The organism is Cytobacillus sp. Hm23 (assembly GCF_051842895.1).
Taxonomy (GTDB): Bacteria; Bacillota; Bacilli; order Bacillales; family SM2101; genus Nanhaiella.
Window position 1 is genome coordinate 115,344 of sequence record NZ_JBPXRQ010000008.1, and the last position, 57,671, is coordinate 173,014.

Annotated in this window: 43 protein-coding genes (1 of these 43 only partly in view); 11 read left to right on the forward strand and 32 right to left on the reverse strand. The window is 33.3% G+C overall.

Annotated features, from left to right (window positions below):
• Positions 1 to 79: 79 nt before the first annotated feature.
• The 4 genes from ACSVDA_RS06940 (at position 80) to ACSVDA_RS06955 (ending at position 3,539) form a co-directional block, all read left to right on the forward strand.
• Positions 80 to 1,000 (forward strand): PhzF family phenazine biosynthesis protein, encoded by a 921-nt coding sequence (locus ACSVDA_RS06940; RefSeq protein ID WP_485881921.1) that lies wholly within the window; start codon positions 80 to 82, stop codon positions 998 to 1,000.
• Positions 1,001 to 1,246: 246 nt separating this feature from the next.
• A complete protein-coding gene (locus ACSVDA_RS06945; protein ID WP_485881923.1) occupies positions 1,247 to 1,690 on the forward strand; it encodes a DinB family protein in 444 nt (147 codons plus the stop codon).
• A gap of 199 nt (positions 1,691 to 1,889) precedes the next feature.
• On the forward strand, positions 1,890 to 2,807 hold the full coding sequence (locus tag ACSVDA_RS06950; protein ID WP_485881925.1) for a DMT family transporter: 918 nt from the start codon (positions 1,890 to 1,892) through the stop codon (positions 2,805 to 2,807).
• 258 nt (positions 2,808 to 3,065) lie between these two features.
• Complete coding sequence (locus tag ACSVDA_RS06955; RefSeq protein WP_485881926.1) at positions 3,066 to 3,539, forward strand: GNAT family N-acetyltransferase; 474 nt, start codon at positions 3,066 to 3,068, stop codon at positions 3,537 to 3,539.
• 308 nt (positions 3,540 to 3,847) lie between these two features.
• Here ACSVDA_RS06955 and ACSVDA_RS06960 read toward each other — a convergent pair whose 3' ends face one another.
• The 14 genes from ACSVDA_RS06960 to tagD form a co-directional block, all read right to left on the reverse strand.
• Entirely contained in the window at positions 3,848 to 5,782 is a 1,935-nt protein-coding gene (locus ACSVDA_RS06960; RefSeq protein ID WP_485881928.1) for an endonuclease MutS2, read from the reverse strand.
• Between the two features lie 797 nt (positions 5,783 to 6,579).
• A complete protein-coding gene (locus tag ACSVDA_RS06965) occupies positions 6,580 to 7,899 on the reverse strand; it encodes an ABC transporter permease (RefSeq protein WP_485881930.1) in 1,320 nt (439 codons plus the stop codon).
• Positions 7,900 to 7,915: 16 nt separating this feature from the next.
• Positions 7,916 to 9,166 carry an ABC transporter permease gene (locus tag ACSVDA_RS06970; protein ID WP_485881932.1) on the reverse strand — a complete coding sequence of 417 codons (1,251 nt, stop codon included), beginning with the start codon at positions 9,164 to 9,166 and terminating at the stop codon, positions 7,916 to 7,918.
• Positions 9,163 to 9,870, reverse strand: a complete 708-nt coding sequence (locus tag ACSVDA_RS06975) for an ABC transporter ATP-binding protein (RefSeq protein ID WP_485881934.1) — start codon at positions 9,868 to 9,870, stop codon at positions 9,163 to 9,165. The genes ACSVDA_RS06970 and ACSVDA_RS06975 overlap by 4 nt, the downstream gene beginning before the upstream one ends.
• 726 nt (positions 9,871 to 10,596) lie before the next feature.
• Complete coding sequence (gene helD, locus ACSVDA_RS06980; RefSeq protein ID WP_485881936.1) at positions 10,597 to 12,951, reverse strand: RNA polymerase recycling motor HelD; 2,355 nt, start codon at positions 12,949 to 12,951, stop codon at positions 10,597 to 10,599.
• A gap of 386 nt (positions 12,952 to 13,337) precedes the next feature.
• Positions 13,338 to 14,159, reverse strand: a complete 822-nt coding sequence (gene tagH, locus ACSVDA_RS06985; RefSeq protein ID WP_485881938.1) for a teichoic acids export ABC transporter ATP-binding subunit TagH — start codon at positions 14,157 to 14,159, stop codon at positions 13,338 to 13,340.
• Positions 14,160 to 14,359: 200 nt separating this feature from the next.
• On the reverse strand, positions 14,360 to 14,635 hold the full coding sequence (locus ACSVDA_RS06990) for a hypothetical protein (RefSeq protein ID WP_485881940.1): 276 nt from the start codon (positions 14,633 to 14,635) through the stop codon (positions 14,360 to 14,362).
• A 497-nt stretch (positions 14,636 to 15,132) separates the two neighbouring features.
• On the reverse strand, positions 15,133 to 17,226 hold the full coding sequence (locus ACSVDA_RS06995; protein WP_485881941.1) for a CDP-glycerol glycerophosphotransferase family protein: 2,094 nt from the start codon (positions 17,224 to 17,226) through the stop codon (positions 15,133 to 15,135).
• Between the two features lie 28 nt (positions 17,227 to 17,254).
• The gene (locus tag ACSVDA_RS07000; protein WP_485881942.1) at positions 17,255 to 18,433 is read right to left on the reverse strand and encodes a CDP-glycerol glycerophosphotransferase family protein; all 1,179 of its coding nucleotides are present in this window, start codon (positions 18,431 to 18,433) and stop codon (positions 17,255 to 17,257) included.
• A 29-nt stretch (positions 18,434 to 18,462) separates the two neighbouring features.
• Positions 18,463 to 19,488, reverse strand: a complete 1,026-nt coding sequence (locus ACSVDA_RS07005; RefSeq protein ID WP_485881943.1) for a ribitol-5-phosphate dehydrogenase — start codon at positions 19,486 to 19,488, stop codon at positions 18,463 to 18,465.
• Positions 19,481 to 20,197, reverse strand: a complete 717-nt coding sequence (locus ACSVDA_RS07010) for an IspD/TarI family cytidylyltransferase (protein ID WP_485881945.1) — start codon at positions 20,195 to 20,197, stop codon at positions 19,481 to 19,483. The genes ACSVDA_RS07005 and ACSVDA_RS07010 overlap by 8 nt, the downstream gene beginning before the upstream one ends.
• A 241-nt stretch (positions 20,198 to 20,438) precedes the next feature.
• Entirely contained in the window at positions 20,439 to 21,245 is an 807-nt protein-coding gene (locus ACSVDA_RS07015; RefSeq protein ID WP_485881947.1) for an ABC transporter permease, read from the reverse strand.
• A gap of 69 nt (positions 21,246 to 21,314) precedes the next feature.
• Entirely contained in the window at positions 21,315 to 22,487 is a 1,173-nt protein-coding gene (locus ACSVDA_RS07020) for a CDP-glycerol glycerophosphotransferase family protein (protein WP_485881948.1), read from the reverse strand.
• Entirely contained in the window at positions 22,487 to 22,882 is a 396-nt protein-coding gene (gene tagD, locus ACSVDA_RS07025; protein WP_320209764.1) for a glycerol-3-phosphate cytidylyltransferase, read from the reverse strand. Before tagD ends, ACSVDA_RS07020 begins: the two co-directional genes overlap by 1 nt.
• A 775-nt stretch (positions 22,883 to 23,657) precedes the next feature.
• Between tagD and ACSVDA_RS07030 the strand changes: the two genes are divergently transcribed.
• Positions 23,658 to 24,389 (forward strand): WecB/TagA/CpsF family glycosyltransferase, encoded by a 732-nt coding sequence (locus ACSVDA_RS07030; RefSeq protein ID WP_485881950.1) that lies wholly within the window; start codon positions 23,658 to 23,660, stop codon positions 24,387 to 24,389.
• A gap of 105 nt (positions 24,390 to 24,494) precedes the next feature.
• Here ACSVDA_RS07030 and ACSVDA_RS07035 read toward each other — a convergent pair whose 3' ends face one another.
• The 3 genes from ACSVDA_RS07035 to ACSVDA_RS07045 all read right to left on the reverse strand — a co-directional run bounded on the left by ACSVDA_RS07035 (position 24,495) and on the right by ACSVDA_RS07045 (position 28,241).
• Positions 24,495 to 24,713, reverse strand: a complete 219-nt coding sequence (locus ACSVDA_RS07035; protein ID WP_485881952.1) for a DUF1272 domain-containing protein — start codon at positions 24,711 to 24,713, stop codon at positions 24,495 to 24,497.
• A gap of 479 nt (positions 24,714 to 25,192) precedes the next feature.
• The gene (locus tag ACSVDA_RS07040; RefSeq protein WP_485881954.1) at positions 25,193 to 26,131 is read right to left on the reverse strand and encodes a S8 family peptidase; all 939 of its coding nucleotides are present in this window, start codon (positions 26,129 to 26,131) and stop codon (positions 25,193 to 25,195) included.
• 676 nt (positions 26,132 to 26,807) lie between these two features.
• A complete protein-coding gene (locus tag ACSVDA_RS07045) occupies positions 26,808 to 28,241 on the reverse strand; it encodes an alanine/glycine:cation symporter family protein (RefSeq protein ID WP_485881956.1) in 1,434 nt (477 codons plus the stop codon).
• Positions 28,242 to 28,528: 287 nt separating this feature from the next.
• On the opposite strand from ACSVDA_RS07045, the gene ACSVDA_RS07050 reads away from it, so the two are divergent.
• From ACSVDA_RS07050 to ACSVDA_RS07060, 3 genes are all read left to right on the forward strand, one after another.
• Positions 28,529 to 29,167 (forward strand): pyridoxamine 5'-phosphate oxidase family protein, encoded by a 639-nt coding sequence (locus tag ACSVDA_RS07050; protein ID WP_485881958.1) that lies wholly within the window; start codon positions 28,529 to 28,531, stop codon positions 29,165 to 29,167.
• Between the two features lie 774 nt (positions 29,168 to 29,941).
• Positions 29,942 to 30,382 (forward strand): SRPBCC family protein, encoded by a 441-nt coding sequence (locus ACSVDA_RS07055; protein WP_485881960.1) that lies wholly within the window; start codon positions 29,942 to 29,944, stop codon positions 30,380 to 30,382.
• Positions 30,383 to 30,751: 369 nt separating this feature from the next.
• Entirely contained in the window at positions 30,752 to 31,195 is a 444-nt protein-coding gene (locus ACSVDA_RS07060) for a YtoQ family protein (RefSeq protein WP_485881962.1), read from the forward strand.
• A 128-nt stretch (positions 31,196 to 31,323) separates the two neighbouring features.
• Here the strand turns inward: ACSVDA_RS07060 and ACSVDA_RS07065 are convergent, their stop codons facing one another.
• The gene (locus tag ACSVDA_RS07065; RefSeq protein ID WP_485881964.1) at positions 31,324 to 32,112 is read right to left on the reverse strand and encodes a GNAT family N-acetyltransferase; all 789 of its coding nucleotides are present in this window, start codon (positions 32,110 to 32,112) and stop codon (positions 31,324 to 31,326) included.
• Positions 32,113 to 32,517: 405 nt separating this feature from the next.
• Positions 32,518 to 34,209 (reverse strand): phage head spike fiber domain-containing protein, encoded by a 1,692-nt coding sequence (locus tag ACSVDA_RS07070; RefSeq protein ID WP_485881966.1) that lies wholly within the window; start codon positions 34,207 to 34,209, stop codon positions 32,518 to 32,520.
• A gap of 510 nt (positions 34,210 to 34,719) precedes the next feature.
• On the opposite strand from ACSVDA_RS07070, the gene ACSVDA_RS07075 reads away from it, so the two are divergent.
• The gene (locus ACSVDA_RS07075) at positions 34,720 to 34,893 is read left to right on the forward strand and encodes a hypothetical protein (RefSeq protein ID WP_485881967.1); all 174 of its coding nucleotides are present in this window, start codon (positions 34,720 to 34,722) and stop codon (positions 34,891 to 34,893) included.
• 567 nt (positions 34,894 to 35,460) lie between these two features.
• On the opposite strand, the gene ACSVDA_RS07080 is transcribed toward ACSVDA_RS07075, so the two are convergent.
• The 11 genes from ACSVDA_RS07080 to gshAB form a co-directional block, all read right to left on the reverse strand.
• The gene (locus tag ACSVDA_RS07080; protein ID WP_485881969.1) at positions 35,461 to 37,602 is read right to left on the reverse strand and encodes a beta-galactosidase; all 2,142 of its coding nucleotides are present in this window, start codon (positions 37,600 to 37,602) and stop codon (positions 35,461 to 35,463) included.
• A 16-nt stretch (positions 37,603 to 37,618) separates the two neighbouring features.
• Positions 37,619 to 38,236, reverse strand: a complete 618-nt coding sequence (locus tag ACSVDA_RS07085) for a YesL family protein (RefSeq protein WP_485881971.1) — start codon at positions 38,234 to 38,236, stop codon at positions 37,619 to 37,621.
• Positions 38,237 to 38,265: 29 nt separating this feature from the next.
• The gene (locus tag ACSVDA_RS07090; RefSeq protein WP_485881973.1) at positions 38,266 to 40,206 is read right to left on the reverse strand and encodes a glycoside hydrolase family 2 TIM barrel-domain containing protein; all 1,941 of its coding nucleotides are present in this window, start codon (positions 40,204 to 40,206) and stop codon (positions 38,266 to 38,268) included.
• Positions 40,207 to 40,238: 32 nt separating this feature from the next.
• Positions 40,239 to 41,087, reverse strand: a complete 849-nt coding sequence (locus ACSVDA_RS07095) for a carbohydrate ABC transporter permease (RefSeq protein WP_485881975.1) — start codon at positions 41,085 to 41,087, stop codon at positions 40,239 to 40,241.
• A gap of 9 nt (positions 41,088 to 41,096) precedes the next feature.
• Positions 41,097 to 42,005, reverse strand: coding sequence for a carbohydrate ABC transporter permease (locus ACSVDA_RS07100; RefSeq protein ID WP_485881976.1), 909 nt, complete (start codon positions 42,003 to 42,005; stop codon positions 41,097 to 41,099).
• A gap of 387 nt (positions 42,006 to 42,392) precedes the next feature.
• On the reverse strand, positions 42,393 to 43,646 hold the full coding sequence (locus ACSVDA_RS07105) for an ABC transporter substrate-binding protein (protein WP_485881978.1): 1,254 nt from the start codon (positions 43,644 to 43,646) through the stop codon (positions 42,393 to 42,395).
• 231 nt (positions 43,647 to 43,877) lie between these two features.
• Positions 43,878 to 44,855 (reverse strand): LacI family DNA-binding transcriptional regulator, encoded by a 978-nt coding sequence (locus tag ACSVDA_RS07110; protein ID WP_485881980.1) that lies wholly within the window; start codon positions 44,853 to 44,855, stop codon positions 43,878 to 43,880.
• Between the two features lie 141 nt (positions 44,856 to 44,996).
• Positions 44,997 to 46,523: a glycoside hydrolase family 30 protein gene (locus ACSVDA_RS07115; protein WP_485881982.1), complete on the reverse strand. Its 1,527-nt coding sequence runs from the start codon at positions 46,521 to 46,523 to the stop codon at positions 44,997 to 44,999.
• Between the two features lie 252 nt (positions 46,524 to 46,775).
• The gene (locus ACSVDA_RS07120; RefSeq protein WP_214482281.1) at positions 46,776 to 48,458 is read right to left on the reverse strand and encodes an AMP-binding protein; all 1,683 of its coding nucleotides are present in this window, start codon (positions 48,456 to 48,458) and stop codon (positions 46,776 to 46,778) included.
• A gap of 148 nt (positions 48,459 to 48,606) precedes the next feature.
• The gene (locus ACSVDA_RS07125; protein ID WP_485882028.1) at positions 48,607 to 50,295 is read right to left on the reverse strand and encodes an AMP-binding protein; all 1,689 of its coding nucleotides are present in this window, start codon (positions 50,293 to 50,295) and stop codon (positions 48,607 to 48,609) included.
• A 169-nt stretch (positions 50,296 to 50,464) separates the two neighbouring features.
• The gene (gene gshAB, locus ACSVDA_RS07130; protein ID WP_485881985.1) at positions 50,465 to 52,786 is read right to left on the reverse strand and encodes a bifunctional glutamate--cysteine ligase GshA/glutathione synthetase GshB; all 2,322 of its coding nucleotides are present in this window, start codon (positions 52,784 to 52,786) and stop codon (positions 50,465 to 50,467) included.
• An 880-nt stretch (positions 52,787 to 53,666) separates the two neighbouring features.
• Here gshAB and ACSVDA_RS07135 point away from each other — a divergent pair.
• Positions 53,667 to 55,040 (forward strand): tryptophanase, encoded by a 1,374-nt coding sequence (locus tag ACSVDA_RS07135; protein WP_485881987.1) that lies wholly within the window; start codon positions 53,667 to 53,669, stop codon positions 55,038 to 55,040.
• Between the two features lie 1,385 nt (positions 55,041 to 56,425).
• Positions 56,426 to 56,683 carry a DUF3006 domain-containing protein gene (locus ACSVDA_RS07140; protein ID WP_485881989.1) on the forward strand — a complete coding sequence of 86 codons (258 nt, stop codon included), beginning with the start codon at positions 56,426 to 56,428 and terminating at the stop codon, positions 56,681 to 56,683.
• An 84-nt stretch (positions 56,684 to 56,767) separates the two neighbouring features.
• Here the strand turns inward: ACSVDA_RS07140 and bioC are convergent, their stop codons facing one another.
• Positions 56,768 to 57,610 (reverse strand): malonyl-ACP O-methyltransferase BioC, encoded by an 843-nt coding sequence (gene bioC / locus ACSVDA_RS07145; protein WP_485881990.1) that lies wholly within the window; start codon positions 57,608 to 57,610, stop codon positions 56,768 to 56,770.
• A protein-coding gene (locus ACSVDA_RS07150; protein WP_485881991.1) for an alpha/beta fold hydrolase crosses the window boundary here: on the reverse strand, positions 57,607 to 57,671 show its final stretch. The gene runs 670 nt beyond the window's last position; the window shows 65 of its 735 coding nt (coding positions 671-735); its start codon lies off the right edge, out of view — the gene reads right to left on this strand; its stop codon occupies positions 57,607 to 57,609. The genes bioC and ACSVDA_RS07150 overlap by 4 nt, the downstream gene beginning before the upstream one ends.

Here is a 57,671-nt window from a genome sequence, read left to right on the forward strand (position 1 = left end):
TAATATATATCATTATAAACATTCGTTTGATTAATCCTAATCGTTGTAATAAGATTACAGCAAAGGGGGGCAATAAACAATGCAAATTTTAAATTACTCGTTAATAGACGTATTTTCAAATCAAGCATTTGGAGGAAATCAATTAGCTGTTTTTAAAGAAGATGGTAAGCTATCAACTGAGATGATGCAAAAAATCGCCAGGGAATTAAACCTTTCTGAAACGGTCTTTATGAGGCCTTCAAAAAGTTCAGCAGCAGCTAAAGAATTACGTATTTTCACACCTCAAATCGAATTACCTATCGCAGGTCATCCGACAATTGGGGCTGGTTACGTTTTAGGAATGGATCGAATTACTACTATGAAAAGTGGACTTAATCAATTTGTATTCGAAACGGGTGTAGGCAATATTAATGTAACAGTAAAAAAAGAAAATGATACTATTTCTTTCGTAGAAATGAAACAAAAAACACCCATTTTTGGACCTGTTTTTCATAATATTAAGCGCGTTGCTGAACTATTAGCAATCTCTACAGAAGATATTGATTCAAACCTTCCTATACAATCGATATCAACGGGTGTACCTTTCTTGTTAATTCCTATCCGTACTTTGTCTGCAATGAAAAGAATAAACCTTCAAACAGACGTTTGGAACAAGTTTTTTAGTGAAGATAATAATATTAAGCATATTTATACTTTTACAACTGAGACTATTTATGAAAGTTCAGATGTCCATAGCCGTATGTTTGCCCCAGCAATGGGTATTACAGAAGACCCTGCAACTGGTAATGCAACTGGCCCATTAGGTGCATATCTCATTGAATATTCAGTAATTCCAAAATCTGAACAAACGTATAGAATTAGAAATGAACAAGGGATTGAAATGAAAAGACCGAGCTTTATAGACATATCAATTACTAAAAAAGGAAATGTATATGAAAACGTCTCAATTGGAGGTAGTTCAGTAATGATGGGTTCTGGTCAACTTATCCTTGAAGTGTAAAATACGGTAGCATCATACCTAAAAATATTATACAAAGCTTATAAATACACATAATCATGAAGATTTCAGAAAGTCCGCACAAAATCCTACAAGACTATGGTAACTATTGTACTAAACCAAACTTAGTTAAATGAGGATTTATCTGAAGTATAATGCAAAGAACCCCAATGCTGACTTGGAAAACAACAGCTTATAGTAAGTTGGTTTCAGTATAGTATTCAAAATATTATAAACAGGAGGAGTATTATGATTTCTTCAACTACAAAATTAGAAAATTTTTTATTATCAGTTCCACAGAAAATTAAATCCCTTTCAAACATGGAGTTTAAACCTATACAAACAAAGTGGTCTAAAAAAGAAATATTAGGGCATTTATGTGATTCAGCTAATATAAACCACCAACGGTTTGTGGATATTTTAACTACGACGACAGGGTCAGTTTCTATCAATAACTATAACCAAGATTTATTGGTAAAGGTTCATGATTATCAGCATTCATTCAAAACAGATGACCTCATTATAGTGTGGATTGGCTTAAATACCCAAATTGTCAACCTCCTGAAACATGTTACAAAACAACAGTGGGAATTACCATGCATATTAGAAAATAAACACCGTGTAACTTTAGAATGGTTAGTTAATGACTATATAAACCATTTGAATCATCACTTAGAACAGATATTTTCATAGTTTGCTCATGTTAAATATACTAAGAAATTTGCTAAGGAAGTCAATTGATTCTCAAAAAAGATAAGAGTCGACTTAAACGAAAGTAATTAAAAAAATAAAATAATACATGTAATTATAAATGAGGGCGACAAACATCTTTTAATACGACTAAATACAAAACCTGTAACCTACTATTTGTAGATAGAAAGGTTGTGAAAGATTGGAAGCATCTAAATATCAATCAACATCGATATATTTTTTACTTTTGTTAGTTCCCCTATTTTGGGGAGGGGCTTTCGGCGCATCTAAACATGTCGTTACTGAAATACCTCCAATGACTGCCGGTACGTTACGTTTTGGTTCAGCAGCAATCATCTTACTATTACTCGTCATCTACCGATCAGAATGGAGTACAGAAAAGCTCAAAAGACATTGGTTCGGATTAACATGTATGGCCCTCACAGGTATCTTTTTATATAATGGCCTTTTCTTTTTAGTAGGCTTGAAATATACATCGGAAGTAAACGGCGCATTAATCATGGCTACAACACCTGCTTTTTTAACAATGGGTGCTGTAATATTTTTAAATGAAAAGTTTAATAGACGTTTAGGCTTAGGCTTATTTCTATCATTATCAGGCGTTCTCATCGTCATCTTTAAGGGTATTGATACGATTAGTTCTCTCTCTTTTAATAAAGGAGATTTATTGTTTGTTGGGGGCTTAATTTGTTGGGTTATTCACGGGTTAATCGGCAAAGTTGTTATGAGAGACGTTTCATCAACTTTCACAACCTGTATAACGATGTTAATAGGAACTATTTTACTGGCGGTTTTTTCTCTTATTGAAGGTGGTTGGATATACGTTACAACTATGTCAGCTCAATCATGGATTGAAATAAGCTATATGAGCATCTTTGCTTCGGTCGTTGCCTTTTTATTGTGGAATGAAGGAATAAGACGGATTGGAACTAGTAAATCTAGTATTTATATGAACCTCGTACCTATAAATGCTGCTTGGATTAGTGTTGTTTTGTATGGTTCTACACTTACGGTACAACAAATTATTGGTATGTTTATCGTAATTTTAGGTGTTTATATCGCTACTTCTAATGAAAGAAATATTGTCAAAAAATCATAATATAACAAATATAAAACAAAACTGCTCTTAATAATTTCATCAGTAGAATTGAGATTATACTAGATCGTGCTTTGTTTTAGAAAAACCGTATCTGCAGTGAGTAATATCACCCCCACGCTTGCTTGTGGGGGCTTAAATATCTACTTTTTAACTTCAAGCAATAATAGTTTTGGATAGGAATTTGAAAAAGCATGATAACTTCTTACATTTTTTGTTATGATGAACTTAATAAGAGGTATACTTTAGGAGGACAATACGTTGATTATTAACAAAATGTCATTAAATGATGCATATCATATAAGTAAATGGAAATATGATGAACCGTACACACTTTATAATTTCGATGATAGCCCTGAGGATATACAAGAATTAATGGATGGATCATATTTCACAGTTCAATTGAACAACGAACTAATTGGTTTTTTATGTTTCGGATACAATGCCCAAGTACCAGGTGGAAGATCTGTTGGGTTATATAAAGATAATGGAGAAAAATCTGTAGATTATGGACTAGGTATGAAGCCCGAGCTATGTGGGCAGGGCAACGGCTTATCATTTGTGCAAGCAGGGCTAGATTTTGCAATAAAACGATTTAAACCTAAATTCGTACGATTAAGTGTTGCTTCTTTTAATAGAAGAGCCGTATCGGTTTATAATAGAATTGGTTTCAGCAAAGAGCAGACATTTCTTAATGATGAAACTGAATTTCTAATTATGAAATATGTGGTCTAAGATATTAAATTTCTTCTGGTTACTACCCAGCCTATTTACAGTATTAACTCCAAGCAGAAAAATTAATGACTTTGTAAAATTGTTGGGATTGTTAGTAAATGCAGCAGTTTAATCACTATTTGTTATTTGGCTCAACGAGACCTTTAATGGCGTTTCATTTTCAAAGATAGGGCTCGCTTGCTATATCCTTGCTATGACTATTATATTTCACCTAACTATGATTGATGGCACATTAATTGAAGAACAAGACAAAAGAGCCTGACTTCCGTCGCATTAGCGTTACACTACTGGGAGTCAGACCCCACATGTTATTCTTCTGTTTCGATAACTATTCCTTCTATGTGTTTACGGTTTAGGAGGTTATTTTTCTTTCGATAGTCTTTGGACTTAAAAATGATATCAAAATCATAGTCTTCGGGATATAGTTCACCTCTTGTTATATACAACTGCATACGTTTATGATTAATTTTTCTTTTTTCGTCCTTCACTTGAACTATATAATTCCCATATTGGTCAGGTCCTTTGTATACTATACCAAGCTCTCCTGTTGACCCAATTTTCACATTATCTCCCATCTCAAAAAGCGTAACTTTTTCCTTAGCTTGTTGTGTGTTTTCCTGCTTATCTCTTCTTACATATTTATTTGATGCAATTTGCTTATCAAGCTCTCGTTTTTTTTGCAGTGAAGGTTGTTGAACCTCGTAGGGTTGATGTTCTTTATAAGTTATAGAATGAGCTTTTTCAATAATTTTTGGGTGTATCCCTAACTTTAAAGCAATGCTAAATGCTTGGCTGTCACCACCCTCACCTATGATCAAACGGTAAGTTGGACGAAGTGTTTCGATATCAAATTCCATTGATCCATTACGGAAGCCTTCTCTCTCTGTAGCAAATTCTTTCATTTCACTAAAATGCGTAGTTGCAAAAATAGTAGCTCCTTTTTCGTATAATTCATCTAAGATAGAAATAGATAATCCCATACCTTCACCAGGATCTGTACCAGACCCAAGCTCATCAATTAAGACTAAGCTTCGATCATTGGCATTTGCTAGGATATCAATAACATTTGTTATTCGAGAACTAAACGTACTTAAATTTTGTTCGATACTTTGACCATCGCCAATATCAACGAACATTTGTTGGAATATCGCAAGATGGCTACCTTCATCAACTGGAATGAACAACCCACATTGAACCATTAATGTAAGCAACCCAACTGTTTTTATCGATACTGTTTTTCCACCAGTATTTGGCCCTGTTATAACAAGAGCGTGGTAACCATTTCCTAGCTGAACTGATAAAGGAACAGCATCTATACCAAGCATTGGATGTCTAGCGTTTCTTAAATCGATAAAATGTGATTCATTTAGTTGGACTTTGTTCCCCCCAATTGCTTCGCTATATTTTCCCTTTGCAAATAAAACATCGTAGTGAATCATTGTTTCTATAGCCAAGCCTATTTCTTGTTGATGTGCTTCAACTAGCCCTGTTAAATAACTTAATATAGCCTCTATTTCAATATCTTCTTCAAACTTCAGACTGTCAATACGTTCTTGAATATTAGCGACTTCAGCTGGTTCTAAATAAATTGTTGAACCCGAAGCAGAAGCATCTACTACATTCCCCTCAACTTTCCTTTTGTATTCTTTTTTAATTGGAATAACATACCGTCCATCACGTTGACTGACAATTGGCTCTTGAAGATAAGGTTGATATTTTTTTGATTGTAAAATGTGTTGAACCTTATCTTTCAATCGCTCTTCTTCAATCAATAATTGCTTTCTAATTTTCTGCAACTGCTTTGTTGCGTAATCATCAACACGCCCATGCTTTATACACCGAATGATTTCTTCAGCTAAGTTAGGCAAATCCTCTATTGCATACACATATGTGGTGACTCGCGGTGCAATAAATTCCTTATCCTTCATAAAACGTTTAAGCTTCGTACTGCTGTCTAAAAATGAATAAATTTTCGTTAACTGCTCAGTTTTTAAAACAACACCCTTATTCATCTGCTCCATAACCTTTGTAATACCATTTAGTCCATGAATTGGCACTGATGCACTTTTCCGCAAAATATAGACAGCTTCTTCAACTTCATGTAACCAAGCTTCAACTTGCTTCAAAGATATCGAAGGTGATAGTTCCAATAAATGTTTCTTGCCTTCCTCTGTTAATGCATATTGTGCCAACTCATTTTTAATGAAATCAAACTGTAAAGCTTGAAATGTTTTTTCGTTCAATGTTTTCTCCTCCAAATTGGTTTATTAATTGTTATCCCTATAGCAATTTCCTCAATTGTAGATTCACGGAATAAAAACCACTTCATCTTCATAAACTCACCCTTTCCTTACACAAAAAGACCACAACGAACAATGTTCATTGTGGTCTAACTTCATACGAGTCCTAAAATCCAATTCGTCTATTATCTTACATTAAAGTTGTAATAGTTTCCTAAAAGTACACGTTCCACATAGATGAATGAACAATAATAATTATTATTATTACACATCTCATCAACATGTCACCTTATATGTTTAGACAGTAACTTACAAAGAAACCTACCTTTAATATACATAAAAAGCTGTGCCAAAAGACACAGCTAAACGAATAAACGGATACTGTATGCTATGACCATTGTTCTTAACATTCCATCCAAAAAGCATACTTAAATAAGCTATCTGAAAATGCATATTCAGCATAGACTTTTTGAATAACCGTATGAAATTACGGATTAGTTAAGAACGACCCCTAACATAAACAGAACTCCTTTGTAATTTATAATTTTATCAAGTAAATAATACATGTTGGTAAAAAATATGTCAAGGGTGTTTTTAGCATAGGACTGATTTTATTAACTATTAAATTCTTTACTTAAGCTGTTTTCATAGTGATTGTCGTTTTGTGTACTATGAAAAACACCGTTTACAACTATCATTGGTTTTCTCTTCTTTATATCGATGAGAATGACTTTTTTCTCCTATTGTTAAGGTAATTTCATAAACACAAAATTAACGAAAAGAGCTACGCTTAAAGATAGTCATATAACTTTTACCCTATTTTTTCTTTTAAAAGTATTTTCCCTACCTTCCAATAAATCCACAATCCTTTGTTTGCTCATTTTCACAGCAGGTTTAAACGTTGCAAATAAAACAAAGACTAAAATACTAACGAATGCAATGGTTAAATCGCTTATTTGAAAAGATAGATAAAACGAAGAGCCTCCAACTGCGTCCTTTAAAGCTCCTCCAACTTCAATTCCTCTTTCCGATAAAGTTATGATGACAATAGTTGACGTAACAAATGCGAAAGATAAAGCAATGCTTGCAAGGAAAAAGCTTTCTAAAATAATCAACATGGAATTTTGAAATTTGCTATAACCAATAGCCCTCAGCGTACCGAATTCTTTAATTCTTTGGTGTAAGTTCATTCGGACAATCGATCTCAAACCAACTGCAATGATTATTAACAAGAAAATAATAAACACATTGAACATGCTTTTATATAACGATGGCATTAATGTGTAAAAGTCAGATGCTTCCAAATAAGATTCTGCTCTAAGTACCCCACTATTAAAGGAAATAAATTGATCTAAATCATTTGCAAATTCATTTAAATTCAGCTTATTATTTAAAAATATTTTTACAAAGTCAAATTCATTTTCTTCCATTCCATAAAGGCTTCTAGCCTCATCTTCCTGTAAGAATCCATACCAATTGTTGTAACTGGCACCATTAGCATAAATACCTGTCACTTTGTATTCTTTATTAACCATTTCTCCATTGACTTTTGCAACCGATATATTTAGCAAGTCGTTTAAACCAACTTTCAGTTTATTGGCCATTTCTTCACTTATTGATATACCTCGATCAGAAATGATTTCACCTTTTAAAGGTTGAATAACCTTTGAATCAAGTAAACTTTTCTCCGATCTATCGTTTAATGAATAAATAATCATAGAATCATTATTTTCACTAGTTGCTACCTTGGCGTCTCTTCTAACAGTTGGAAATACTGTGTCAATATCATGTTGATTTCCCCTCAAGTATGTCATTAGTTTTTCTATTGCAGCTGTATTTTCTTGTTCTTTCAATGGATCAAAACTTAATGTTGCAATAGGATTAATAAATCTACCAGGATCTGAAGGGGATGATTCCTCATATAGACTTTCCCACATGACTATAACATCACCAGTTTGAATAGTAGCGTAACTATTTGTCACCTGCTGTCTTACACCATTAAGGGCAGCATTGGATATTAATAACATAAAAGTACAAAAGAAAATTACGACACCAATAACAATTGACCTTACCTTATGGGCAAATATGTTTCTCAATGCTATTTTTGCTATTGTCCCCATGTACTTTCTCCTTCTTTTAGTTTTCTTTCATTGCTTCCACTGGTTTTAATGATGATATTTTAAAGGACGGAAAAAAAGAAGTAATTAGAACAAACCCTAAAATAATGCTTATAACGAGTAAAAGCTGTGTTACATCAAAATTCGGATAATAAACAGACCCTATTAAATAGCTTATCGGCGGACCAGAAGTAATTCCTATCTTAGAAAATAAGAGAATAACCATTGACGAAGCAAGTGTTCCTAGAGCTAAAGAGAAAACAGTAATGATAAATATTTCACCTTGAAAAATCACTACATTTTGAATTCTGCTAAAACCAATTGCTTTTAACGTACCTATTTCATTTCTTCTTTCGATCCCCATCATTACAACTAGGTTAACAATAAGAGTCCCGACTATCATAAATAGTATAATGATAAAGGCATCGAACATACTTGAATATATACTGATTGTTTCTATTACATAACCACTTAACTCCCTATACTCTGAAATAGTGATGTTACTGAAAGAATTTTCTTCTAAAAATTGTGTTAAGGCTTCTTTAACAGAAGAAGATGCTTTTTTAGACGATAAATAAATTGCAACATCAGTAACTTCACCATTATACCCTTTTAAATCTTTAGCCATCGATAAACTCATATATGATATTGGAAATTGAAAAGAGGATAGCAATTCCAAATTACCTATTCCATGAACAACAACTTGCTTTTCAATCCATTCATTGTTTTTTAGCTGAGCAACAGCTTTAATTTCATCCCCTATATTAACATGAAGCCTCTCTGCATGAGCTTCTGTTAAGATGACACCATTGGAGCTTTCATCTGTAATATAATTTCCTTCTAATAACGTTAGAGTCTGTTGAAATTCTCTTACACCGGGTTTAACTCCCAGTGCCATAGAAGAAACTCTATAATTATCATGTATAAAATAAACATTTTGCCTAACTCTTTCTGAAACTTCTATGACTGATTCATTATTCTTTAATAATGCTTCGATGCTATTTAACTCTTTTTCTGTTAAATGACCGGAGATGCCCCACTGACCTTTCATCGTAAATAATTCATAACCTTCTTTATTTTCGGCAGAACGTACTAATATATCGCCAGAAAATACGTCGTTAATTGCATTTTGCATATTCTCTTCTATAGAAGTAAAAAAACTATTTGCAACTCCCATGATGAAACAAATAACAAAAATGAATATTCCTAGAGTGATTGATTGAGACTTGTTATGAAGAACATTTTTAAATGATAAAGAGAGAAGTCTCATATTCTCTCCTCACAAATGCTAGGTTTTTGTTCTATATCAATAAATCCATCAACTAGATGGTAAATTTCATCTGCAGCCTGCATTACTTTCGTATCATGTGTAGAAAAAATGAAAGTTGTACCTTCTTGTTTATTAATTTCTTGCATAATCGAAATTATTTCAATTCCTGTTTTGGAATCAAGGTTAGCAGTTGGTTCATCTGCTAAAACAATTTTAGGTTTCGTAACCAATGCTCTTGCAATGGCTACTCGCTGCCTTTGACCACCTGATAATTCAGTAGGCTTATGCTTCATATAATTTGACAGCCCAACAGCTTCAATAAAATTCACAACTCGATGTTTCTTTTCAGCTGCTGTAATATTTTTCATTATTCTTAATGGTAGCTCTACGTTTTCATAGACATTTAATACAGGAATCAAGTTAAAGGTTTGAAAGATAAAGCCGATTGTACTTAACCTTAGACGGTTTAATTCTTTTTCACTCATCCTACTTACTAATGAATTCCCTATCCAAATTTCTCCATTTGAAGGATAATCAAGACATCCTATTATATTTAGTAATGTAGATTTTCCGCTACCAGAAGAACCTGCAATAGTGACGAACTCCCCCTTATTAATAACTAAATCTACTCCTTTTAGTGCAGTAACCTTTATATTTCCTAATTTATATTCTTTCGTTACATTCTTTAAGGTTACAATAGCCACTTACCAAACCTCCTTTTGTTTGATTCTTTTTGCACTGACTATTGTTAATCGTGCTAAAAATAATAACATATAAAACATTACTAACGTTCGTGATGACACTCTCAAATAACACCAACAAAATTGTTCGCAATTAGAACAATTGCAATAAGTATTATTAAAAAGATAGTGATAAAAGGAGTGTAAACGTTCTTAACAACGGCTGAGGATTCGGTTTTCTAGGAAAACAATGATGCTATTGCACCTATATCTACATCTTTTTGGGTGTAAAGTTAGAGAGTAATAAGTTTGTGTATTTGCGAAGCTTATAACGCAAAATTTTGCTTTTTCTGTTGAGTTTTATTGTAGGTCGATACCAATAGCATATTGGATAAGAAGCGATATTGTAACAGTCTCATGAATGTTTGTAAGTCAGTCTATAGACGGAGTAGGGTGGAAAATGTTCATTGGGTACATTATTTTTATTAAATTCTTATTGTACTTGTTTTTAAAGAAATAATGGATAAATCAATTTGCGAGTTTTGTGCGCAACCCCATTACTAGCAACAAGCGATTATCAAGTTCTCGAAATTAATAAATCCGCCTATCGTATTAGTCAAGTATAAGAAAGTTATAAATTTAATTAAAGCGATCTGTTGCAACCTACAAAGAAAAAGAGTGATTATCTCCTCTATTAAAGATGACAACCACCCCTACTTAAAGTTAAAGTCATGTCCATGATGATATACTCTAATGGCTATGCTCAATTATATACTTGCTAGGCGAAATGCACGATAAAAACGGGCTCATCTCACCAATAAAGAAAATGTGCAATTTGTGCATTGCGCGTGTACATGCAGTATAAAACAGTTTACGTTCATTTTCATCTAAATAAATAGAACTAGAACCATTAAAAATAATTACAGCGTCAAATTCAACACCCTTTGCAAGGTAGGATGGAATGACAAGTACCCCACTTTTGAATGAATTAGTTGTTTTATTAATAAGTCGGAGAGTTATATCATTTTTCAAACCATCATATGCCTTCCTACTTTCATCAGCTGTTTTACAAATAACCGCTATCGTTTTATGACCTTCAAGTTGAAGCTTGTGAATACGTTGTTTCACTTTATCAACATGGATCTTGTCATTGTCTACCTTTGTCATGAAAGGTTTTTCACCCTCTCTGTTAAATGCATCAATCGCTACATTTCCAACAAGGATCTCTTTTGTGAATTCTATAATTGGCCGAGTTGAACGATAACTACGTGTCAAGTCTATACATTCAGTTTGATTTTCTCCGATCATTTTCGTCAATGATGCAAATCCATCTTGAGAAGCTTGATAGTGAATTGTTTGATTCTTGTCACCAAGAATGGTCATTTTACTATTTGGAAATAAAAAATTAATATAAGCAAAGTGAAAAGGAGAATAATCTTGAGCCTCATCAATAAAAATGTGTTTAACAGCCGTATTTTTTTTGAAGCCTTCAAGTTGTTCCTTTAAATATAAGTATGGTATAGTGTCTTCAAAAGCTAATTCGAATTTTTCTATACGGACTACTGTTTGATCACACATTTCTCCCCACTGATAATGGATACATTCTTCAGCTTTCGGCATATTCATCAATTGTTTAGTTGTAAATAGCTGCATATAAATTTTTCGGACATCAACAAAACGCAAATGTTCCACTACAGCCAGCAAAGGTTTAAAGTGTTTTCTAACAACTATTGCTGCAAGTAGCTTTTGCTCGCGTCGGTAATCGTCAAATGTGTTATTATACTTGTTGTTATCTCGTTGAAGTTTTCGGTATACCCGAGCATAAACGTCACGGTCTAATAATTCTATTTCATCTTCGACCCATGACTTCTTACGTTCTGCTTTTTCAATTTTTTTCAGCTCTTTAAGCAACCATTCCACCATTAGCGTTAAACGGTTAGGAATCCGCATAGTTGTATCAAACGAATAGAATTGTTCTTTTATTTGATCTGCTGAAATAACAACCTGATTTCTAAATATTATATCTTTAAAAATCATGTCTCGTTTTTTCAGTTGATTGATGTAATGATCTATTAGCAACATAAAATCCAAACTGGCTTTATATCGTATATTGTTCATCCTAACCGAATATCTGGAATCTTTGTTAGCTGTCAATGTATATTCAAGCTGTTCGTACTGATCCTCTAAGTCAAATTCTTCACCAAGTTGATGGTCTATATATTCTTGAAGAGTTGTTTGCTGCATATTGTCCTCACCAAGCTCTGGGAGTACAGTTGAAACATAACTGTTGAACATTGAATTAGGAGAGAACAGCAATATTTGCTCTGCTTGTAATGTTTCTCGATATCGATATAACAAAAAAGCTACACGTTGTAGAGCAGCTGATGTCTTTCCACTTCCTGCTGCACCTTGAACAATTAGTAAGCGACTGTTTTCATTACGAATGATTAAGTTCTGTTCTTTCTGGATCGTTGCAACAATACTTTTCATCTGAGAGCTAGATTGATTACCAAGCACTTCTTGCAATAGTTTATCACCAATCGTAACACCTGTGTCGAACATACTAACGATTTGACTTTCATGAACAATAAACTGACGCTTTAGGTTCATCTCTCCTGAGATTACACCTTCAGGCGTTAAAAATTGAGCTTTCCCTAATGAATAGTCATAATATAAACTCGAAATTGGTGCCCTCCAATCATAAACGAGAAATTGTTCCGACTCTTCATCATAATAAGATCGAATACCGATATAAATGTTTTCCATTTCACAATCTCCATCTTCAACAAAATCAACCCTTCCGAAATAAGGTGAATCTTTTAATTTATTTAAGGTTGTTATTTGTTGAAACGCCTGTTTGTGATTCCGTTCCCTTTCAGAAAGCATCTCCGCCTGCTGTTTAACACTAATAGCTGTTTCAGTTGCTTCGTTTGTATTATCTAAATTAACTGTTACATCATCCCAAAAATGCTTACGGATATTAATAATCTCAGCTTTAACATCACCTATATCTTTCTTAAGAGATCCAAGTTCTGCCGAAATTTTTTCGACTACAAAATCAACACGATGCTGTTCTCCATGCCATTCCTTGCTAACTTTATTCATATAAGCACCTCTCAAATTAGATATTTTTGACTAAAAGCTTGACAGAAATATAATTAAATGTTAATATTAAATTGGGTAAATATGATTATATAATATATCTTCTGATCAAATCTTATTCTAACATAACCTTATTTACGAATCAATATATATTTACATACAAAAAGGGGCATTTCTAAGTCAAAATTCGACTTAGAAATGCCCCTTAGTTTGTTATAGTTAGGATTTCCATTTAATTTATGCCTTAAACTCCTTTGCATTTGCTACTAAAAATGCACAGCATAATGTATACTATGCTAGATGTAAACGTGGCTTTTATCTTAAAACGCAAGCAACAATCCATGTGAAAACAACCTTAATTAACATAGGTAAATATTATGTCTGTTAGCTTAACCCGTAGAGGATGTTTGCGCTTGAATCTGTTTGCCGCTACGTTTTTCATTAAATTTTTGTTTTAATTGCTCTTTTTCTTCCTTCGTCATTTTCTTATAATCTTTTATAAACTTCTCATATTGAGGTATAATATCCTCTTTTAAACCATATGCTTTGATTTCACCTGCTTCTAACCAAAGAACCTTTTCACAGAAGTCTTTAATTTGACCCATAGAATGGCTTATAAAAAAGATCGTCTTGCCTTTTTCTTTAAAGCTATTCATTTTTTCTAAACATTTATCAGCAAATGTTTTATCACCTACTGATAGCGCCTCATCAATTACTAATATATCAGGGTCAATTGACACTGATATTGCAAACCCTAATCGAGACTTCATACCACTTGAATATTTTTTTACGGGTTGATCAATGAATTCTCCGAGTTCAGCAAATTCAATAATTTCCGGAGTTAACAATTTTATCTCTTGTTTCGAAAAGCCTAACATTAAACATTTCAGCTCAATGTTATCTCTCCCAGTTAATTCATTGTTTAAGCCAGATGCAATAGCAATAAGTGATGCTTCACCGTTTATTTCAATACCTCCTGAAGAGGGTGGTATTACTCCTGAAATCAAATTTGATAATGTCGATTTTCCTGAACCATTAATACCAACAATACCTATAGTATCTCCCTTATCAGCTTTAAAGTTAATATCCTGCAACGCATAAAAATCCTTCCCATAGCCTTTAGGGAGGACGATATCTAACAACTTATCTGAAGTTTTTTTATACATTTTATACTTTTTTGCTACATTGTTAAAAATAACAGTACTGTTCATATTTGCTCCTTCTATTAACCATAAAAATGAATATAGGCACTTTTACTATTCACAATTTTATTTTCATATTAACATAAATTTTTAAGAATAGATATTTTTAACACCATACTCACAATCATGATTAATATTAGCGGGTTTCGTGCTGCAATCAGATAATAAAATAAAATGACCATACACCAGTCCAAAAAAAATGATTTTTCTTATAGTAAATGCGAACACCCTAAAGATGCTAATTCTTCTTCATATTTATCTTTAGGTAAGCCCTTAAAATAATGACTAAGAGGGTTAGACAAATTGTCACTTAGTTCTAAAATTTCTAATTCTTCGTAGTATAAAAATGCATCTAGTTTACCTTGAGCTCTCACCCATACACCTTCCTGATCTTTTTTAATTACATCATATTCTTTGCCAATCATGTCGTAAGGTGTAGCAATACCATTTTCATCAGTTATTGAATTTATAACTTTTATCCTCATTTAAAGTCCCCCTTATTCAACTTACGTCTTCACGAACAAATCAATAACCGCCACACCCAGCTATCGTGCTGTAGGGAAAAGCATCATGAACGTTAGTTGTTTTTACATATTATTTCTTCTACGAAAACAATAATTAGGATAAGCGAAAGCAATATAAATGTTCGTGGTGAATGCTAAGCTGTCCCTGAATGAAGTAATAATGAACATGAACAATTGGCATATACTAAGTTTTCCACATAAACAATATAAATATAAGTTAGATCAGATCGAACTATTTACTTTATTATACGGAAATGATTTGTAAAAAATACAGTAAGCTTTTAAAGATTTTAATAATTTTTTGTAAATACATTAATAGTTCATATATAAAGAATGCCATTGCAAGATTGTTGTTAGATATTGATACCTAAACAAATTCTCTTACAATGGCATAAATCAGTTATTTATGTTTCGTACGTATTCTTTTCAGACAGTAGACCTCTTTTAAACTTCCTAATTTATCCCTCTTCAATAACTTCTTCCCCAAGCTCTAAAATCAACTGATCCACGACTCTTGTGCTAGACATACCGTCTACATCATCAAAGAAATAGTCTACAAATGGTTTTATTTTATGCATTTCGAAATTTTTATTTATAATTGTCTCAATTAATTCTTTTGTAGACCGCACGAGCGGACCAGGAATAAATGATTGATATTCAAAGTAAAAATCTCTTTTCTGTACATATTCTTCAACATCATAAGAAAAGAATATCATAGGTTTATTAAGCAATGCGTACTCGAAACATACTGAAGAATAGTCTGTTATTAACACATCTGTTATAAATAATAAATCATTGATCTCACGATACGATGAAAAATCATAGAAAAAATCACCATATTGATAAGGTATACTAAAGTCATTTTTTATAAACGGGTGTAATTTAAACAAAAAAACATATTCATCACTTAATGATTCATATAGCTTATGTAAATTCAATACTTCCATAGGATAATAAGCGGATTGTTGACCATTCCCTCTGAAGGTTGGTGCAAACGTAATGACTTTTTTTCCTCTTAAAAATGGATAGTCATTGTATAATTGTTCCCTTACTTCCTCTTGATAAGTTTTATCAAAAAACACATCTGTTCTAGGGATTCCAGTTGCTACAACTTTTTCCCTATCAATACCAAAACCCTCAGCATAATATTTCCCAATATGATCAGAACTTACAATTGCTTTAGTATAGTTTCTATGATTTTTTGATTTTGGTGAAGGCCCACCAGGTAGACCTATCCGACTAAAACCAAATTTCTTGAAAGCACCCACTGCATGCCAAAGTTGAATGAGTTCAGCATTTTTACGAATTGTCAAAGGATAAACCATCGGGTAAAAGTCATCGAGTAAAATAACTTTCGATGTTGCCAAATGATAAGCTAACTCCACTATTTCTCCAATAGTCTTTTTTTCAGCAATACCCTCTTTAAATAAAAACCTGTATTTCCAATCAAATTCTCGACTTTGCATTTCCTCATAAACGAATTCGAAATTACCGCTCATTTCTGTTCGACTATCTGACGCAAACAGCACTTTATTTTTCTGCATTGGTAGCAATTTAAAAATGCTATACAGACCTCTAAAACCAATCGTTTTTATGATTTTATATATTAAGCCATTACTCTTATTTTTTTCAATCATTAACCTAGAGGGGTCAATATCCATTAACTGTGTTGATCTTAATGCCAATGTCTTTTCATGTTCATCATAAGATGCTAAAAGATTATATCTCATTTCTTTTCTATTAGAAAAATACTCCATTTTAGTTGTATAGAACTGATGATGTAAAAACTTCTCTATATTACCTAATGGATACATTCTGCTGTACTTTTTGCTATTATAATCTTGAATCTCTATTTCAATAAATATTTTATATAATGCCGCAGGAAGAGGGAGTGCATTTTTAGTTATTGTCGCAAAATTTATCGTCCCGTTAAAGCCTGCCCATTTGTATACATCTACATCAATATTTTTTGATTTATCATCGGTAATTAATCCAACTGCAACATCTCTTAAAGGAATAGCTATTTTCTCTTTCTCTTCGTTAATTAAAATGAGACGTTTCTTTACTAAATCTTCATCAACCAAAGGAATATCCTGCAAATAATAATATCCCTTAATATCCATAATCGCACCGTTCCAACTTAGGTTTGTAATCACCCTATTTGGTATAACCTCTTGCCCTTCATCTATCATCTTCTTTACTATAGGAAGCATGTCAACGTCGTTATGATTTTCTTCATAAGTATCAGGTATTATAGGAATAATTTCTTTTCCCACAGCTACCATCTCTTTGACAGCTGAAAGTAGCTCTTCAATAGTTTCATTTTCCTTTACTAACCTAGCTTCGTCAGTATAACTTAAAAGTTCCTCCCTTGATTTTTGTTGATAAGATCCTAAAGGTTTATTTTCTTGTCCCTCATTTGTCAAGCTATGAACAGATGTATGTATTTTATTAGCATTTTTACTTTTTTCTATGAACATAATTTCTTCTTTATTTAAATTAAATTTGTCAGGTTCTATATTGTTATCTGACTTACTATCTGGTGAGTTCATTAAAGTAAACCCCCTTCTTTCTCTGTAATCATTCTGAGTATGTATCAACCGAAAATATGAAATCAGTCACCCTTTTGGATACATGACCATCACTGGTTGGTAAAAAGCGTTGTCTAAATGTTGAAATTAACTGATAATCAAATTCACCTTTTTTAATCCAGTAAGCGAGTTCTTTGGAATTACTAAAAAACGGACCTGGGATAAAATTGTTATAAGGGTAATAGAAGTCCCGTTCTTTCCTATACTCTTCCAAATCGTTTGCATAAAATAAGATAGGACGTTGTAAAATACTATAATCAAATATAATAGAAGAATAATCAGTAATTAACATATCAGATAATAATAATAGCTCTTCAATACTATAATTCTTCTCAATTTGAAAAATAAAACAAGAATGTTTTGGGTTTATTGCTATTTTTTCCTGTACATATGGATGAAGGTGCACAAGAACCGCATAATCCTCTCCTAAAACTGAATGTAATGCATGGAAATCAATTAAATAGTCTATTGATTTCTGATGGTAACCATTTCCACGAAAAGTAGGAGCATATAATATCAATTTTTTTCCTGATAGTTCAGGAAATTCTCCAATAAATCTTTGATAAATTGTCTTATGCTTTTCATAATCAAAAAAATAATCTGTTCTTGGTATGCCAATGGGGTATATTTTATTGGCAGACATATTAAATGCTTCAGCATAAAAAGGAATAACTTCTTCCGCACTAACTAATACTTTAGTATAATTGCCGTGTACTTTTATGTAGTTTAAATATTCTTTAGATGGGCCAAAACTTTTACCAATTGTACTATGTCCAAATGTCTTAAATGCACCTGCTGCATGCCATAGTTGAATAATATCTATACCTTTTCTAGGTCTAATAATATACACAGGAAGAAAATAATCATCTATCACAAAGTATTTTGAAGTAGCCAGATGATACATTACCTTAGACATGTGTACTAAATATGCCAACTTCCCTAATTTACTTGCTGAATTCCTTTTAAATAATAATACAAAAGAGAATCCTTTTTTTCTAGCTAATAGCTCCTCATAAACAAATTTTAAATTTCCGCTAATTTCCTCAGAACGACTAGATGCAAAGGTTATTTTATTAGGATTAATCGTATAAAGCAATACAAAAAGTTGATGTAAACCACCAAAAAAAATTTTCACTAATAATGTTGGCAACAGCTTAACATTTATCATTGAAATATCCTTCTTTGAATATTAGACATTTATATCTTCCATTCCAGCACAGTCTTTCCCCAAGATGTAGTTAAGTCTTTTTCAAAGGCATTGATAACATCTTTAATAGATCTAACTTCATTAACAGAGCCTACAAGTGTTTCTAAATAATCCACAATGTCTACATTTGCTGCTAAAAAATCAACTGTATTCTTAAAGTCAATATAACCACTTCTACTGCTTCCAATGACCGTAATACCTTTTTCTAGAATCATCCTCGTATTAATTTCTACTGGATATTCAGAAACTCCTAAGATTGAAATGGAACCTTCAGGAATAATATAATCAATAATTTGGTTAATTGCATATTGACTTCCAATTCCACCAACACATTCAAAGGCATGGTCGAACTGAACATCATCTGGTATGTCATTAATATTGTATACTTCATCTACAAATGAAAAGTTGTCAAGCTTATATTGCGTTTTACCAGCTACGATGACATGACAATCAGCATATTTTCTTTTTAGTAGGAGTGCAGTAATATAACCTAAATTTCCATCTCCCCACACACCAAATCTTTTTCGACGAGTATGCGACAACCTCTCAAACCTTGACATGGAATGCATCGCAATTGTTATTAATTCAGTAAAAGCAGCAACAAATTCATTAATATTATCAGGCAAAACTACGAAGCGGTCTCTTTTCAGAAAAACATAATCCTGCATAAAACCATCATAACCGCTTGATAAAAACCTGCTTGAACGTAGATAATTCTCAGCAATAATTTCATCCTCTTCAATAGGAGAGTTTGGAATCATAACAACCTTCGTCCCAGGGCGATATTCTCCATAAGGGTCGTACACGATCTCTCCCACTGCCTCATGGATTAATGCCATGGGTAGCTTTTTAGATAATGCAGCTTCCCCCCTAGTTCCAGTATAATACCGTTGATCTGCTTGGCAAATCGATAAAAATGTTGGACGAACGATTATACGATCAGAATTAATCGAACTATCCTTATATGAAATTTCAAATTGCCTTGGAGATACCAATCTATATACTTGATTAATCATGCTCAATCTTCTCCTGTAATATTGCATTAGCAACTTTTAGGTCATATGGGGTAGTTATTTTTATATTAAAAACCTCACCTTGAACTATTTTTACCTCTTCACCATACAATGAACATATTTTGCATGCATCTGTCAGCTGTTCTTTTTCTGCTCGTGTTAATTTATTGTAATAGCCAACAAGTGTTTTTATATGAAAGCTTTGCGGAGTTTGTCCTTGATACATCATACTTCTATTTGGTATGTCAGAAATTAAGTTTCCATCCTCAGATTGAATAATTGTATCAATTGCTTCTATTACTGTATCAACAGCATTATAGTGTTTAACTTGTTCAATATTCTCTTTGATGATTCTATGTGTTAAAAATGGACGTACAGAGTCATGTGTAACAATATAGTCATCATCAAAGATCCCAACCGTATCTTCGATATAACGAATGCCATTCATAATTGACTCGTTGCGATCTTGCCCACCCTCTAACACTATAACCCGATCATTTTCACCAATATACTTACTTATAATGTCTTTCGAATGATGAATCCACTCTCTAGGAGTCATGACTAATATCTTTTCAAAATCTGAATTTAAGATGAATTTTTCAAGTGTATGGATTAATATCGGCTTTTTGTTTAATGGCAGAAACTGTTTTGGCATATTCACATTACCCATACGAGTTCCTTTTCCACCTGCAAGTATTTCTGCATAAATCATATACGATACAACTCCTTTCATTTAAGGTAGATCTTCGTCCAACGGTTTCAGTAACTCTGTGAGCCTTCATGTCCGTCCATAAAGCAGACAAATGATTATATCTAGGTTATAATTTCTTCTACTAATTTATAATAAATGCATATAAAAGTAAATGTTACCACTTACTTAAACGAAAAATATTGTGCTAATATTTAGTAAAAAACTCCTACTAGTATAACTGGCCTTTAGCATAAGTAGGCCTCTATAAAAAATCCACGAAACGATCTCTAAATTTAACATGTAAAACAGAGCCGATTAATAATAGTATGAAAACAATCCCCCAAAAATATAAAGTGTAATTTAGATTGTCGATAAAATACCAGTTCAGACCTAATAGAGACGATCGATAACCTTCAACAATATAATAAAACGGGTTTAATTTCATAATTAACTGAATAAACTCCGGTAATTTCTCTACTGTCCATAATATAGGGGTTAAATATAATAGAACTCTGACGACTGATTGAACAACCATTTGTACGTCACGAACAATCGTTGCTAGTGTGGCCGTTATTAAAGATATTGCAATTAATATAGCTATCGTAGCAGCCATAAAATAAGGCAGTTGTAAAAAGTATACCGATATTGAATAATCGTAGAAAAACAATATCACCATAATAATGCCAGTAAGTATAAGATGAGAGTAATACTTAGATGCGATAACAAATGTAGGTATGACACTCATCGGAAATTTCATTTTTGCTATGATCCTTACTCTTGAATAAATTGATCTCGAACCTTGTAAAATGGATTGAGAGATAAAAAACCAAACACTAATGCCTGAAAGCATCCAAGGCAAGTAAGCGATGTCACCTACTCCTTTATCACCCCTTATGCCTAACCCAAAGACAAACCAAAAGACACTAATTTGAATCATTGGGTTTAAGACTTCCCACAAAATACCTAAGTAGTTATTATTATTTGTACTTTTTAATTCATATATAGATAAACGTACTATTAAATAGAAGTTGTTGATATGTTCATTAATAATCGTCATTACTGATTTCATGTTGTAATCCTTTCCATATAGCTCACTATAAACTTAGTTCTTAAATGAACGACCACGAGTGCGAATAATTTAAGTTATTTTGGTTAGTATGTACTGAACAAGTCTGTTTGATGAATTTCCTTTTGAATGTTCATTCCATCGATTATAAAATTGTAATATCAACTTATAATTAAATGGGTGGGTTAAAATAAATTCGATAATTTCTTCAGTATCATTCGCTATCGGCCCAGGGACGGTGGTTTCGTAATCTTGAATAACCCCCTGTTCTTGTTGATAGATTTTTAAATCATAGGGGAAAAAAATCATTGGTTTTTGTAAAATAGCATATTCAAAAGGAATGGATGAATAATCAGTAATTAAATAATCCGTGATCATCAATAACTCATTTGTGTTTTTATAAGAAGATAAGTCAACAATGAAACCTTTGTAAGTTCTCTCATAATCCACATTTACTTTAACCATTGGATGTAGCTTCAATATTAGAATATAGTCTCCTTGCAGCTTCTCGTAAAGCTTGTCCAAATCCAGCTTAATATTGTAATTATTTAATTGACCATGACGAAAGGTCGGAGCATATAATATTATCTGTTTATGTTTTAACAGAGGAAATCTAGAATAGAGTTTACCTTTAATTTGACTTGTTAGTTGCTCATCATAAAAAAGATCTGTCCTTGGAATTCCAGTTGGGAGTATATGATTAGCTGGAATATGAAATGATTCCATAAATATATGTGCCATTTCTTCTGAACCAACAACTACCTTGTGAAATTGCTTATACACTTTTCGAAACCTTCTTTGAGCTTTGTTTCTCCTTTTACGAACGGATTTGTCTTGTAAACCAAAAGTTTTTAACGCTCCAGCAGCGTGCCAAATTTGAATGCATTCAACATTTTTCTTAAATGTAATTGCCGATAAAAATGCAAAATAATTATCTATGATGATTATTTTAGATGTAGCCAAATGATAAATAGACAAAAGCCAATGAATTATATTCTTTGATTCAAAGGTATATATTTTTGCTTCTTGAAAAATATGTTGAAGGTCTGTTTTTGTTGACGTTTTACACAAAATAATAATATCAATTGACATAGATTGTTTTATCAATTTTTTATATAAAAAATGCGCATTTTCTTCATATGATAAAACGAATGTTAATTTTTTCTTCAGCTTAAATTGTTTACACAAATTAAAGACTAGCTTAAATATAAGTAAATAACTTGATATTAATAATTCCTTAACCATTATTCAGTAAATAACTCCATATTTTTTTTAATCATAGTTGTAGAAATACTCTTTGTTCTTGGTAAATAAATGACATGACAATAATCCTCTAAATAGTTAAATTTGCCCTTCCAATCATCTCCCATAACAAAAATGTCAATATTATGAGTAATGATATCAGCAACTTTCTGTTCCCAATTCTTTTCTGGAATTACTTTGTCGACATAACGTATTGATTCAATTACTTTTTTCCTATTTTCATAATTATGGTAGGATTGCTTATTTTTCATCGTATTAAACTCATCTGTTGATAAGCCAACAGTTAGGTGGTCACCTAATTCTCTTGCTCTTTTTAGAAGGTTAACATGCCCCCAATGCAACAAGTCAAACGTTCCATAGGTAATAATTTTTTTCATAACGTCTTACATCCCTTCTTTTTAAAAGGCATATTGTAGATGTCGGTATTGCGAATGAATGTATAAGCAGGTTTCCACTAGCATTAAAAAACTAATTATAAGATAAACATTGCTAGACAACAATACAAATATTATCGTGTGCTTTTTGTAATAGGTTCTTCTCGTAGCTAGCTGAGTATAAAAACGCTATTTCTCCATAACTAGAGAGGAAAAGGTGCTCACAATGTCAGTTAGTATGCTTGTCTATACATTTAGCACGAAAAACATATTAGAAAACTGCTTTTTAGAATGTAGGGATAGCTTCCTAACAAAGAATAACAAATATACACCTAGTCTTAACACAATCTTTTTCTTGATTCTGGTAGATAATTTATAATTATCCTCATTCACCAATCCTTACCTTGATGATTATGACATCTATTTTACCAAAGGTTACGCTATATATTAATTATTTTCTGCTGATTAGTCGTATTTCAAAAATATATAATACTCATAATACTAGTATATTTATCCGATTAACCCTTAACTATACAAACATATAATTCGTTCAAAAATGTTAAGAAATCAATAGCTTCTCTCAATTCCAAATATTTTGATGAAAGCAAAAAAATGACTTTCATTCCAATTACACTATATTTTTTCTCGAATTTATGCGAAAATAACATTCTAGTGTATCTATATTTTACAAATTCCCTTCGAAATTTATATCTTACCAGTATAAAGGAATACAATTATGGGATATTTATTTCGTGTGAATATATCGGAGGATATTAATATGCTTAACTTTGATGAGGTTATGGGATATGAATTTGTTAACAACCGAATGGAAAACTTCATAAAAGAAGTTCACAATAGAATGCAAGTTTCTCAAAAAACCTTTATCGTTACAGCGAATCCTGAAATTATTACATATGCAAAATCTAATCCATCATACGATTTAACCCTAAAAAAAGCTACATACATTATCCCAGATGGAGCGGGCATTGTAATTGCTTCCAAAATCTTAGGTAAACCTCTCAAAGAAAAATTAACGGGTATAGATTTTATGGAGCAGCTCTTAATTATCGCAAACAACCACCGTTATAAAATATATCTTTTAGGTGCAAAACCTGACGTTATTGGCCTAACTGTTAAAAACATTCAACAACATTATCCTCATGTAGATATCGTTGGATATCACCACGGTTATTTTGATGATAATGATGAGACCATTATCTCTCAAATTAAAGAAACTGAACCCGATATTGTGTTAGTAGGACTAGGATTTCCAAAACAGGAGGATTGGATTGCAAAAAGCATACACAACTTTAATAAAGGGGTATTTATCGGGCTCGGAGGAAGTTTTAATGTATGGGCTGGTGTCGTCAAAAGAGCGCCTAAAATATGGAGAGATACTAATTTAGAATGGCTATATCGGTTAATTAAAGAGCCATCTAGGTTAAAAAGAATGATTGCCATTCCGAAATTTATGATGCGAGTGCTCAAAAGGAAATATCAAAAAAGCTAACATAATAATGTTAGCAATTTTTCCTTCCTTTTATAAATATTTCTTACTGAATATTAAAATTTGCAATATAAGGTATTTACCTCTTCTGCTACCTTCAAGTGACCTTTATCGATTTGAGTTGTTCAACACATTCATAACAGTTCTTAATTTCCCATCTCTTTTCGGTCTCCTGACGAGTTCACCTCCACAGTTCGGACAAACATTTTTGACTTCAGTACTACATTGAGGACAAAATGTACATTCATAAGAGCAAATATACGCATCAGCATCCCTTGTTAAGGAAATATCACACCGCTGGCAATCTTTTTTCATTTTTAACCCCATCTTGTTTCATCCTCTCTTTTACATTTTTCATTCTTGTTAGTTGTTTTGCATATTTCTTCTCATACAAAAAAATATGCATACGAACTTTTATCTTTTAAGGTGATAGTCACATATTTCCTAAACTTTATTGCCTCTTTCACTTAAATATGATCAACTGAGGTGTATTATATGATTTTAATAATCTTTATAGGTGAAACGATGCAACAATTAAACCGAAAACAGCCTTTATTATATAACATATAAGTTAAGTCAAAGAAACTTGATAAAGGCTCTACTAAAAAAAACGTATGTTAAAATCAGCAAGTAGAGCGTATAATTAGGTCTTGCTATTGATCACTTGGCTACAGTTAATTTTGATGATATCTGCAATACCGAATGCTCTACTAATGGTCCCAACCTTGGAGGAAAGATTAGTTGTTATTACAGCCCCTCTACCTTGTGGTTTCATTGGGAAGTTCTGCGTTAGAATACAAATTTTCTTATTCAGCAAGTTGTTTATTTCCTAAATAAAGAAGCCCATTCCCTTCAGCATGTCTGCTATAGCCAATTGGTTGAGTATGCTCAATTAAAATATTATATAACTCGTGTTCACATATTTTTCTACCTAACTCTTTTTCTTTCTCATTTAACAACAAGGCTGCTGCACCAGAAACATGTGGTGTAGCCATGGATGTCCCAGACAGCCTTGCATATTTATTATTTGGATATGTTGACAAAACCTTTACTCCTGGTGCTACTAAATCAATTTCCTCATGTGTATTCGTAAAATCAGCTAGTCTTTTGTCAAAGTCGACAGCTCCGACCGACACGACTTCATCATAATAACCTGGGTAGCTCTTTTCAATTGTATCAACGTTTCCATCCCCCTCATTCCCCGCAGCACATACGACTAAAATATCGTTTTTGACTGCATTTTTAATCGCAGTATGTAGGCTAGATACATTTTCTGGCCCTCCAAGAGACATGGATATAACACGAACTTTTTCACCATCAGGTCCACGCCAATTTATAGCATAATCTAATGCATCAATTAAACCCTTATAGCTCCCTGATCCATCTTTGGATAATACTTTTAAAATCAATAGTTTTACTTCTGGTGCAACACCAACAACGCCATAATTGTTTAACGTGGCTGCTATTGTACCAGCTACATGCGTACCATGATATTGGTTATCATCAAAATTTGACACATCTCCACCATAGTCGTTAGTGAAATTCCTTCCATCTATTATTCTATCTTTTAAATCAGGGTGTTCAATATCACATCCCGTGTCAAGTACAGCAACAACAACACTATTTCCCATATATCCCTTTTCCCACATACTTGGCGCCTCTATTAATGCAACTCCCCGTGGTATTTCGGTTGTTTTGTCAACAATTTGGTCAACCTTATATGGTATTAGTCGAATTTGACTCATTGAAAGTACCTCCTATCGATAATAGCACTTGCCTCGCTTTTTAATTATGGTTCTTTTCGTAAAATGAGCTAGTTGTTATTTATAAAGTCTTCTATAATTATCATCATATTATAGAAGATAAAGATACCACGATACTCTAGTTGTATTCGTGTTGATTTATGGGGATGAAAAACAACTATCAATGCGTATTAATGTAGGGCCTAATATTGAGATGAAATAGAATGAATGGATTTTAATCATAGCTTGGATTTTATATTTATAGAATTTTCAGATAATTAAACCGAGGATAATTCTTGTAAATCGTAAGTTTTATACACTTAACAATATACCATATTTACCTATTATTTGCTATTAAATAACTTCTAAGATTTACACATAAATGCTCTTTTTACAACGGAATTTAGGATGAGTAAAATCTTAAGGTTGATACAATCAATTTGGCTAATGAAACTACTACATACTGAGAAAGAAGTTTACAAGGCGTAGGTACTTTCTTACTTTTTTCAGTGTATATCAAATAACCGCTATTAAGTAGCTCACTAAAATGCTTTAAATGAAGCATGATGACTGTTCTCATTAAATAACTAACAACAAATTGTGTAAAAGATAACTTCACACAAAAAAAGAGACAGAATAACATCCTGTCTCAACTTCAATGTTGCGATTAACATAATTATCAAACAGCTTTTTTGTTGTCAATTTTCTCTTCTTCTCCCCAACACTCAACATTCTGCAAACCATCTACGTTTGATACGTGGAATACTGGGTTTTTACCGACTTTGAGTTGAGAGACATAATCATCCAATGTTTTGAAAGCAATTTTGCCTAGAAATGCGATGGCAATTAAATTGGTTATTGCCATTAATGCCATTGATAAATCTGCTAAATCCCAAACGATTTGTACACTTGCTAACGAGCCGAATAATACCATTCCTAACGCTGCAATGCGATATAAGAATAATACTGTATTATCTTTCTTAATAAACTCAATGTTCGTTTCACCATAGTAATAACTACCGATAATTGAACTAAATGCAAATAAGAAAATTGAAATTGCAATAAATACGCTTGCCCAAGGACCAACATGCGAAACTAATGATGCTTGCAGTAAGTTGATTCCCTCAAACGTTCCTGTTTGATATTCATTTGATAATAAAATAATAAATGCTGTTGCACTACATACGAATAATGTGTCAACGAAAACACCTAGTGTTTGAATAAGGCCTTGTTTTGCAGGGTGAGAAACTGTAGCTGTTGCTGCTGCATTTGGAGCACTACCCATTCCAGCTTCATTAGAGAATAAGCCACGTTTAACCCCATAAGATATAGCTGCACCAACTGTACCACCTAAAGCTTCATTGAAGCCGAATGCACTAGATATAATTAAACTAAATACTCCAGGTATTGCTTGGAAGTTTGTAACAATAATAAATAGTCCGATGAGAAGATAGAATACCGCCATAACTGGTACAACAACTTGAGACACTTTTGCTATGCGGTTTATGCCGCCAAATATTACGAGTGCCGATACCCCAGTTATAATTAAGCCCATTACGAGACGACTTGTGCCAAAGGCTGATTCAAATGCAACTGAAATCGTATTTGACTGTACTGAGTTAAAAATTAACCCGAAACTAATCGTAATGAATATCGCAAAGATAATACCTAACCAACGTGCATTTAAAGCTTTTTCAATATAATAAGCAGGCCCACCTCTATATCCATTTTTATCCTTAACTTTGTATATTTGTGCCAACGTACTTTCGATAAAGCTTGTTGCACCACCAACTAAAGCAACGATCCACATCCAAAAAACTGCACCAGGTCCGCCAAGTCCTATGGCAATAGCCACACCGGCTAAGTTACCCGTTCCAATTCTTGTTGCCGCGCCGATACAAAATGATTGAAAGGATGAAATCCCTTTTTTACCGTCTGCTGAGACCGTAGCTTTATCTGTCAACAGCCTAAACATTTCACCTAAAAGTCTAAATTGTACAAACTTCGTTCTAAAAGAAAAATATACACCTAAACCGATTAATAAACCTATTAAAATATAAGACCAAAGATAATTATTTAGTTCGGTAACAATGGTATTAAATAACTGTCCCACTTACTTTCCTCCTCTTGATGCATCACTTCTCCGCTGTTATGTACTAAATTATAAACAACAAAATAGAATATTGCAATAATTTTTTTAATATATCAAAAAATTATATTTATTAAAGTGATTTCATATATTTATAATTTTTACGGTACTTTCTTAAGTAAACTCCTATATAAATAGTGTATAAGCATTGTATAAAGAAGCTCCAACCCTATTAAACAAAACAATATTTCCTAGTTTTACAATTATTTTTAATATAGTAAAATTAATTTACAAAGGAAGGTGTTCGTATTATGACAATATTAAAAAATTTTAAAGATACCATTACAACTGAAGAGGAATTACGTACAATCATTGGGGAACCTAAACAAATGATTAATGATAAAGTCATATCTTTTGTTGATGAAAATTGTAAAAAGTTCATTTCACTATCCCCATTTGTATTAATAGGAACAGCAAACGCTGATGGCTCCTGTGACGTGTCTCCCCGTGGTGACGGTGCTGGATTCGTTCAAGTTATTGATAATAAAACACTGCTTATTCCTGAACGTAGAGGAAATAGGAAGATAGATTCATTACGTAACATTCTTTCAAACAATCAAATTGGTCTTCTCTTTATCATTCCTGGTTTAGGAGAAACTCTTCGTGTGAATGGTAAAGCTGTAATTGTTAAAGATAAAGTTTTGCTAGAAAAGATGGAAGTGAATGGTGTAATACCAAGTTTAGGTATTGGTGTTGAGGTTGAGGAGCTATACATACATTGTGCTAAAGCTATGATTCGTTCGAAAATATGGGACCATCAATCTTACCCTACGAAACATGCATTACCATCAGCAGCTAAAATACTTGCAGGTCATTTACAACTACCAAAGGATGCAGTTGATGATTTACAAAGTAACCTTGATGAAGCTTATGCGAAACGATTATATTAATCCTAGTTAATACATAAATAAAACTAAAACTTAAAACAACCTATTACCGTGAGTGAGTTTTGGTGAATACAATGCTCACTCACTAAGTTGAATACCGTAAACCGATTCTTCTCTGTCTCTTTACGTAGTCATATATGAATCTTATTTGTGAAACAGTAATAATTTTTATTTAGCAGTTCTTCTGTTCAAGGTTGGTAACTTCTTCGCGATAGAACCTAACATGTTCTTTAATTTATTTTCCATAACTGTTCTAGCATTTCTTCTAATAGTACACTTATTTCACTTTCTACCTTTCATTCAATCTTACCCTCTTAATTGTATTGAAAGAAATCAAAACTATGCCCTACAGCTCAAAGGAAACACATCTAAATCATGATTATACGTCTAGTAATAGCTCCTGCAATTGATTAGCTGTTCAAATGTTATGCTACAAATTTGTATTCCCTCACCCGTTTGAATAACAACTTCTATATTACTCATGATTCCTTACGCTTTAATTATCATTCTGAACTTTCTATTTGTTCAATTCAAACAATTGCTGCTACTGGAATTGTGATATATTAGAATTAAACAAGTTATTTGTTGCGTGGCATAATTTTTATGGGTTACTATGGTATATATGTTGAGCATAACATTCATAATGAAGTGGAATTACTTCTAAAAGATAAGAACAAATTTATAGGCTTTTTTGTATATTTGCAGCAAATTGAGGTTTGTATGAAAAACACCAATCAATGTGTAAAAAAGCAAATAATTGTATAGGAGGAAGCGTTGTTGATTGCATTTACAGATCAAATTGTAGTGAGTAAATCCATTGAAGAAACTTTTGATTATGCATCTAATATGGAAAACTCACCTAAAATACTAGCAAATGTAGTTGAAGTAACAAAAATGACCGATGGACCAATCGGTCAGCATACTAAGTTTAAGGAAGTTCGAGAAATTCGAGGAAAAAAAGCAGAGGCTACCATAGAATACATATCTTTTTCAAAGAATAAGTCATACTCTGCTAGAAGTGCCTTACAAGGTCTTGAAACCATCTATCATTATGAATTCTCTGAAGCTGAAGGTGGAACTAGAATTGACTTTTCTTGTGAAGTTAACACGAAAGGCTTAAAAATGCGATTTATACGCCCTTTTTTTATAAAAATTTTAAAACAAGAAGACAGTCAACATTTAACAAAATTAAAAGATGCTCTTGAAGCTAATTCTTAAAGAAAAACAAGATAAGCAAAACGCTGTAATGGGCTTTATAATGGAAAAACTACCACGCCTTTTTAATGCGCAGTAAAATCATTATGAAAAATAGCCTATTTACATCACAATAACAATTGTAACACACTAAATTATTACAATGATTACATGCAATATGCTGTGCATAAATATCCTTTTATAAAAGCTGGTTTGCCAAAGATTGTTGTTTTTCGTACTAAACACATACAACTAGAACTTGTGGCATTTTTTCTTCGGTTAAACGGTGACTGTTACGTAAAATGACATCTTTATTTTCAGTTTAGAAACGATAACAACAAAGTTTACGAAAAAGCCCTTATAAAAATTAAAATGATTATCGGAGGTATTTATATGGAGTTAACTGTTTATCTTGCAGGAGAAATTCATAGTAATTGGAGAGATGAAATTAAGGAAAAAGCAAAAGCTTTACAGCTTCCATTAACATTTGTTGCCCCAATGGAGAATCATGACCGCTCCGACAATATAGGAGAGGACATTTTAGGTGAACAGCCTAATGCGATTTTTAAAGACGATGCTGCCTCTGATTTTAACAATTTCAGAACACAAGTGTTAATGAATAAAGCTGACATTGTCATTGCACTATTTGGAGAAAAATATAGACAATGGAATACGGCAATGGACGCAAGTGCAGCAATCACTTTACATAAACCACTTATACTTATACGCCCTGCATCATTGCACCACCCTTTAAAAGAGCTATCTAATAAAGCTAATGTAACTGTTGAAACTGTTAATGAAGCTTTAAAAGCACTTTCTTATGTTTTTGAATCATAGAATGAGTTTCAATCGTATTTCTACACCATGAGTTTGTACAATAACATAAGGCTGATGTTGAAATAGACCCAAAGTTCGAAAGGGTCTATTTCCTTTGGTATATCCAAATAATGTTGTTATCAACCCTTTCAAATACTATTATGGTGAAAAGCGTATACTGGATATGAACAGTTTCTTTCAAATCCTAACTTTGTTGCTAATTTATGTGACGCAATATTATCGTGGGTAGTTTCCCATAACGGAATAAAGTTTCTTGCCAATCCATACTCAATTAATTTGATCCCTGCAACAGTCGCATAGCCTTTTCCTTGCTCGTTTTTATCAAAAGTTTCAACACTTATAAAATATGAATCATTATGAACGAAACCATTATTTTTACATATAGCAATGATTTTATTATTCTTTATAATTTTTGATCCAAAACGTGTCTCATTCATTAATTCACATTCCTCATCCTTATAGCTTGATGTTAGAATTGGAAATTGGTCTATTTGACAATCAACCTGCGATTCTATTTGCCTCGTTTCAAGCTCTCTAAACTTACCAATATTTAATGTATAAAGAGATTCCCAATGCTTTTTCACAGCGAGATTAGATAAATTTGCGCTAAATTCTTTCTCCCACTCTTGATCTTCACTTTTATAAATTTCAAAAATGTTTTTTTCCTCTATTTTAAGAAAATGCCATAATGAATCAATTATGCTTCCATAAGTATGATTATTAGGAATGTGTCCCTCACAATAAAGCCATCGTCCAAGTGCCCAAACAATCGCAAAATTCGGTTGAAGAACTGAATCAACGAATATCTTACCAGGGTAATTTCCGTAGATAACAGAAAGTGCGGGAATATATTGTTTATGACCTTGAAAGAAATGCTCGACTATTTCATACTGATTCTCGTGTAATTGTTCTAACATCATTTTCCTCCATTTGACTACTATGAATTTCAAAAGGTTTTATGGACAGTATGTCACATTTCGAAAGAAAGAACTAGTTCACAGTTTAATAAAATTCGAATCTCTATACCAAACTGTCAAAATAATTGCTAACTATCTTATTCGTTAATTCCTTCTAAAAAGTGTATTTAATAGCTACAAACCAATGACAAAATTGAGAGCTAACAATTCTCCATTTTGAATATAAAGACCATGTATACAAGGGCTACTAGGATAACAACCACTTAAAACTTTTGTTTTTTTCTGATCTCGATAAAGGATTTTAGTCACATTCGCTAGTTATGAAGTAAAACTGTTTCAAAACATTATATACATACGAAAAAAAACTGTTGTGACATCACAACAGTTTCTTCTATACATTGTTATTCAGTTTCCTTCAGTCACCACTACATCTTTTACATAAATTGAACCAGCTTGACTTGTTTGAAAGCCTGCAGGATATATGGTTGCTCTTAGCCATTCAGCATCATCATCAAATGTTTGGGTGATAGTTACCCGTTGCCATTGACCTGGTGCCACATTTACCGTTTTGACTTGATCATTATTTCCATTATTGCCACTAAAACCTTTAGCTCTCAAACGAATACTTAACGCTTGTTCCACGTCACTTTTCACTAGCATACTATAAGTGTATGTGTGGCCGTTCGGATTTAAATTAATTGTATTGTTAACATACCCTCCATTACTTGTGGCTGTCAGTTTTAACATTTCCTCTCCATTATCAATGCCGTGCTCTACAACACTGTTAGTCGTGTCAAACACTTGGCTCCCCCACATGTAGATAGTACCTGTTTCACCTGTTTGGTAACCCGCAGGATAGATAGTTGCTCTTAACCATTCTGCTTCTATATCAAAAGCTTGGGTAACTTCAACACGTTGCCATTCATTAGCTTGAAGGCTTACAGTTTGAATCCTATCATTATCTCCGTTACCTCCATTTAAATTACCCTGACTTCGCAAGCGCACACTCACTTGTTGGTCTTGTTCAGACATTAGCCAAACGCTAAAAGTATACGTGCGGTTGTTTGGATTAAGCTGAATTGTGTTATTTACATAACCATTCTCTCCCTTTGCAACTAGTTTTGCAACACGGTCCCCATTCAGATATTTCACGTTTTCATCAAATTCAAACGATGTATTATTTCCTTTATTCCATGCATGAGGACTAAATGTATTTAGAGGCTGTTCCCATAAATTATTTACACTGTATTCAAACATAGCAGACACAGGCTTATGGTCTGATAGACCTTTCCCGTTGCTATCTAAAAAGTCATCATGAGGAACATCATAATCAGTTACGTTAAGTGTAAGACCATCACTGCCTCGAAACAAAATTTTATCAATACGCCCACCGGATTCACCAATATCAGGTATTTCACCATTATTTTTTATTTCCGCCCAAGCATCTGAAAAATTAGCATCAACAAATTGCCTTACTCCATCTGTATCTTTCCAATGGCTGTTAAAGTCACCCGTGACAATGACAGCATGATCTTCTGACCATTGTTCAATTTTTGACAATAATTGCTGAAAATTTTTCTTCCTGACAGTATAATCATCATTACTACCACCAGCATCTGCATGTACGTTATATATATCTATAAATACACCTTCTGAAACTTCATGCCTAGCAAATGAAAAACCTTTAGGTGTTAAACAGTCAGAACCGTCCCCAAAAACCCCATGACAGTCATTCCAATCTTCACGTTTAAATTTTGTAAATGGGTATATTGACATTCGATTTAAACCATCTCCAAATCCCATAATCCCTGAATGTGAAGACAGATATTCATGATCTACTGCTGAAATCAAATCACTATGATAATTAAAATCCTCTTGAACTAATACAACATCATAATTATTTAATTTAGGACTGATTTTCACAGTATTATCTGCGGGGTTAGAAGATGATACAGGGTCCCATAACCCAGCTACATTATAAGTTAACAGCGAAAAACTACCTGTGTTTTCATTGGCTTCTACTACTATATTCTTTTGACCAAAAAATGATAAACAAATGAGCATTGATAAGAAAAGAATAGTTAATAGCTTTTTCATTAAAAATCACCCTTTTGATAGTTTAGTAAATCTGTTGAAATGGAGTGTAACATCAAACATCTTAATTCGCTAATTTCTATTATATTTTGATAAAAAACAATCATTCTCGAGAATTAATTTAATCCTACCATTATATTTATATATATGGAAAATTCTGAAATCAGTATTTATCCACTGTAATCTTAAGATTGATTAATGTTTCCTTTAAATTACTTAATATTTCGAATATTTTAATAAATATATTAATAGTTCTGCCATTCCCTTTTTTACTTCTCTCTTTGTAAAGGTTAACCTCATTTTGTATATAAATTTTTTTATCTTTTGTCCCATTAAGTTTTGGGATTTGTTATTGTATATCGGTAGTAGAAGCATAAATTCTAGACTAACTGCTCTCATAACGTAACAGTAGCAACAGAAGTATATGAACAGAGTATTTGGTAACAATAACATTCAAATATAAGTAGTAATTGCTATTATTAACAAATTTTTAAGAGGATAAGGAGCGGAATGATGTCGGTGACTTATGTCATGCTTGCTGTTGTTTGGATATTAGGTTCATTGTTTGTTCTAGTAGATGCATCCTATAAGAGAGGACAAAATCTAGGCTGTTTATGGTCATTAGTAGCACCCATGTTAGGTCCTATTGCAGTCATTGGATATATTTTGGTTAGAAACACCGAATAACTTTGTAATAGTATGTTAAATAAAAACAATACTAAGTTCATTATATTTACCTTGAGCATTAGATAGTAGCTAGTCAAGTTGGCTAGTTCTTTCATTCGTATTCTATTAAACTGTTATAAAAAACATTTCATAGAATGGTGGTTTAAAAGAAAGGCCTTTTTGTAACCTTTATTGATATTTATCTTAAAAATGATCAATAAGATAAGGTTTTCCGAAACCCCCAAAATGATAAAAAAATAGCTATGATGTCACAAACGTTAGATGTAGACGAGCTTATATCTTAGTACACAAAACAACAATCTGTGCCAATACAGCCTTTTATAAACTTTGATTCTTTTTTACACTCGTTGGATGTACTGATGTGGATGTTATGATTTTTATACTGTTTAGCTTCTTATTATGAAATGGAACAATTAATGTCGAAAAGCAAAAAGTAAAAAAAAAGGTGACGAAAAGCTGTTAACTTTTCGTCACCCTCCAAAGAGGAATAAGTAGTGTGTAATTACATATTAACACGCTAACATCGACAATTAGTTACAAAAAAGTAACAAATGTCACATTATTGTATTATCCCTTTTTGTTGACTTGAGAGCTAATGTTTGAATGCTTGCTGTAATAAAAGTCACAAGGTGCATCAGCTTTAACAGTTTGTCCTCGGTATGACACAACTGGAGTAACGAAAGACTCATCGTAATCGTTAATTCCTTTTACTACACATGATGTAATTTCTTCGCTTGTTAAAGTGATTATTGCACAACCTTTTGCAGGAAGTGAAATAGATATTTGTTCACCATCTATGCTCATGTTATGTTCTTTTTCAATTTGTGAATTACTTAAGACATATAATGATTTTTTACCGTCTAGCTCGTATAAAAACGTATAACATTCGTCTCCAACGACACGAGACTTTTCAATATGAATATTCATTAAATGTGCAAATGTAGGTGAGATTCCACATGATGAGAATGGATTTTCTGGATAATACACAACAATTCCATCTCCATGTTCAACTGTATTGTACCGTTTAGAATCAGTAATTACACTTGCTAATATATCACATTTATCCATTGCTTCATCGTATTGTGGAACTTCACCGAAGAAGAATAGTTTACCACCGTTATTTACATATTGTAATAACTTCTCCTGTACAGCCCTGTGCATAAAGAAGCCACCTACAATTGAGATTGCACCTTGCTGTTGTAATTCTTCCAAAGAAGCTGTTTCAATATTAACAATCCCAAATTCACGCTGTTCTTTTAACATCGTAAGCATAAATGATTCCATTGCTTTATAGCCTGAATGTGGTGCCTTCACACCCAATTTTTCAAAATCACGATCCTCAATACCAAATGAAGCTAAGTAACTATATGGTGCATATAGCCCCCACGCGTTTTCATTTCCGCGCTTTCCTTCAGTAATTAGCTGTTCATTTTCCTTTAAATACGAAACTAGCACTTTTAACGCTTCGTATTTCTCCCCTGTTTCACCCTTTTCTGAAATAGGTGAGCAGTCAGGGTACGGACGTGCATGAATTGAATCAAGCTCATCAGTCCACCCATCAGTAGAAATCCCAGTATATACATTAAAGCCTGTAGCACCAAGTCCCATAGCTAACACTGTTTGGTAAAATGGTACATGGTGATAAATATAACGCCAATCATATAGTGGATCTGAAAAGCCCCAGTTTTCCTCTAGATTTATACCTCTATCACGTTTTACGAGAAGTAAGTATCGTAAAAATGCTGTTTCATCATGAGAAACGACACCAATCCAGTTTGTAAAACCATAGCTAACATCCCAATGTTCAGGTACTACACGTGTTAACCAAAAATCAAAACCTTTTGCCTCATTTAAAGGAGGGTTTATATTGTTGAAAACCGGTAATGTTGAATCTATTGCACTACCCCAATTTGTGTATAAATCACCTAAATAACGATTTTGTGTCTCAGCCCAGTGTAAATAAGGTAAAATATCTTTAACGTTTTCTTTCGTATGAATATCAAAAGACCTAGGCACAGGGATATCTTGATATGAACTATAACTTGAACCAAACATGTCATTATACTTGTCAATTGAGCCAAACTGCTTTTGTAATCTTTCTGCATGATATTCTAATCCACTCGGAGAGTAATCATATGCTAAAACACTATGTTGTCCGTCTGAATATAATCCTTCATTTAAAATTTGCAACGCGATTACAGGTCCTGCTGGGTACGTAAATGGCTTAATTACAGTTTCATCACATACTTTAAACCAATCCTGCACTGCATTTGTAAAAGCTGCATCAAAAGCTGCAGGTAGGTTTTTATGCCATTTTCGCTCTTTTCCTTCATTATCTAGCATTGCTTCAAACTCTTTACCACCTTCAACAAAATCAGGTAGTCCACCAAAATCAGTTTCAGCATGAATGAAAGGCCCTGGCTTTACAACTGCAAACATATCTTTTTCTTCAACTAGTTTAATAAATGAAAGTACGTCGCGATTCCCTTGAGTTTCCCCAGTAAAATCTACCACATCTTTTCCATCAATCTTTAAATGATGGTGTCTCCACGGAACGTAAAATGTAACAACTTCAATTCCTGCTTCTTTTAATTTATCCAGTCGATCTGACCAATTCTCTGGATAGTCTCGGTAGTACGGATAATCTGCTGAAATAAACACAAATGGTTTCCCATCGCGATATAAAACTCCATCTTTTACATTAATCATTTGGGTATCCCCCATTCTATATTGTTTGTTCTAGTTTGTTAAAGCTTTTATGAAAAGCTACAGTAAAGGTGAGTAACAAAGGCATAATTCCAAACAGTGGTATTATGGTCGGGAAATATCCATAGATAACTCGTATTGACAATATTACGATAAATATCATTAATGTTACTACCGGATTGGCAACTCCTAATAAAAACGCATTTTTTATTACTTTAAAGGCTGAATCTGTCGTGATTGATATTAATGGAAGTGAATAAAAAATCGTTATTAATAAGAACATGCTGACAATTACTAACCCTATACCAAAGATCGTCACTACCATGTTGTCAAATTGCTGTATGATTTGAAAGTCGAGATACAACATAAATGAAACAGCTGCCGTTAAAACGCCAAGGATATTTCCTCGAACGAAGTTTTGTTTATATATTGCCCAAAATGTTGAAAAAATAGGGATGTTATCCTGTTCAACAATACGCTTTTTCATAAGATAACAAACAGCTATTGATGCTGGAAAAACTCCAAAAACAACTAAACCAACGACTGTAAAAAGAAACCATAGTAAATTCAGAACGATGAACTGAAATAACATATCAGTAATAAAATAAAGTCGTCGCCCAGCTGAAGATTTAAGCATCTGTTTTCTCCCCTTTTTCCCCACTCAACTTATAAGTTTGTTAATTTTTTGTAGTCCCGTTTTAAATGATCAAATACAGGCTTTGTTGTTTTGCGATCCATTTCAAAAAGGCCCATCGTTTGATAAAATTGATTATGGTTTATATACCAGTCATAGACAGTCCAATAATTAATGCCAGCTAAAAAACCCTCGTTATTTTCCTGACCATCTGGTGTAACGGTAGCTTTTTCGAGCAAAGCCCGCAAAGTTTCAGTATAAATGTGTACTTGCTTATCCTTCTCACTGCCATCTTCCCTGGACCAATATCCGTATTCTGTATTTAAGATAGGCTTGTCCGGCCATGCCTTATGAGCCTGTTCTAAAAAGTTTTTCGTGCCTTCATACGGTGTACTGCCGTGAAAAACACCGAAATACATCGTCCAACCTGCTACGTCGAGCGGTTCTACAGATTCATCCCAAAAACCTGGCTGGTCTGCTGCTGCGCTCTGCGTAATGAGTCGATGATCGTTATACTTCATACGTAAGTCGTTCACTAATCGTTCATTATGCTTCTTTCTTAATACAACCTCAACAGATTCATTTTGCGTACTCCACAAAATAATAGATGGACGATTATAGTTTGACAACACCATTTCGCGCCACATTTGTTGTGCATGAAGCCTAGTTTCTTCAGCCTCATAATGCTCTTTCTCAAATTGCCACAATGGTATTTCACTCTTTGCTGTAAGACCTAATCGATCAAGGATAATGTAAGTGTAAATGTGATTAGGATAATGTGATGTTCTCACAAAATTTATTGATAAGTCTTTCATTTGTACTAAATCATTAACGATACGATCAAAAGAAGCAGTTCTTCCAAAATTAGGCCACTCTTCATGCCTTGCTAAACCAACAAGAAAGATAGGTTTGTTATTTAATGTAATCTTTGTCCCATTAGTGGCAACAGTACGAATTCCAATCTGGGTAAAAAATTGATCTATAATAGAATCCTCTTTAGAAAGCTCAACCTGGCAAACGTATAAATTTGGCTTTCGAATATCCCACAGCTTTGCATTGTCTATTGTAATTTCCGTCGTCCAAATCGCCACACCATTAGCTTCAACGTGCAATGTTTGCTCGCTCGTACCGGTAATATGCTGGCGTTCACCTTTTATATCTTCTGCATACGGCGATTGCAAATAGGATGGTGATTGTTCATTACCTTGAAAGAACTGTAGTGAAACTGATATATTTTCTGCTACTCCACTATGGTTTTCAACAACTAATTTCACCTTTATTTTTCCTGATGTATCAACTGGTACAATATCACACCTGCTTATTTGTACCGGAGAAGATGCCTCAATAAATAGGTCATGAATAATCCCTGTATAATTGAAGAAATCGGTTCCTTCTGTAGCTGGAATAATGTCATAGCGACTCCCCCACGGTGGGTTATCGACTCGAATGACTATAGTATTAATTTCACCAGCTCGTACAAAATTTGTAATATTAAATGCAAATGGTGTATAACCACCTTCGTGAACACCTACATACTTACCATTAATCCAAATATCAGCAACATAACTGATAGCGTATGCTTTTAGTATTGCTTGTTTCTCTTCCCAATCTGAAGGGACAGAAAAAGTTCGACGATACCAAACACCATCCTCATACGTTTCCACACCGTGTATACTGGCTTCTCCTGTCATCCCATTTTCCGGCAAAGGTATGCTATGAGTGTTCAAACGTTCATCATTAAACTGGACGTTTGTGATACCTTGAGCATTTTGCTCTGTCGTTTTGACCCACTCAGCTGTTCGTTTCGCCATCGTATGTTCATGATTGGCTTGAAACCTCTCTTTTTTCCATTTACCTGCTAAAGAAATTGATTGCCTCTTTTGTGGATCAAATGAGGGCAATACAGTTCCATTTTGGAATGGAACTTCATGACCTTTGATCGTTTTAAATGACAACGTTGATTGTAAATACATCCTTACCCAACCTTTTCATATACCATAATTAATTAACCTTTTACTCCACCAATATTAATACCCTTCATGATGTGCTTCTGTAAGAATAAGAAAACAATAATGAGTGGTAATGCAACCATAACCGAACCTGCAATCATTACAGGATATAACTCAGCATTCTTATCTGCTGCACTTATTAGTGCACCTAAACCGAGAGATAATGTGTAATTTTCTGGTGTTGTTATAACAACTAATGGCCACATGTAGTTATTGTAATTCCACATAAACGTGAAAATCCCCAAAATAACAAGTATCGGCTTAGCTAATGGCATCGCAATTTTCCAGAAAATAGTAAACCAACTAGCACCATCGATGATTGCTGCTTCTTCAAGCTCTTTAGATAAACTATAGAAATGTTGGCGCATCAAAAATACATTATATACACTCATCGTAAACGGCAAGATGAGCGCCCAAAGAGTATCATAAAGTCCAAGCTGATTTACAATGATCATATTAGGCACAAGTAATACTGTACTAGGAATCATAAGTGAGACTAGTAGAATTTTAAAAATGACTTCCCTACCTCTAAAATTCAACCTTGCAAAAGCATAACCAGCTAAAGAATTTAAAATTAAGTTAACGAAAGTTGCAATAACCGCTACAAACAATGTATTAAAAAATAACGTACCTAAATTTAAATATTCAAAGGCGTACTTGTAGTTTTCAAAACTGAAATATATACTGCCATCATCGTGTCTTGGCAAAAGAGAAAAAGTAGTTGAAAATATATCTTTACTTTCTTTAAAAGACGAGGAGGCTAACCAAATAAATGGTCCTACAAGAATCACTGCGAATATTGACAAGAAAATATATAATAATATTCTATCCAATTTAATCTTCATCACATTCACCTACTCATCCATCTTTTCTGGAACAAACTTAAAGTTGATCCAAGTAACGATTAATATGATAACTAACAAAATGTAAGACATAGCCGATGCAGTTCCCATTTCAAAATAACGGAAAGCATGGTTGTATAAACTCAACATGTACGACATCGTTGACCCATCAGGACCACCCTTTGTCATTAAATACATTGGGTCGAAAACTTGAAAGCTTGCTATTAGTCCTGTAACGAGTAAAAAGAATATCGTCGGTTGAATCATAGGTAATGTAATATAGATGAAGCGTTGTATTGGATTAGCTCCATCGATTTTGGCTGCTTCATAAACACTATCTGGAATTCCTTTCATCGCTGAAATAATAATCAAGATGTTATAACCTAATCCTGTCCAAATGCCCATCACCGCTAATGCAGGTAACGCAGTTGTTACACTACCCAACCAACTATGATTGATTCCCAATAGTTGATTAACCATCCCAATGAGGGGATCTAATAAAAACACCCACATAGCTGCGACAGCAACAAATGAAGTTACATTTGGAACGTAATATGCTGTTTTAAAGAAGCCTTCTCCTTTTACATTCGCATTTAACGCAGATGCCAAAATGAGTGCAAGAAGTATCCCAACTGGTAAACTAAATAGAATATATTTTAAAGTTACCAGTAATGAAGGCCAGAAATTTGGATATTTCACCGAATCAAAAAGTAAATTCGTATAATTTTCAAAGCCAACAAACTTAGGTGTGCTTCTCATGTTCCATTCTGTGAAACTTAGCACAAATGATAATAAAATAGGTAGTAATAAAAATATACTAAAATAAATGATCATTGGTAAAATGAATAAATAACCAATCTTAGTTTGATCATTAAGGGAACCTTTTTTGATGCTTTTACCTTTTTTTCTAGACGTACTCATACTCTAGATTCACCTCTTTTTCCCCGCAATTTATTTAATAATTGTCTTATGTTCACATGAATCTCATTTGCAATTTAGGAAAATGCCAAGATCTTTTCCTAAATTGTGAACAAATCATACAAACAATTTGATTATTTACATATTTTGTTAAGTATAACTATAACGTTATTGCATTGATTGTTTTCGCCATATCACTACAACAAACAAATTTAACTTACCCTCGATGATTGTAAAATATCAAGCCAATTTACAAAGATGAGTCTTTTGAAAAGAAGGGGATGTCCAAAAAGTCAATTCACGACTTTTAGACGCCCCTAGTTGAAAGTGTAGAACATTGATATATCAGTGTATTATCAATCGGTATGTTCTACCAACAAACACTTTATATTATTCACTAAATAAAATATCGTTTGCTCTATCTTGAGCTGCACCTAACGTTTCTTTTGCATCTTTACCACTTAATGTTATTTCTTCTAAAGCAGTACCAATAACCTCATCATTAACTTTTAACCAATCTGTTAAGCGTGGACGTGCAACAGCTGTTTCCATTTGTTGTAAAAACACTGATAGATTTTCATCTTCTGCATACTTAGGATCTTCAGCTGCTTCTAATTGAACAGGGAAATTACCTGTAATATCAGCAACAGCAATTGAATTTTCTTTAGATGTTAAAAATTTAACTAATCCCCATGCCGCTTCAGCATTATCACTATTTTCATATACTACGATGTTATCTCCACCGATATTTGAATAAGATTGAACACCTTCTTTAGAAGGAATTAACGCAACACCAAAGTTTAAATCAGGGAAGTTGTTTTTGAATGTGTCAATTTCCCATGGGCCACTAATTTTCGTTGCAAGTTTACCATTTCCGAAAGCATCTTGGCTGTCACGAACTGCTAAATCCGAGTATTTGTATAAGCTGTTCAACAATTCAGCAGCTTCAACTCCTGCCTCTTCACCAAATGTTGCTTCAGTCTCATCTGCATTTACCATACTTCCGCCTCCACTATGAACAAAAGCAGGGAATAACCAAGCTGCCCAGCCACCAGTACCGACTCCTTCATAAGCACCGATTTGATCCTTCACATACACCTCTTCTCCCATTGCCACCCAATCATCCCAAGTTGCTGGTGGTGTAGGTACTAAATCTTTATTATAGAAAAGAGCTACAGTCGTTTGATTAAGTGGTAATCCAAATAAGTTTCCATCTACTACATTCGTATCGAATGCGCCTGTGAAATATTGCGTACGATCAATACCATTTTCACCATCTGCAAATTCATCTAGTTGTAGTAATGTACCATCTTCAGCAAACTTTGGCACTAACGGTTGGTCTAAATATGAAACATCAGGGTTTTTGCCAACAGCAATTGCACTATTTAACTTGGTATTAAAATCATCCTTTGGAATATATGACGTTGTTATTGTTACGTCATTTGCTTCTTCATACTCCTCAATTAGTGCATTCAAAGAGTCTTTATGTTCTTTTGAACCTGGCTCATAAGCCCAAAATTCAATTTCATTGCCCCCTTTGGCACCTCCAGCTTTATCTCCTTCATCAGCAGTACCACAACCGGCTAAACCAATTGTTAAAGCAACAGCTGACGCAAATGGCATGAATTTTTTCATGTTAATCATTGTTAAGTTCCTCCTTATAGTTCAATATTTTCTATTAGTTTGTAGAGATTTCACTAATGGTATTCAAAAATATGATAAACATCTTTAATAGGACGTCCTACCAAAATATGAGTTAATCCACCTCCTTAAGGTGTTAACGTTAACATTCATTTGAAAAACTTTATAGACCCATAACATGAATCCAAAAGTTTTTTTTTAGTATCTAATAAGCATACTACTAATGATGTATCATTAATCTAACTGACTATCGTTAATACTGCTAACAGAATTTCGTTTAACTAATGACGGCTTCATCATCTGTTGCACGACTGCACCTTCTGGGTTCTCAATTCTTTCTAAGACCATTCTAGCTAGCTGTTTCCCAGCATCATAAACAGGTTGCTCAATCGTAGTTAGTGATGGATAAGATAATAAATCTATGCCTAACCCATCAAACCCTGAAATTGATATTTCTTCAGGAACTTTCCTTCTTAATGTCCTAGCTGCTCTCATCGCTCCTAATGCAAGTACATCGCTTGAACAAAAGAGTGCGGTTACATTTTCTTTTGTAAGTAAATCAAGTGTTTTTTCATATCCGCAATTTTCTTCATTTGCTGTAAATCTCATAAATTTATTCTCGACTTTAATTTCATGATCATGGAGTGCTTCACAAAAACCGTGCAATCGATCAGTTGCAAAACGTTTGTTTTCATTAATACCAATGAAACCAATCCGTTGATGACCTTGCTCAATAATATGGTCAGTCATTAAATAAGACCCTTTTTTGTTGTCAACATCTAACCAATCAATATTTAGGTCGGTATGTCCGAATAACACAATAGGTATATCCATTAAACTAGCGAGCCAATCGTCATCTGTCTTATCTAAACCCATTGCAATAATACCATCACATTTCAAAGGGATGTCACGATCTCTTCTCAAAAGGAATGAATAGTAAGATTTACTTAACTCTTCACTAATACCAGCAATCACATTCATTACGAATGGATTAGCAGCCTCAAGCCTAATTGGAATGTATACGTGAATCACCTTTGTTCGATTAGAAACAAGAGCCTTCGCAGCGTGATTCGGTTTAAAGTCAAGTTCTTTCATATATTTCATTATTTTTTCTCTCGTCTCTAGCTTCACCTTCTCGGGTGTATTAATCACCCTTGAAACGGTTATTATCGAGACACCAGCGGCTTTCGCCACATCCTTCATTGTGGCCATGTTTTCCCCCTATGTGACTGTTAACGTTTACATTGATATTATACTCCCGACGATAATTAACGTCAATAAGTTTCACTTGTTTTTTTCATACAATTATATGAATTGAGTTATCTTTTCACCTGATCGACATTTATATAACTATCATTTCCATTTTAACGTAACAACACTTGCAGGTGGAACTGTGTATTCTCCTATGTTTCCTCTCCAACGAATTGATATATTTTGATCATTTTCTGAATTCTTATTTGCAATTGAAACTACTATTGATTGATCAGCATTCATAAAAGCAACTACATCTAATTGTGAGTTATCATTTTTTGCGTCTATTCGAATAGGGTTTTCAGCATTAGTCGGATGAACAAATTTACTTACTTGCCCAAGCGCATAATATTCGACTTCTTTTCTTACTATATTCTCATCATTATCAACTGTATACACACCACGGCAATTACCACAGCCTCCTAGATGAGGTCCAGATTGCTCATCTAATGCTAGGTTCCATAATAATACCATACTTGAATTATGCAACGGAGTACCTAAAATGATATTTTCCATATTCCACAGAAGATTGTCTTTAAAATTCGTAGCCCAACCTCCACCTGTTATTTCTGTCATATATAGTTCAGCATTAGGAAATTGTTCACTTATTTTATCAAACGCTTTACCGAAATCCTTAATCCCATCAGCTTCGTAACCATGAAATGCGATGCCTGAAATATACTTTGAAGCATATTCATCTTCAAGGAGAACCGAACCATAATTACCGATGTCTTCTTCAGCTCTAGTATTGTTATCTGTAAAATTGTGATCCCAGCCCATAATTTTTGTTTCAATCCCATTTGCTTCAAAGGCTGGACCTAAATAATTCCCAACAAAATCAGCCTGTTCAAAATGCTCCATATACATAGTTGGGTAATCTCCATGCATAAAATGAGGTTCATTTTGAACAGAGACATAATCGATCGTAAGTCCCTCATTTTCATATGCTTTAATATATTTGACAAAATAATTTGCATAAACATCATTAAATTCTGTCAAATAAGCTCCACCTAATAACGAATGCGTTGTTTTCATCCAAGCAGGGGCACTCCATGGAACAGATACTATCTTTACATGAGGATTGATTTCTTTAATTTGTTTGAGAACTGGAATGATAAATTCTTTGTCTGGTTCAATTGAAAAATTTGTTAATTCATTGTCAGTTTCATATGAATCCTCTAGGTCATTATATGTATAATGCTTTCTTTCTCCAAATACAGGTCCTACAAAATCACTTGAGCCCATAGGCACTCTGACAACTGAAAGTCCTATTCCATTTTCTGTTGAAAATAAACTTTCTAATATTTCATTACGCTCGGGGGAATTGACTATATTATACGCAGAGCTATGTGATATAGCAGCACCGTATCCATAAAATTCTTGATATTGTTTTTTATCATCAACAAGAATTTCTGTGTAATCTTGATCCTCCTTCGATAAACCTTTACCCCACGTAAGGTCTTCTTGACGTTCTAATAGGATGCTTTCATCACCTTTCGTAAGCCAAACTTCAGCAGGTTCTGCTTTTTTATTACTTAGTATATTATTACCCGATACAATCACTACACCTATAACAATAACACAAGTAAGTAGGATCGTTATAAACAAACTTCTCTTCTTCTTTAGCATCAATAACCCTCCCTCGAAACATTTTTATGATAACGTTATCATAATTAAATAAAATGTGTATGTATACACGATATTAAATTACATTAGAATTTTATAAAACGGATGTCACAACGTCAATACATATTTTTTTCTTAAATCTAATTTGGACTATAGAATTCAATATTTCTAAGTTTCACTTTCATTTTTATAAATATACATACTGAGTTAAAAAAGTCGGTTCTACCAAAACTAATGGTAGACCGACTTTAATAATTAGGCTTGCAGCTTTGCTTTATCTTCGTCAACTAACGCTCTACGTAAGATTTTACCGACTGCTGTTTTTGGAAGTTCATCACGGAAGTCATAAATTCTAGGCACTTTATAAGCTGCCAAGTGCTTTCTACAATAGGCATCCAGCTCTTCTTCTGTACAATGTTGACCCTCTTTAATTACCACATATGCTTTTACGGTTTCACCACGATAAGGATCTGGTATACCAGCAACAATCGCTTCTTGGATCTTTTCATTTTCATATAGAACCTCTTCTATTTCTCGAGGGTATATATTATAGCCGCCTGCAATGATCATGTCCTTTTTACGATCGACAATGAAGAAAAATCCATCTTCGTCCATATAGCCTAAGTCTCCAGTATATAACCAGCCATCTTTAAGCGTTGCTTCAGTTTCTTCTGGTCGATTCCAATACCCTTTCATGACTTGTGGTCCTTTAACTAAAATTTCACCAATTTCATTTACTTCCGCAGACTTGCCAGTTTCCATGGAAAGTATCATTGCATCGGTATCTGGCCAAGGTACACCAATACTCCCCACTTTCCTCTTGTCCCATACCATGTTAGCAATAACAGCTGGTGATGTTTCAGTAAGTCCATACCCCTCTACTAGACGTCCTCCACTAATTTTTTCAAATTGTTCCTGAACCTCTACTGGTAAAGGTGCCGAACCACTTATACATGCTTCAATGGACGATAGGTCATACTCATTGATTTTTGGGTGGTTTAATAAAGCTATATAAATTGTTGGAGCACCTGGAAAGATTGTAGGTTTGTGTTTATCAATAGCTTTAAGTGTATCTTGAGCATCAAACTTTGGTAATAATATCATTTTAGCTGCATACATAATCGAATAATTCATAACGGTTGTCATTCCATAAACGTGAAAGAAGGGTAGTAAACCTAAAACGCTTTCATTTCCTTTTTTGGATTTATATATCCAGTAATTACACATTGTTGTTTCAGATACTAAGTTCATATGTGTTAGCATTACTCCTTTGGATAAACCGGTCGTTCCTCCAGTATATTGTAGTAATGCCAAGTCTTCGTAAGGGCTGAATTTAATATTGATTTCTTTTGGATCATAATTTTTTAACACGTTCTTAAATAAATTTGTTTTACTATTTTCTTCAATTTTAACCACAATTCCTGATTGCTTTTTTTGTATATAAGGAAAAATCATGTTTTTTGGAAATGGAAGATAATCTTTGATGGAAGTTACAATGACGTGGTCTATATTTGATTTCCCTTTTACGTTCATTACTTTTGGATATAATAAATCAAGACACAAAATGAACGTAGCACCTGAATCAATAAGCTGATGTTCTAGTTCTCTTTCCATATATAAAGGATTTGTTTGAACTACTACTCCCCCTGCAAGTAGTACTCCATAATATCCAATAACCGCTTGGGGACAGTTCGGAAGCATAATTGAAACTCGATCCCCTTTTTTTAACCCCTTGTCGACTAAAAAATTTGCAAATGATAATGACTGATCATAGACTTGACGAAATGTCATTTCTTTCCCAAGAAAATGAAGCGCTTTCTTTTCTGGGTACTCTAATGCCGATTCCTTCAAATACTGGTGTAATGTTTTTTCCTCATAAGCAATAGAAGTCGGAATTTCCTTCGGATAATGCTGAAACCAGACTTTTTCTTTTCCCATCTTTTTTCCCCTTTCGACATTACAAGACATACACACATTACTAGTATAAAACAAAATTGTTAGTTTTTTAATATATTTTTGAATTTTTTTAATATAATAGGTTTGACCCCCAGCACTTTATTACATTACCGTGCTGGGGGTCAAACTCCTAATTAGCTTTTTTCTGTTTTTCTTTTTCTTCGTCAACTAAAGCACGACGGAGTATTTTTCCTACTGCTGTTTTCGGTAATTCATCACGGAATTCATAGATTCTCGGTACTTTATAAGCAGCCAAATGCTTTCGGCAAAACGCATCTAGTTCTTCTTCGGTACACTCTTCTCCCTCTTTAAGTACAATGTATGCTTTCACTGTTTCACCACGATAAGCGTCTGGAACTCCTGCGGCAACTGCCTCTAGTATTTTGCTATTTTCATATAGCACCTCTTCTATTTCACGAGGATAAATATTATAGCCACCAGCAATAATCATATCTTTTTTGCGGTCGACTATGTAGAAAAATCCTTCTTCATCGACATATCCTAAATCTCCAGTTAAAAACCAACCATCTTTGAAAGAAGCCTCATTTTCTTCTGGACGGTTCCAATAACCTTGAGTAACTTGCGGCCCTTTAATAGCGATCTCACCAATTTCATTTACTTTTGCAGGTTCTCCTGTCTCCATAGAAAAGATGATGCCATCTGTATCAGGAAATGGGATACCAATGCTTCCTAATTTGCGCTTTTCCCACACGGTATTTGCTAGAGCAACCGCTGATGTTTCAGTCAGTCCATAACCTTCAACAAGCCTTCCACCACTTACTTTTTCAAATTGTTCTTGTACTTCTAATGGCAGAGGTGCTGAACCCGATATACATGCTTGGATCGAAGTCAAATCATAATCCTTAATTTTTGGATGATTCAATAATGCAATAAATATTGTCGGTGCCCCTGGAAATACAGTTGGCTTATGTTTATCAATTGCTTTTAATGCATCACCAGCATCGAATTTAGGTAACAAAATCATTTTCGCTCCATATAATGCTGAGAAATTTAATACTGTGGATAAGCCATAAACATGAAAAAATGGTAAAATACCTAAAACTATATTTTCTTTATCATTATTTTTATATAACCAATGATGGCACATAGTTGTAACTGACGTTAAATTATTATGTGTGAGCATAACTCCTTTGGATAAACCAGTTGTACCACCAGTATATTGTAGTAAAGCTATTTCATTTGGAGATACTTCGATGCTCAACTCATGGGCTTCATAGTTCTTGAGAATACTCTTTAATTTATGGGTATTACTATCTTCTTCTATAGTAACTACAATTCCATGTTGTTTTTTCTGAATGTAAGGATAGATGAGGTTTTTCGGAAATGGCAGGTAATCTTTGATGGAAGTTACAATGATGTGTTCGATTTTTGTCTTACCTTTTACATTCATTACTTTGGGATATAGTAAGTCAAGGCATAAAATAAAAGTTGCACTAGAATCTACTAGCTGATGCTCTAGCTCTCTTTCCATATATAAAGGATTTGTTTGGACAACTACTCCACCTGCCAAAAATACTCCAAAATAACCAATAACAGATTGAGGACAATTAGGAAGCATTATGGAAGCTGTGTCACCCTTCTTAAATCCCTTTTCTTTTAAGAAGTTAGCAAACTTAAGCGCTTGTTCATACAGTTCAGCAAATGTCATTTCTTTCCCTAAAAAATGAAGCGCTTTCTTTTCTGGCATTTTACTAGCAGTTTCCTTTAAAAATTCCTGCATCGTTTTTTCTTCATATTTAAGTGATTTTGGTACTTCCTTAGGGTAATGCTCAGTCCAAATCTTTTCAACTTGTTCTATATTCTCCACATTTCATCCCCCTTTTTACCTATTTTCAATTAGGCCTTATTTTAAGTATAAATGAAATTTGAAAGTTGTCTATTATATTTTGAATTTTTTAATTATTTAGTAATTAACATCCCCAATCCCACTGGTGCGAAAACATCTTAGTGGGATGAGGGACTACCCTTTAGAACCCGAGAGCTTTTATAATTTTTTGTCCAGGCATTCTATTCTTTCCTTTATACGGGAAGCTATGGATGTGTATAGCAGGGTTAAAGTTCAATTCAATGATTGCATAGTTTCCTTCAATTTTATCTTTAGTTATATCAGGAATCACCATGTCTACACCACAAATAGTTGCGCCAGCTGCTTTTGCTGCCTTTATTGCAACAGATTTATACTCGACTGGAATCTCATCAGTGTAGTCAATACTGTCACCGCCCGTGCTAATATTAGAATTTTCTCTTAAAAATATTCGTTCACCATGCTTAGGTATATACATAAAGTCTTTTCCCTGTTCTCGTAAAAACATCTTTTCAGGCTCTCCTAAATCTATTCTTTCCAATGGAGTCTTATATCCCTTTCCTCTCAAGGGGTCTTGGTTTTTTTCTACGACTAATTCTGTTATGTTACTATATCCATCTCCAATTACATTAGCAGGAACTCTATTAAGTATCCCAACAACATCATCACCTATAACAAGAAATCTGTATTCTTTTCCATCAACAAATTCTTCAATAAGGATAGAAGCGTCATGTGTAAAAGCTATTTCTACTGCTTTTTCAAACAAATGTCGTGTGAACCCGTTTTTTAAAATTGTAATTCCTAGTCCAAAATTTGTTGACTTTGGTTTAATAACTATTTCTTGATTGCAAAACAAACGATAAGCGTTTTTTGCCTCATTTATATTATTATAGTATTCACCATTAGGAACCTTTATCCCCGCATGGTTTAATACTTTCTTAGTCACTAGTTTGTTCTCCATAATTAAGACTGTGCTATATGAATCCAAAGACGTTTTGGTTGCTTGCTTCACATACTCTTGTTGAAATCCATCGTCCAATAATACAAAATTTTCCTGTCTATCTAAAATCTCAAAATTCACGCCCGTTTTAATCGCATTCATTAGTAGTATTTGTGTGGACAATTCAAGATCTTCATGGTGCAATAAGTTAAATTTCTTTATTTTACTTTCCTTCAAATGAACTTCTGCTAAATTTAAATGATAATCAATATACGAGTGCTCCTTTACCCCCTTCGATATCACAGAAGAAATAGTTATTTCTGGATTATCAATCTTCTCTTTGGCGCTTCTAATGATTTCTTTGTACTTATTTTCTTTTATTCCAAGTTGGAGAGCTAGATCTAACATCTTATCCAATATGTTATGTCCCCAATCATGCATACTTATTTTTTCGTGTTCATTTTTTAGCAACATTAACTGTGGCTTTCTACCTAAACTTGCAACGAGATTATGATTCTTTAACGCTATATTTTGATCAATGCCCTTCGTTTCCTTTTCATTGATAAAGAGTGTTAACAGGATAAAAAGGTGGAAAAATTCTAATGTATTAAGATCTATTCCCACTTTGTGCAATGGATTAAGATCTAAAATCCTAAATTCTACATAAGCAATGCCGTCTTTACTTAATGAGCTTAAATAATTTTTTTTATTATGAGGTTTTAATTTAACTGGGCTGTAATATTCTTCAACCCCACTTATCTCTCTAGTTTTAATTAACTTATTCAGGTCACGTAAGTACTCTTCAACATTACGGTGAGAAACATGAAAGTTTGTTTTATTTCTATAACCGCAAAGCCCATTTCTGAAAGAGCTTCCATATTCTAAATTATTATGTGAACGATCATCACATGTCGAGTCAAAACATTTTTCGGACACACTGGCGCCAAATAAATAGATAAGAAGCCATCTATATTTTAAGAAATTTCTACTGATTTTTAGATAAACCTCATTTTTAAACTCTTTAAATGAGAGCCCAGTGCTTAATTGTTGATGTATCATTTGTAGAAAATGTTCTGTAAAAGAAAAGTTAAAATGGATACCAGAAATGAGCTGTTTTTTCTTACCATATTTTTCAGCCAACTTCATTCTATACTCTTCAGCTCGGTGACCTTTTGCAGATGAATCATATCGAGCTATAGGAATCGTTTCTTCATTAGGTAATGAAGGAGGAGCGCTTTGAGGCCATAAATATTCATCCTCAAGCTCAAGTGACACGATGTGGTGAATATTTTCAAGAAAGTTATAGCTTTCTTGTATTGTGTTACATGTAGGTGTAATCATTTCTATTTGACTTTCAGAGAAATCAGTTGTGATAAAAGGGTTTTGAAGCTTGTTTCCAAACCCTACTGGATGAGGTGATAAAGCTAATTTACCTGTACGATCAACTCTGACATTTTCCTTTTCTAATCCAAAATTCCCTTCAAATACTTCTTTTTCAAGCCCTAATGTTTTTATTGTATTTAACAAGTTTATCGTTTCCAACATCCTCATGCTCCTTCTGATGTTTATTTCATCTAAATATGTTGCTCTTTTTGTAAGACTGTTTTCGCATTGATTGTTGTTTTTCGTACTAAAAATAAACGAAACGTTCGTGGCATCTTATCCCTTTTAAAATGAAGTCAATTACATAAATTAATTATTGCATCGCAATAGCAACAAAGTTTGCGAAAATAGTCTTTTATAGACAATGTTACTATTGTAACCAAATAAGAACTGCTAGAAGATGTTTTATGTGGTGACATCATTATAACGATGAAAAATGCCACGGGCAGCTTATTTATAGTAAAAAACAATCCATGTACAGAAGCTTTAATACAAATTATTGTACATTAATCAAAAACATTTGATGATTTTCTCAAAACTTCAAGTTTCTGCAAGTTTAGTACACTTAGCTTATCAAAGTCGATTATGATCAATTAAACCGTCTGTTTGATGTATAAACGAAAGCTTAATGACGAGGATTCAAGTCCTAAAATCGTAACCATTTCATATGTATGAACAACATTACTAGACACTGCAATCTTTAATTAGTATTAATCAAATATTTTTGATGTATGTACTCATCTTATTATGATAACCTTTAATAGTCAACTATAATTCAACTTAAATTATCAGATATACTTTAACACACTACCGTACTGGTGTTCTGATACTGAATACATATTTCAAATTGTAGGGCATACAATCTAGTGTTATCTATCTATTGGCTGTTTTCGAATGAATTGTTTTTCTCCCACCTATCAAGCATTTCATTCTATCTTACTACCTATAGTACTCGCTGTATCCTTACCTAGTATTTTACATTTTCTAATTGTACTATTTATCGAAAGGGGCCTAACTATCTTTAAAGGGGGATAATTTCCTTATGAATAGATTACCTGAACCATACAAAATAAAAATGATAGAGCCAATTCGGTTGATTTCTAGAGAAGAAAGAAAACATAAGTTAATAGAAGCTGGTTACAATCCTTTTTTATTAAAAAGTGAAGATGTATATATTGACCTGTTGACAGATAGTGGAACAGGTGCTATGAGTGACAGACAATGGTCCGGACTCATGCTTGGGGATGAATCATATGCTGGGAGTCGTAACTTCTATTACTTAAAGGAAACAGTCCAACAATTGACAGATTATCAATATGTCATTCCCACTCATCAAGGTCGTGGTTCAGAGCAAGTTCTATTCTCACAATTAATTAAGCAAGGGCAAGCTGTGTTAGGAAATATGCATTTTGATACAACAAAAGCACATATAGAGTTGAATGGTGGAAACCCAGTGAACCTCGTTATTTCTGAAGCATACGATACATCAAATCAGCATCCTTTTAAGGGGAATTTTGATACAAATAAATTAGAATCTTATATACAACAGCACGGTGAGGAGAATATTGCTTTTATTAATTTGACGATTACGTGTAATAGTGCTGGGGGACAACCTGTTTCTATGGAAAACATAAAGGCTGTTTCCAAAATCGCCAATAAATATCACATACCCGTCATTTTCGATGCAGCCCGCTTTGCAGAAAATGCATATTTTATCAAAATGAGAGAAGATGGCTATAAAGACAAAGATATACGTACCATTGTAAGAGAAATGTTCGCCTACGGAGATGGTTTAACGATGAGTGGCAAAAAGGACGGACTTGTAAACATTGGTGGACTCATTGTAATAAAGGAAGATGAGAAATTATTTGAACAGTGTACATCAACTATCGTACCATTAGAAGGTTTTCCGACGTATGGGGGGTTAACAGGTAGAGATATGCAAGCTCTTGCTGTTGGATTAAATGAGGTTGTTGAAATTGATTATTTACATCATCGCATAAGCCAAGTACAGTTATTAGGAAAACTATTAGTAAATTATGATATCCCCATTCAAGAGCCTATCGGAGGCCATGCCGTTTTTGTTGATGCAAAAAAGCTGTTACCACACATTGAACCTAGCGAGTTCCCAGCTCATGCGTTAGCATGTGAATTATACATTGAAAGTGGTATTAGAGGTGTTGAAATTGGTTCTCTTTTATTTGGAAGAGATAATAAATCTAGAAAAGACGGATTGTCTAAGTTAGAATTACTTAGATTAACTATACCGAGAAGAGTATATACTGACAATCACATTCAATATGTTGCAGAATCGTTAGGAAAATTAGCTCGTAAACGATCTCAAATTACTGGAGTTAATTTTACTTATGAACCAACTATACTTCGTCACTTTACAGCTCGTTTTAAACCTATCTAGCTTCAATATAACACGTAAATTGCCTTTTTCTATGAATGACCCATTTCATTAGAAAAAGGTTTTTTCATTGGCTGTTTTCGCCTTAATTGTTGCTTTCCGTAACAATTACTAAATACAAATATAACTCACTTTCTGGGAATCATATAATAGATTTCATTACATCAAAAGTAAGTGAGAAAAGCAGCAAAGTTCTCAAAAAAAAAAGCTTTTTTTATATCCCCTCTTTTCAACAAAGGCAGAGCACCCTCTCTTCACTAACACAATGATCTACTTCAGCACAGCTTACTTTTTTGTTCATCTAAGATTGAAAACTGTTCCTGTTTTTAACCACCCTAACAGTAAATGTATAATTACAATTCACTGTTTTCTTATTAATTGGACCCTATTACCGTTTTATTAAAAGAAGAATGAAAAGTCCCAGTTACACTCATTGTGTAAGTGCCTACCCTTAGTAAGAAAACAACATAAACCATATAGTTTACACATTGAATCGTTACTGATTATAAATAGTTGTAATTATTAGAAAAGTAGAAATATTTAAAATAGTTATAAAAACCTAAGGATTTATGAGCAATCTTTGCTATTTATTCATAAAATGAGGAAATTGTAGTGTTGACTCTCAACCGTTAGAATGATAAATTTTAAGAAAATTACAAAATAAAGTAAATCCAAGGATACCTTCATGTGAATGAGATGAGATGTATTTATTTAAGCTGGATGAATGATTGTATTCCTTAAACGGATTGTGAGTAAATATTATTTCAGTGAAATAAGCGTCTCTGTAACGAAATCCAAGCTTGTAATGCCTTTACGTCGTATTACAATTTACAGCGCAGAGAATTATGATGAAATATTAGAGTTTTTCAAGAAATAAGTACAAATTTAAAAGGATTAAGTTTAACTTAACAAATATAGAACGAACATCATTCTTGTTCTATATATGAAATAACGTATGTGAACAAAAGAATCTAGTGAACTTGGTCACAAGTAACGTAGTTTATGTCTACAGTCTTTCCTTGAGGATTCTTATATCAATCAACGAATATTTTTTCTTTTGATGCTAAATTTCCATTGATTATTGTTTTACGTACTAAGAAATTAACACGGATACGACTCTAGTTTCGTTGCATCTATTGTCACGTAAAACGGTGGCAATTGTATAAAACCTTGTTTTTTTGTGGAATTTTTATGTTATTAACTAGCCTTTGATAGAGCATCAAAATTATATGTTCTAAATTCATTTCTTCCACTGTTTTCTCATGAAGTTTGTATTTCAAATACCTAAACAAAAATTATTGCCCTTATCCAACGTATTTAAATAAATAGTAACAAAGTATACGAAAAGAGCCTCATTATTTTACTCTTAACGAATGGAGATGTTATGTATGCTTTTTAATGACAAACCTTGTGGAAATTATACAATTGATCGAATCGAAGGTGCGATCGCTGTCCTATTGTATAGGGAAGATACTTCTAAAGAAATAAATTTACCGTGTACAATGTTACCAGTTGATGCAGTGGAAGGAAGCTTGTTAGAATTATCTCTTGATAACCAAGAACATGTGCAAATTAAATTATTTCTCGAAGAGACAGAAAGTGCACGAAAGAGTGTAGAAGCACTACTACAGAAGTTAAGAGGTTGAATAAAAGCAAGCTAGCATCGTAAATAATTTCATGCTAGCTTCAAGAAATATATTGAAAAACCTAATATATTTTTCTTCCATCTTTTATACTATCTCCAAATTACCTTCAGATTTTTTATATGTTACAAATAAACATTGATACGTAGCTCTTACTCCATGCTCATCTCGGTAATTATTATCATATTGTTTAATTACTTCTTTAAAAAACGATGGTCTCTGACAAGATTTTCCTACATTACTATTATTAGCTCCTATTTTCTTTATTGCAGTAAAAAATTCATGCACTGTCTGAAAATATTCTATTTGAAGGTCTTCTTCCACCTGAAAATATTCACTAGGTGTCTCAAGTTTATTATTAAACGCTCCCTTACTCACGTTTGACAGCTCTAACATCGTGAAAAATGATTGCCCTGCTGCAGTTTCCATTTGAAGGTTCAATTTCTGTTTTGCGCTATCGTAACTTGAATGAAGTTCTCTGAAAGTAAGATTTCCAAAGGTGGAAAATGAGATTACCCCTCCGTTATTTAATGCGCTTCTTAGCTTTGTCAGCACAAGTGGCAAATTATTTAACCATTGGAAGGTCGCATTCGAAATAATTATATCGTAACTTTCTAGCAATTCTATGTCTTCGATATCTGCACATAGAAATGTGACGGCCTTGCCATTCAATCGCTTTCTTGCTATGTCAATCATTCCTGGAGCTAGGTCTACAGCTGTAATTTTTGCATGAGGAAAATTGGTATAAATTAAATTTGTTAAATAGCCAGTTCCGCAACCAATTTCTAAAATATTTAACCTATCCCCATATGTAAATGATGAAAGCTTATTAATTAATTTTTGCGCCATCTTTTTCTGTACGATTGCGTAATTATCATAGGTTTCTGCTCGTTGACTAAAGCGCTTTTTTAATAGCTTCTTATCAATCATCGTCTTTCCCTTTCTTCTATAAATTCCTTAATTAAATTTGCACATGTTTCTATCTCGGTAA

What these genes read in the sequence shown, in the direction of transcription:
- ACSVDA_RS06940 (WP_485881921.1), top strand. Translation starts at nt 80, where the DNA reads ATGCAAATTTTAAATTACTCGTTAATAGACGTATTTTCAAATCAAGCA.
- ACSVDA_RS06945 (WP_485881923.1), top strand. Translation starts at nt 1,247, where the DNA reads ATGATTTCTTCAACTACAAAATTAGAAAATTTTTTATTATCAGTTCCA.
- ACSVDA_RS06965 (WP_485881930.1), bottom strand. Translation starts at nt 7,899, where the DNA reads ATGGGGACAATAGCAAAAATAGCATTGAGAAACATATTTGCCCATAAG.
- ACSVDA_RS06970 (WP_485881932.1), bottom strand. Translation starts at nt 9,166, where the DNA reads ATGAGACTTCTCTCTTTATCATTTAAAAATGTTCTTCATAACAAGTCT.
- helD (WP_485881936.1), bottom strand. Translation starts at nt 12,951, where the DNA reads ATGAATAAAGTTAGCAAGGAATGGCATGGAGAACAGCATCGTGTTGAT.
- tagH (WP_485881938.1), bottom strand. Translation starts at nt 14,159, where the DNA reads ATGAACAGTACTGTTATTTTTAACAATGTAGCAAAAAAGTATAAAATG.
- ACSVDA_RS06990 (WP_485881940.1), bottom strand. Translation starts at nt 14,635, where the DNA reads ATGAGGATAAAAGTTATAAATTCAATAACTGATGAAAATGGTATTGCT.
- ACSVDA_RS06995 (WP_485881941.1), bottom strand. Translation starts at nt 17,226, where the DNA reads ATGAACTCACCAGATAGTAAGTCAGATAACAATATAGAACCTGACAAA.
- ACSVDA_RS07000 (WP_485881942.1), bottom strand. Translation starts at nt 18,433, where the DNA reads ATGATAAATGTTAAGCTGTTGCCAACATTATTAGTGAAAATTTTTTTT.
- ACSVDA_RS07005 (WP_485881943.1), bottom strand. Translation starts at nt 19,488, where the DNA reads ATGATTAATCAAGTATATAGATTGGTATCTCCAAGGCAATTTGAAATT.
- ACSVDA_RS07010 (WP_485881945.1), bottom strand. Translation starts at nt 20,197, where the DNA reads ATGATTTATGCAGAAATACTTGCAGGTGGAAAAGGAACTCGTATGGGT.
- ACSVDA_RS07015 (WP_485881947.1), bottom strand. Translation starts at nt 21,245, where the DNA reads ATGAAATCAGTAATGACGATTATTAATGAACATATCAACAACTTCTAT.
- ACSVDA_RS07020 (WP_485881948.1), bottom strand. Translation starts at nt 22,487, where the DNA reads ATGGTTAAGGAATTATTAATATCAAGTTATTTACTTATATTTAAGCTA.
- tagD (WP_320209764.1), bottom strand. Translation starts at nt 22,882, where the DNA reads ATGAAAAAAATTATTACCTATGGAACGTTTGACTTGTTGCATTGGGGG.
- ACSVDA_RS07030 (WP_485881950.1), top strand. Translation starts at nt 23,658, where the DNA reads ATGCTTAACTTTGATGAGGTTATGGGATATGAATTTGTTAACAACCGA.
- ACSVDA_RS07035 (WP_485881952.1), bottom strand. Translation starts at nt 24,713, where the DNA reads ATGGGGTTAAAAATGAAAAAAGATTGCCAGCGGTGTGATATTTCCTTA.
- ACSVDA_RS07040 (WP_485881954.1), bottom strand. Translation starts at nt 26,131, where the DNA reads ATGAGTCAAATTCGACTAATACCATATAAGGTTGACCAAATTGTTGAC.
- ACSVDA_RS07050 (WP_485881958.1), top strand. Translation starts at nt 28,529, where the DNA reads ATGACAATATTAAAAAATTTTAAAGATACCATTACAACTGAAGAGGAA.
- ACSVDA_RS07060 (WP_485881962.1), top strand. Translation starts at nt 30,752, where the DNA reads ATGGAGTTAACTGTTTATCTTGCAGGAGAAATTCATAGTAATTGGAGA.
- ACSVDA_RS07065 (WP_485881964.1), bottom strand. Translation starts at nt 32,112, where the DNA reads ATGTTAGAACAATTACACGAGAATCAGTATGAAATAGTCGAGCATTTC.
- ACSVDA_RS07070 (WP_485881966.1), bottom strand. Translation starts at nt 34,209, where the DNA reads ATGAAAAAGCTATTAACTATTCTTTTCTTATCAATGCTCATTTGTTTA.
- ACSVDA_RS07075 (WP_485881967.1), top strand. Translation starts at nt 34,720, where the DNA reads ATGTCGGTGACTTATGTCATGCTTGCTGTTGTTTGGATATTAGGTTCA.
- ACSVDA_RS07080 (WP_485881969.1), bottom strand. Translation starts at nt 37,602, where the DNA reads ATGATTAATGTAAAAGATGGAGTTTTATATCGCGATGGGAAACCATTT.
- ACSVDA_RS07085 (WP_485881971.1), bottom strand. Translation starts at nt 38,236, where the DNA reads ATGCTTAAATCTTCAGCTGGGCGACGACTTTATTTTATTACTGATATG.
- ACSVDA_RS07090 (WP_485881973.1), bottom strand. Translation starts at nt 40,206, where the DNA reads ATGTATTTACAATCAACGTTGTCATTTAAAACGATCAAAGGTCATGAA.
- ACSVDA_RS07095 (WP_485881975.1), bottom strand. Translation starts at nt 41,087, where the DNA reads ATGAAGATTAAATTGGATAGAATATTATTATATATTTTCTTGTCAATA.
- ACSVDA_RS07100 (WP_485881976.1), bottom strand. Translation starts at nt 42,005, where the DNA reads ATGAGTACGTCTAGAAAAAAAGGTAAAAGCATCAAAAAAGGTTCCCTT.
- ACSVDA_RS07105 (WP_485881978.1), bottom strand. Translation starts at nt 43,646, where the DNA reads ATGATTAACATGAAAAAATTCATGCCATTTGCGTCAGCTGTTGCTTTA.
- ACSVDA_RS07110 (WP_485881980.1), bottom strand. Translation starts at nt 44,855, where the DNA reads ATGGCCACAATGAAGGATGTGGCGAAAGCCGCTGGTGTCTCGATAATA.
- ACSVDA_RS07115 (WP_485881982.1), bottom strand. Translation starts at nt 46,523, where the DNA reads ATGCTAAAGAAGAAGAGAAGTTTGTTTATAACGATCCTACTTACTTGT.
- ACSVDA_RS07120 (WP_214482281.1), bottom strand. Translation starts at nt 48,458, where the DNA reads ATGGGAAAAGAAAAAGTCTGGTTTCAGCATTATCCGAAGGAAATTCCG.
- gshAB (WP_485881985.1), bottom strand. Translation starts at nt 52,786, where the DNA reads ATGTTGGAAACGATAAACTTGTTAAATACAATAAAAACATTAGGGCTT.
- ACSVDA_RS07135 (WP_485881987.1), top strand. Translation starts at nt 53,667, where the DNA reads ATGAATAGATTACCTGAACCATACAAAATAAAAATGATAGAGCCAATT.
- ACSVDA_RS07140 (WP_485881989.1), top strand. Translation starts at nt 56,426, where the DNA reads ATGCTTTTTAATGACAAACCTTGTGGAAATTATACAATTGATCGAATC.
- bioC (WP_485881990.1), bottom strand. Translation starts at nt 57,610, where the DNA reads ATGATTGATAAGAAGCTATTAAAAAAGCGCTTTAGTCAACGAGCAGAA.